Raw genomic sequence first — 57,671 nt, forward strand, 5'->3', positions numbered from 1 at the left:
TTTATGTCGTTGTTAGCGACAGGAATTATATCTTACCACGCTAGCAACTTTTGATCAACAACTAATTTTTGGTAAACCTTTTTACCTGTTCACTTCTTTTGAAGCGACAATCAACAATTTAACATGAACTCTAACTCTATGCAACATCTTTTTTGATGCTGCTGAAACTATTATTACATGTAAAAAAGAAAGCAGTCGTTCATAAGCGACAAGAAATAATATATCATAATTAAATTTAATGAACAATACTTTTTGGGAATTTTTTTTATACATTTTTAGATGTTTATTATTACTTCAATAATATATCTCAATATAGTTGCTGATCTTTGTTTAAAAATAATACATAATACTACCGCCTTTTCCTAAATACTTTTAACATGAATGCCACTATTTAAAACTCACTCTAATTACGTTATTATGTTTTCAGATTCAGGAGAAGTGAATATTATTTCATCTACTGGATGTACTATTTTAAGATTAGGTGTTTTTCTGTTCGTTAATATCTTCTACCTCTTCTTTTGGTTGGTTTGAGTTAAAATAAATTAAACATATTCAGTAAATTTTACATATATAAAGGAAAGAAGGATCAGTTGTATTCCCTGCATTAAGGAAATAAGTCTTTGATTTGAATGGTTAATTGTCTAGTTAAAGCATTGGTGCATACTTTTCTAAATAAAGTTCATTTTTCAGTCCTCATCTCATTTAGATATTCCCTACGTATTATAAACTTACAGTTTTCTTCACCTCTCGACAACTCTTGACAATTCCGACAGAAATCACTATTATTCCATATAGTATATAAATTCCTACTAGTGTCGAAATGTGTTATTATTTAGTTGAAATCTCTTTCATTCTCCATTCACATTTCGAATGCGATCGTATGAGATCATCTAGTAAAAGGGAAGAGGGAAATAATGCAAGGGGAACAAAACATAACCACTCCGAAACAGAGCCTGTCAAACAACCTAGCTCTAACGGTAAAAACTGGGATTATTAAATCAAACTTAGTTACGATGTTTGCTGGATTAACATTGGCTTTATACACCTATCAATATAGTCTTTTTGATAAAATACCTGAAATTATCTTTGCTTTAGTTGGCTCTATTCTTGTAATGGGTGCTGCTGGTGCATTCAACAATTTATATGATCGTGATATCGACTCCATTATGGAAAGAACTAAAAACAGGCCAACTGTAACCGGTGAAATTAAAGTTACTACAGTGCTATGGCTAGCTATTTCAATGTCTATCTCTGGAGTCATTATTCTTGCTCTAGCTACTCAATTAGCTGCACTCCTAGGGTTTCTAGGATTGTTTTTTTATGTCGTGCCATATACGATGTGGAGTAAGAGAAGGACAATCTATAATACTGAAATTGGAAGTATCTCTGGAGCAATGCCACCTCTAATTGGTTGGGCAGCTATACACCCAGACATTACACACCCAGCTATTTTAGGTCTATTTGTAATAGCAGTGATTTGGCAAATGCCCCATTTCTATGCCATCGCTATCCGTAAACACGAAGAGTATAAAGCTGCTAAAGTACCGATGCTACCAGTAGTAAAAGGGATTAGAAGAACGTATATACAGACGAATGTTTACTTGGTCATTTTAATTGCAACGAGCTTTCTTTTAGGATCACTTAGCCTCGGCCTTATGTTAGTCGCACTTCTTTTAGGTGTAATATGGCTCATCCTAAGTATCTACGGTTATAAAAAAATGGATCCAGGGAAATGGGCAAAATCTTTATTTATCTTCTCGCTCATTCATATGACAGTACTATTTTCTACTGTTATTATCTATTCAGTAATTGGTATTTTATTTAAGTTATAAAAACAACGTAATGAAGCCTCTCATATTTATTTAGAGAGGCTTCTTTTTTTATTAATTTCATCAAGTCCATTTATACTTTATTGAGTATCAATACATACTAGGTATAAAAAGTAAGGTGGACTATACAAAATGAACCATACAACACTTCAAGTCGAGAAAATGAGTTGTGGAAACTGCCTTGAAACGATTGAGGCAGCACTAAGATCTATCGATGGTGTCAGTCACGCCAGAGCAAAATTAAAAGATAAGACAGTAAATATTGAATTTGATGAAACGAAAACTGAAGTTTCAAAACTAGTCGCTGCCATTGAGGAAGCTGGTTATATCATTATCTAACTGCTACGAGTTGCCAAATGTTTCAAAAGAAGAGACAGGATCCAGATTAAACTGTACCCTGCCTCTTCTTTTATGTTTTATTATGATCAATCATGAAAATTTGTACCGTCAGTTGTTTCTTTAATAATACCAGCACGGATGACAAAGTCACCAAAGTGCTCTCCTTCTTGCCGCTCCTTTGCATAGCGTGGCAATAAGACACGAAGCTCATTTAAAATTTCTTCTTCACCGATGTTTTCACGGTACATTTTACTTAGGCGACTTCCATCAAATGCTGCACCGAGATACATATTATATTTACCTGGAGCTTTACCTATAAAGCCGATTTCTGCGAGCGCATGACGTGCACAACCGTTTGGACAGCCTGTCATACGGATTGTAATTTCTTTATCATGTAGCCCGCTTTCATCTACGATTTGATCGATTTTATCTATTAGTACTGGCAAATAACGCTCAGCTTCAGCCATCGCTAGACCACATGTTGGAAAAGCTACACAGGCTAATGAACTTCGGCGGATAGCTGAATACTGTTTTCCATCAGTTAAACCAAATTGTTCAATTAAGTCAGTTATTTTCTTCTTTTTCTGGCTCGTTACATTCGCAATTACTAAGTTTTGGTTAGCCGTTAAACGAAAATCTCCTGTGTGGATTTTCGCAATTTCGCGTAAACCTGTCATTAATTTATAATCTTCGAGATCTGTGATGCGCCCACCTTCAACGAATAACGTAAAATGCCATCTACCTTTTGCACCTTTAACCCAGCCGTAACGATCACCATTGTGGTCGAAGTGGTATGGCTTTGCTTCTTCGAGGCTCCAGCCTAGACGAGCTTCAAGTTCAGCTACGACCGTATCTAAACCCAGTCGGTCAACTGTATATTTGAAACGAGCATTCTTTCGTTCAGAACGGTTTCCATAGTCACGTTGGATCATGATGATTTTTTCAGCAACGTCATAAATTTGCTCTGGTTTACAGAAGCCAATGACCTTTGCAACTTGAGGATACGTTTCTTTATCTCCATGACTCATCCCCATACCGCCGCCAATTACAATGTTAAATCCAATTAGTTTATCGTCTTCTACAATGGCAATATAACCAAGGTCCTGCGAGAAAATATCAACATCATTTGACGGTGGAACTGCAATACCAATCTTGAACTTCCTCGGTAAGTAAAGTGGTCCGTACATCGGTTCAGCTTCTTCAACATCTGGAGTCCCTGCTACCATTTCTTCATCTAACCACAACTCATGGTATGCTCTCGTGCGTGGCAATAAGTCATCACTTAATAGTTTTGACCACTTAAATACTTCCTCATGTACTTCTGATTGATCAGGGTTAGGGTTACACATAACGTTACGGTTTACATCCCCACATGCCGCTATCGTATCTAGTAAAGAAGCATGGATTTCTTGGATTGTTTTTTTCATATTCCATTTTAATATACCGTGCATTTGAAACGCTTGACGCGTCGTCAATTTTAAAGTCCCATTCCCGTATCTTTGAGCTAGATCATCCATCACAAGCCATTGTTCAGGGGTAGCTACCCCACCAGGAGTACGCACTCGTAACATAAATTGATACGCAGGCTCTAATTTTTGTTTTTGACGCTCATTACGAAGATCACGGTCATCCTGTAAATAACTTCCATGGAATTTCATCAAACGGTTATCATCATCTGAAATACCTGCACTAATCCGATCAAGCATTGTTTCTTTCAAGGTACCGCGCAGATAATTACTTTCTTCTTTAATACGTTCAACATCACTTGGCGGGCCTTCGGGTGCTTTTAACAAAGTCTTATTCACCATGTTTATAAACTCCTTTCAATCAATAAATCAATATACATCTCGTTGATATCGTTTTTGTTGTTGCATATTTGCTAAGTAAGCTTCTGCTTCATTACGGTTCAAGTTACCTTCTTTTTCGATAATATCAAGAAGTGTGTTGTGAACGTCATGTGCCATATGCTTTTCATCCCCACAAATATAAACCACTGCCCCTTCTTGAAGCCATTGGAACAGTTCTTTACTATTTTCAAGCATACGGTGCTGCACATAAACCTTTTCTTCTGTATCACGAGAAAACGCAACATCCATATTCGTTAGGACACCGTCTTTTAGCCACTTTTGCCATTCTGTTTGATAGAGAAAATCTGTTACAAAATGCTGATCGCCAAAGAACATCCACGACTTACCTTCCGCTGCGATCTCTTCACGTTCTTGCATAAAGGCACGGAACGGAGCAACTCCTGTACCTGGACCAACCATAATAATCGGTGTATCTGGATTTTCAGGCAACTTAAAGTTTTGGTTATTTTGAATAAAGATCGGTAATGTATCTCCCGGTTGTAAACGTTCTGCACATAAAATAGAACATACGCCATTTCTTTCACGTCCATGAGCTTCATATCGTACAGCTCCAATTGTTAAATGAACTTCATCAGGGTTTGCCGATAAGCTACTTGCGATTGAATAAAGGCGCGGCGGCATTTTTCTAAGTACTGAAACAAACTCCTGTGCTGATGCTCCCCAAGGACCATAATCGCGAAATAAATCTAATAAGTCACGGCCTTTAATATATTCCTTTAACTTTGCTTCACTGCCTGGTAAAACTAGTTCATGAAGCTCGTTGTTTGTTGACAACTTCGCAATCTGCTCTAGGAGAGGCTTTGTTATAACAGTAATTTCAAAATGCGTACTTAACGCTTCCTTAAACGAGCTAATTGCCCCTTGTTTATTTACAGTCACACTCTCATTCGGGTCGAACTTAATTTCTTTTAATAGTAATTCAACTAATTCAGGATCATTTTCTGGATAAACACCTAGACTATCACCTGGCTCATATGTTAAGCCTGAACCTTCTAGTGAAATTTCCAGATGACGTGTTTCTTTATTAGACCCACGACCATTTAAATTTAAATTCTCTAGTACTTCCGCTTGAAACGGAGTTGTACGATTATAAATTGTTGTAGCCGCTTCTTGTGCAGAATTTCCAACAGGTTCTGCAGCTGTTCCTTCCTGCGCTTCACTTAGGCCACCAATTACTCCTTTAACCCACTCGGCTGCTGGCTCGTCGAAGTCTAGGTCACAGTCCACACGTGCATAAAGTCTTGTACCACCTAACTCCTCTAACCTTTGATCAAACTCTTTTCCTGTTTGACAGAAGAATTCATATGAGCTGTCTCCAAGCGACAATACAGAAAATCTTAAACCATCAAGCTTCGGGGCGCGTCTACCATGGAGAAACTCATGGAAAGAAATTGCGTTATCTGGTGGTTCACCTTCTCCGTGTGTACTTACAACAATTAGTAAATTTTCTACCTTTTTGAATTGATTAGGCTTAAAATCACTCATCGAAGAAACAGTTACCTTAAATCCTTGTTTTTCAAGAGTTTTACCCGTACTGTCAGCAAGTCTTTGAGCGTTTCCTGTTTGCGAACCATAAAGAACGGTTACATCTTTAGAAATTGCCTTAGCTGGAGTCGGGGCTGTTACTTCTGTTGGTTGTGTTGCTACTACTCCTGGAGCTGTAGTAACAGACTGAGTCGCTGCTAAATAACCACACAACCATACTTTTTGTGATTCTGTTAACGTTGGCAGAAGGCGATTAAGGAGTTCTGCCTGCTCCTCATTAAACGGACTGTTCATGACTTGTAATTGCAACAAAATCCACCTCACAAAATATAAAACTAATAAATGAATAATTTTATCGTACTACATTATTCCTATAAGTCAAATTGGTTTTAATTATTTTTATAATTTAAATTACTAATTATTGAAATAGGATTCGTTTATTTTTGATAGATTATGTTGCCATTTCAGGTCGAATCATCAGAGGATAATAAATATTATTTATACTAAATATTTGTTAGAGGAAATTGTTGATATTAGTTAATTTCACACGATGAGCCTTTCAGGAACTGAAAGGTTGAAAAGGTGGCCTGAAATAACCAAGAAAATGCTTTACGAGGATGGAATAAACGACCTGCAAACGTTTACGCAAGGCTACACAGCCAAACTAACACTGGCCCATCTCTCCCCTTGTACATTGAAATTATTGAATTAATAGACATCGAAAAAGCGGTTCTCGATGGTGTTGTAGATATTGGACTTTCATACTTAGAAAGCTTTCACCCTGATCTTAAAAGCACCTTACTATACAAAGTTAAGGTTATTAGTTACACAACACGATGGTAGATACGCAGAGTCTGCGTATACACTTGATGAAGAAGAAATATTATCAGCAAATTACTTATTAACTCATAATCATCCTGGCTATTGTACAACTTATGTAAGACGGTAAAATTATTTTACCCTGCAGTTCAGATGATGAAAGTTTCGCAAATCCATATCACAAAACGTTTTATCGTGAAGGACTTGGAGTTTCCTATCTCCCTTCGTCAACTGTCAGAAGAGAATTGCTTGAAGGTAGTCTCCTCAAGATTGATACAAAATCATTCCCGCTGCCAGAGGCAAATACATATGCGGTCCTAAAATACCATCACCAAGCCCAAGAAAAATTTTTAAGCTTTTTAATCCAAGGACAGATTATGATATTTATGCTTTTCGAATATTGGATCTTGTTTAATAACATCGCTTACTGCATAAACAGCAAATAGTATTTTTAATACTTTTCAATTGTCGTATCTAATATACAATGGTACAGTCAGATAAGAGAAAAAGATAAATAACGTAGATTGTGAAGGTGACTAACATGATTGAGGTAAAGAACTCTACAATAAGTGAAGGTGAATTCAACCGAGGTGTTTTCGCCACTCAAGACATAGCAAAAGGCCAGCTTTTCCATGAAGCGCCAGTTGTTCCTGTTCCTAATGAACAACATGAATTTTTGGATCAAACAATACTCGGAGATTATGTATATGAATATGGTATTAACCATACGGCAATAGTCTTAGGATATGGCATGCTTTTTAACCATTCGTATGAGCCAAATGCAACCTATGAAATTAATTTTGACAACCACACTTTTGATTACTATGCGTATAAGGATATAAAAAAAGGTGAAGAAATATTTATCAACTATAATGGTGAAGTTGATGATAATGAACCACTTTGGTTTAATAAAGATGATGGTAAAGAAAACGATTAAATGATATTAGGCGCTTTCCTTTATTGAAGGAAGCGCCCATTATTTTATTGTTGAAAATGAAAGGCGGATACATTCGCTTGTTTTGCAAAATCTTCCACTGAAATATCATCTAGTAAATGTTCTTCCATATAGTTAATTGCCTTCTGTAAAGCTTCAACCAACCCATACTTAGATCCTAGTCATAGCACTCTTGTATAGACATAAACCTGTCATTTTATGCTTTGTTCTGACCGTTTTAAGGTGCTTAAATTATCTATGTATGTCTGAATATCTTTTTTACTCTTTAGGATAATGATATTTTTTTGTATACCTGATTGATGAAATTGCTCGAGACGATCATTCATTTTTTTCTTTCGCGAATGATAAGTGGTACATATAAATTTTAAAAACTCGTAATCTATTTTTTCTTTACAACCTGGTGCCATGTCAGGTCTAGTCTTACCTATATTTAGTAGCAACCTTTTAAAGACACGGGATATGCATACAATTAACGGAAGTTCTAAATAAATGATCGTGTCTGCATACTTGGCACGAATGTCGTATGTATTACTATAGTTACCCTCAATGATCCATTTTTCTTTCTCTACTATCTTTTGTTGATGTGCTGCAAACTCTTCGACTGTTGACTCAACCCAATTTCGCTTCCAGTACAGTTTATCCAAATGAAATACTTCTATATTTAATATCCTACCTAACCTTTGAGCAAAAGTAGACTTTCCAACACCAGCAGAAACCCCTAAAATCATAATACGTCTCATTTTTAAAAATCCTCCTTACTTTAAAAAAACAATGATTAAACCTTCTAATTGTCTATGCACTAAAGGTCTTCAAGACTCAAGTAACATTTCATGTACGATCACATATCAAGTATAATTTAAGTAGTCTTATTAACGGAAAGGAGCTAATGATTATGCGAAGTAGCGGAAAGTCGAGACTGTTAGAACATTTTAAGAAAAACGTAGGAAAAGACTTATGTCGAAAAGAGCTAAGTAATGTAGCTGGTGTTCATGATTGGCAACGTACGATCCGCTCTCTTAGAAAAGACGACGGTTGGGATATTGAAACATTAAAAGATGGTTATCGATTAAATTCTTTAACACAAACAGCAACCGACACTAAAAGGGAACCTATTAATGATAAGCTACGATATGCCGTATTACAAAGGGACCTTTCAACCTGCCAACGCTGTGGCAGAGGAATAAAAGACGGTGTTAAGCTACATATAGACCATAAAACACCTGTTGATATGGGAGGAAAATCTACTCTCGACAACCTTTGGACGTTATGTGAGCAGTGTAACCTTGGGAAGAAAAATTTATTTTCCGATGAAGATAATGAAAAAATGAAAGTTGTCCTCTCACAACCTAGTGGTTATCAGAAATTAAAAGTATATATTGAACTGACCCCTAATAAAATACTCGAACCTGAAAAATTGCAAATTATAAGTAATATACGAGATTGGACACGGACATTACGGGATATTCGAAAGAAATATTCACTGAATATAAAATATATTAAGCCAAATGAGCAATATCCAAGTGGCGCTTATTATTACGATACAGAAAAGGAGTAGACAAGTCTACTTCTAACTATTTTTCCTGCACTCCCTATACTGTTTAAATATTAGATACATCAATTCTATAACTCATGTATATGATTTATTAGTGTAGATCTTATCTATAAGAGGGGGTTATAGGATGTTGGCTAATATTGCAAACAGGTTTTCACGGCTTGTAGAAAGGTATTTGCCAGATGCATTTGTAATCGCTGTATTAATGACTTTACTTGTTTTTTTCGTCGGATGGTTAATGAACTTTTCAACACCAATGGCGCTTGTTGAATCATGGGGACAAGGGTTTTGGACTTATTTAGCATTTACAATGCAAATGGTTTTATTGTTAATGACAGGAATGGTTCTTGCCTCAGTTCCCTTTATTAACAAAGGATTAGAAAAAATCGCTACCTTTTCTAACGGGGCGAAGAAACCGTATGTACTCGTCTTTTTAATTGCCTCGTTTGCATATTATATTAACTGGGGTTTAGCAGTTGTTGTTGGTGCTATCTTAGCAAGAGAAATCGGTAGACGCAATCAAGAAGCTCACTTCCCGCTACTCGTTGCATCTGCATATGCACCAACAGTCCTTTACACAGCTGGTCTCTCTAGCTCAATCGGACTCACCGTTGCTACAGAAGGTCATTTTTTAGCTGATGTAATGGGCGTCATACCAACATCAGAAACCATTTTTCACACATCCACTATTACAATCTTCCTTGCATTGCTTATAACAATGCCTATCTTCATTGTGCTAATGGCTCCAAAAAACAAGTCAGAGATCATTCCATTCAACCCAAAAACTTCTAAACAAGTCGATGTTTCTCCCGACCCTATAACTACTAACACTAACCTATCTCCAGCAAAAAAGTTAGAATCTACACCTTTCTTCGGGATTATAACTGGTGCGATTGGTCTCCTATATGTCACTTCTTACTTTGTAAAGGGAGGCGACCTTGATTTAAATGTAATTAATCTTTTGTTTTTCGCCGCTGGTCTCTTGTTCCATCGTTCTTTAGGAAATTTCGCAAGTGCGTTTAAAAAAGCTGCCTCGTCGATTTCTCCTATTATCCTGCAATTTCCTTTTTATGCGGGGATCATCGCCCTCCTTGGAAGCTCGGGATTAGGGGAATGGATCATCGGCGGTATGTCTTCGATTGCATCAAGTGAAACATTTAACGTATTTTCCTTCTGGGTAGCGGGGTTTGTAAATATATTAGCACCATCTGGCGGCGGTCAATGGGCGTTACAAGGCCCTCTCCAAATCCCAGCAGCCCTTGAACTTGGAGTAGATCCAGCAAAAACTGCAATGGCTGTCGGGTGGGGAGACGCATGGACTAATTTAATACAACCATTCTGGGCCCTCCCAATCTTAAGTGTTGTAGGACTCCACATTCGTAACATCATGGGCTATTGTATCCTCTTATCGATCTGGGTGGGATTATTAGTAACTGTGTTAATTTTCGTTTTATATTAGGTCAGGAGAAGTTCTCCACGCTACAAAGCGGTTGTTGTTAACAACGTTCGGAGTCAAATTTTTACACTTACTCGTGTCATTCATAGAGCGGCAATTGCAACGAGTAGATGATATTATAAAAGTAATTCATTTACGCGGAGGCTACTCTAGCTGGAAAAAAGTAAAAACACCAGCTAAATCCTGTTAATAAAATAATATGTCCATGTTAAAAAAGGTGGCTGCAAAAAAATGCTGCCACCTTAACTATAATTTTTAATCATATTCTCAATTTCCATCTCTATCTCTTCCACTAAAACAGCTGGTGATAGAACTTTAACTTTACTTCCCCACGTCAAAATCCACCCTTTTAATCCGTCACTTATTTTCGCTTTTGCTTTAAGTATAAAAGTCTCCCTATCTGTAAGTCTTATATTTGCTTGAATGCCAAACTTATCGATCACACCATTTAGTACGCTTTGGTCTAATTTGAATTCAAGCATTACCCATTCATCTTGACCGCCAAACATATGAAACGAGTTTTGTACGTACATACTAAGATCCCGCGTTTTTTTCACAAAGCGTTCATCGGTAATAGTTACATTCCTCATTCGATCAAGGCGATAGTTTCTCGGGTTTCCCTTCTCATCATATTTAATATCTTCACCAATAAGATAATAAAAATTAGACTCCCAAATCAATGCATGAGGTTCAATTTGATAAATAGCACCCCCATGCCTTAATTGAAATTTCTTATTGAAATCAAAGTCACCGTATTGAAAGTTAATCATTTTCTGTTCATAAATAGCAGTATGAATAATATCAATATGTAACTTTATTAACTGGTAATTACTGTTGATTGATTGATGATATACGATTGGATCAGGTAGTGATTTTGCCTTATATTTACTTGTCAATTTTTTTAAGTTATTAACGAGGTGCTTCTTTTCGTCTTCGGTTATAAACCTTGCCGAAAGTATCGGATCAATTAAGAGTCTTAGCTGGTAGTTTTCGAATAGTCTGTCCTGATGACTGTAATAAATCTCACCGTACTTCTCAACATTTTCAATAATTTCAAAACCTGTTGCTTGTAAGGTTTTAATATATCTTTTCACCGCTTTTTGTTCAACATTTTCGTTAGGACCAAGCTGCATTTTTAACTTTCCTACTAAATCCTTTATGGATAATTGATGGTGGTCATCTGTATGTTCAAGAAAAATTTGTTTTAATAAAAGTAATCGTAGTCCCGTTTTCACTTCACCCACTATCTCACCTCATTTTCCCTTTAACTCCTTTAATTGTATTTCATCATTGAACACTAACTTAACTAAATTCATCTATTAACTTTTGAAGTGGAACAACTTCCTTGATTGTCGTGAAGCTGTTTGCGAAAATAAAGCTTGAAGGATGAAAGGGTGGTAGGACATGCTTGGGCAAAAAAGAATAAGAGATTATGGAGTGAAAATTGGACAATTAGAAACAGGGAAATATAACGCGATTACCGATGTAGACGGTGTTACTGTTGGTCATCATACATTGAGTGATGGAGAAATGCAAACTGGTGTGACTGCTTTACTCCCCCATCAAGGAAATCTTTTTAAAGAAAAATTAATTGCCTCGACCCATGTGATCAATGGCTTCGGTAAAACGATGGGTTCGATCCAAATGAATGAATTAGGCACATTAGAAACACCTCTTATTTTAACAAATACTTTAAGTGTAGGAACAGCTGCAGATGCACTAATTGAATACATGCTTAACCAAAATCCCGAAGTCGGACGAACAACTGGAACAGTTAATCCTTTAGTCGGTGAATGTAATGATATGATCTTAAATGACATTCGAGCGAGGGCCATTACAAAAGACCACGTTCTTCAAGCTTTAGAAAATACAGCTACAGAATTCAAAGAGGGAACTGTCGGCGCAGGAACTGGAATGGTTTGTTATTCATTGAAGGGTGGAATCGGTAGTGCTTCAAGGGTAATACATCTAAATCATGGAACTTATACAATAGGTGTTTTAGTTTTATCTAACTTTGGAAAACTAAATGATTTAACTATAGCTGGAATGCCGATTGGAAAAAACATAGACGAGGCGATGACGCGTAACTACGAAGATCGGGACAAAGGTTCAATCATATTTATTGTTGCAACAGATTTGCCTGTATCTGAAAGACAGTTAAACCGTATAATTAAACGAACTGTAACAGGTCTAGCTAGAACAGGATCTATTATTACAAATGGAAGTGGGGATATTGCGATTGGATTTTCTACCGCAGCTAAAATCCCTCACGAAAAACCAGCTCAATGTCTTTCAATTTCTATAATACATGAAGAAGAGATTGACTTAGCTTTCCGAGCGGTTGGCGAAGCGACTGAAGAAGCAATCCTGAATTCGTTAATTACTGCCACTCATGTTGTAGGTCATGATGGCAATGAGAGACCCATATTAAGTTCTGTTTTAGAGGAATATGGAATTCAACTCACATAACCTCACTAATACCAATTTCATTGGCACCTAAGACCTAAACTGCGGTGCCTTTTTTCCTTGAATTACCATTCACACTTATTTTTTTATTCCAAAACTCTCCTCATATAGTTTTTCAAAAATCATGATCCCCTGATAAAAAGATCGACTGTAATTATCTCCATCTACTGTCCAAGAAGTGGCCAAAACAGCATGACAATACCCCCAAAGTAAAAGTCTTTTTTTATCTAATTGTAGTTCATGAGTAAAAATATCAACTCTTTTTCTCATGACGTCGTAAGCTCCTTCTTCAGGCAGCTTATTTAACAGATATTGAATGAGATCATATTCTGCTTCACCAATTAGACCCTTTGGATCAATAGCCTTCCAGGAGCCGTCCTTACATAAGAGGATATTGTATGGATGAAAGTCACCATGAAGAAGCCAACTCTCTTTCGTTGTTTTATTTAAGTAATGAAACAATTTCAGTGCCTTTTCCAGTGTATCTTTTGTAATTGGGCCGATACCATTACGATGTTCACTGAAGATTTCTCTTAACTTTTTTTCCCTATCTTTAGTCGTAGAAATTTTTGTGATTGTTGGCACTCGCGTAATTAGTGTACGGAACACACGAGCAGCTATTAAACAGGCGTCTTCATCCTCATTCATATCTGCCAATGCATGACCTGGAGTAATTTTCTCCAATACCATAACTCCACGCTCTGTGTCCGCATCAATTAACCTTACTATACCTCGCTTTTGAAGTAATTGTAGTGCCTCAAGCTCACCTAAAAATTCGTCCCCTGGTAAACAGAGCTTTACGACAACCTCTTTCCCATTCAGTAACTTAGCAGGTGCAGCATAATTGATTGAAAGAGTATACGGTTTCTGTATTTGTAATGACCACTTTTCTTCACAGTATTTGATGATATTAGGCAATTCGTCTAACCATTTCTTCCCCAACTCATTAAAACAATGTTTTACATTTTGAACAAATTGTAATTGTAACTCCATCACCATCAGCTCTTTTCTATACCATTTTGTGATGTTCGTCCGCCTAATTTGTAAAAGGATAAGCTCTTTTTTGTTAAACATAAATAAAATAGCTATATCTTGAAGGAGGTGAATTGGATTGAATACAGCTTCATTTCAAGGTATGTACGGATTTATACCAAATGATGTGAGATCTGGGTTTTCTAATAGACAAAGTCATATTTGGGCACACCCTAATATGTATCAAGGTCATTTTGGATATCACCCTTATTTTTACCCTAATTACGGGAACGTTGGATCCATTTATCCAAACGTAAACCATGGCCACATCGAACATTATCAACCAGAAGGAAATCATAGCTACGTAGACGGTCAGTATGGCAATCAATTAAAGGTCAAGCAATTAGTAAAAAAACAAAACAAAAGTCAATCGCCAATAAAACACCATGAATATCACTGGCACCATGGGTACCCTTTCGGACAAGGTTCTGGCTCATTTCCTGACTATTACAACTCAAATTACTGAGTATACTTCTATACGCGGATTTAGGACTCATCGTGTAAAATTACCTTTAAGGTAAATACTATATTTTAACAGACCCTATAAAAAGAGAATAAATCAGTGGTTGGTTTATTCTCTTAATGTACTTTATGCTCTTTTAATAGTTTTTTATTAAAATATGCTCAACCTTTCGCTCATTACGATCCATAAAACTAACACTGTATTCTTTATTAAAGCCGATAATTTGTACACCAGGTTGATTATAAAGGTCGAAAATAAAATCTGTATTTTTAACAACTAGCATAAAGCGAGACTTACAATGATTTAATAAGAAGTTTGCTAGACGCACCTGGTCATTACTTACAAATGAGTGGTTTGCATACGTTGAAAAGTCACTATCATAGGGAGGATCTAAAAAGATAAAATCATTCTCTCCTACCGGAACCTCTTGTAGGAATGTTTCGAAGTCTAAATTATAAATCTCTGTATTTTTTAAAATATCGTGGAGTTCTGTATTCCATAAATACTCTATTTTATGATGCAAAGCTTTTCTATTGTATGTGACCCCACCATATGGCACATTAAAATGACCGTTTTTATTGTATCGAAACATGGAGGAATAACAAAACTCACGTAAATAGAAAAATAACGCAATGTGCATTTCCTTTTTGAGTTTATATTTAACTCTCTCATTATACAAATACCGAAAATACGTATATAAACTAGCTCGAATACTAGCTTCAAAGTTTTTTCGGTAGTCTTCTTCGGGCATATTGCCTTTTTTCAACTCATTATTTTTAATGTTTGTAAACTTAGAATAAATTGAACGGTTTAATTCCTCTAATAACCTTTCGAAGTTGAGATCTAGATTTTTATGTACACCAGTCCTTATATCTTCTCGTCTATCCTCAATAAATGTATAAATTATTAGTTTTACTTCTTCTATACTTATTTTCTCATTTTTGAATTGCTGATAAAAGTGACGAAGTGTTTCATAGTATTCATCAGTCAATTCACCAAAGAAGCTCCATATTTTCCACATCTCATGCAAATATTGATAGAACAATTCATTCTTATCTTTAATAAATGCATATAGAGAAATAAGTTCGGTCGAAAAATCATTTACAAAAGCGCGAGCATAACGTTCCTTTTTAATAGATAGAAAACATGCACCGCCACCTAAAAAGGGTTCAATATAATGATTAATCGTTTGTGGCATATATTGATGTATTATTTTTAATTCTGTAGTTTTGCCTCCTGGCCACTTTACAAACGGCTTTACCAATTTCAACATCTCCTGCTCTATTTATCGGAAAAACAAGTAGCACCTGCTTCAGATGCTACTTGTCAAACGAAGGCAGTTGCCTTTGCACTTCAAACATTAAAATTATTTTTATGTACAATCAATCTATGCGCCTAGAATGTTTTGTATAAACATTCGGATAACGTCGGCTCCTCCGATAAACGTCCCTAGAGCACTTCCTAAGTTTGTCAAGACAACAACTAGCAATATTCGGGTTACCATATTACTCCAGAAACCTTTGACAGTAAAAACATCTTCAGACAAGTTTTCAAAATCTCCAACTTTTGGTTTTCGTAAATAGGCTTCCACAAAACCAGCAAACCAACCTGCAGCAAGTAAAGGATTTAAGGAGCTTAACGGTGCTACAATAAAAGCAGTCAAGATACTTACAGGGTGACCAAAAGCGATTGCAGCTCCGAGTGCCGCAAACGATCCATTCCATAATATCCAACTTAGCGTAAGATCAACCCCAACTGATGGGTTCATTAAGAAAGTGTATCCGATAATACTAAGGATGATTATCGGAACTATCCAAGCAATAATCATCGGTACTTTTGATTTTGGAGGTCGTTTTGATATCAACGCGAGATCATTATCTTTATGTATTTCTTTTTTTATTCCTGGAACATGTGCTGCACCTAAAACCGCAACTACCTTATTCCCAGGAGCTTCTTTAATTTTTTGCGCTAAGTACTGATCACGCTCATCAATTAATGGTTCCTTAAGCTTCGGAAAGGCAACCGTAAATTCATGAAGCATAGAGTCAAGCATATCCTGTTCCTTCATTTTTTCTAAGTCTGCTTCAGAGATTTCTTCTTTGTTAAAGATACTTCCGAATATCTCCATAAGAAGCTTTGCTTTTCCCCAGAAACCAATATTATGCCAAATTCGAGCAAAAGTGATTTGAATATTACGGTCAGCTAAGACGAGATCAGCATCTACTTCTTTGGCAGACTCAATGCCTTGGATCATTTCTTGTCCTGGCTTAATCCCGAATTGCTTCGCCATCCGTTTCTGGAAGGATGAAATAACAAGATTCATTAGAAGAAGTGTTGCTTTCTTTTCCTTTATGACTTTAAAGATGTTCATATCTTTCCATTTATCACTATCCATAATCGATTGATAACGTTGTTCATCCAATTCAACACATACCGAGTCAGGTCGCTCCGCTTCAATCACTTCTTTAACTTGTTCCGCACTTTTTTTTGATACATGCGCTGTTCCTATCAGTATTAATTCCTTACCATCAAGGTTAATTCTTGTGATATTTTGCTCCGACATATACTACCTACCTTCTAGTGTTCTTTTTACACAGTAACATCAGCTAAATAGAGCTACTAGTTTATACAATATCCATTATGGCAAATAAATAAATTAACTACAATAATTACTTGTTAAATATAGGATAAAATCGTTTACTTTGATATATATCGATTATTAGTTATGTTTCATTGGCAAGGTTGATTGAAACCGTTTGACACATATTATTCGTGCTTGTTTACTAGGGATTTGAAGGGTAGCTCCCTAGTTTCTTTCTAATAGGAATGCATCTCTCATTACTCGCCAGCATGTAAAATCAAAAAATCGCATGCGTCCCAAAAGACTCATGCGATTTTACCTCTGCAAATGAAATTAAATCCATTGTTTACAACTAACTGATTTTATACTAACCCAGCCTTTTGTAAAATGCTTTTAAGTTCTTGCTTTTTCTGCTCACTTAACGACCTAGCAGGTGGTAATACATACGTTGAGATTGTTTGCCCTCGCATTTGTATTGCCTCTTTTATAACATTTACAAATGGCGAATCTAACTTGTACATTAACGGTATATGCGCTAAGCGTTGATGTAGTTCAATTGCTGTTCTCAAATCATTGTTCTGAAATGCTTGATAAATCCCAACTGTCAATTCAGGCGCAAAATTGCCGCTTGCAGAAATTACTCCATCTCCACCTAATGCTAAGGTGTTAAACAGATGGTCATCAAATCCACATAAAACACTAAATTGTGGGTGGTTACTTTTTACTTTTAATATCATTTCTCGGATATGACCTGCGGTATCAACTGTTTCCTTAATTCCGACGATATGTGAATAATGGTCCACTAATTTACGTACAAAATCAGGGGAAAGATCTTGTCCAGTCAAGCCAGGGAAGTTATATAAAAGAATTGGGATATCTACATTTTCAGCAATTTCGGCATAGTGCGCGAAAAGATGTTCGTCTGAAAGTGGCCAATAATACGGATTAATGATTACTACACCATCTGCACCGATTTCTTTACTATGAAGACTTAACTCGATTACTTCACGTGTACTAGCACTCCCAGTGCCAATTAATACGGGAACGCGCTTTCCAACGTAATTTATTGAAAATTCGGCAACCTCTTTGCGCTCTATTACCGACATTTGACTAAATTCTCCGCCTGTTCCTAGAAAGAATAGTCCATCAACTCCTGACTCGATTAGAAAATCTATTAGCTTTCCCATTCCATCTTTATCAAGCTTACCTTCACTTGTGAAAATGCTCGATACTGGCGGGATCACACCTTTAAAAAGAAGCTCGCTACTCATATTTCTCTCCTTCACTTTTCCTGTAGATTAACTTTATTCTTAACATCTCGATTAACTAAGTATGTAGGATAATAGCCCGCTAATACATCAGCAACATTTTGAGCTGTTTTCCTCTTTAATTCTAATTGTGCTTCTTCTGAATACCAGGCAACGTGAGGATTTAAAATGACATTTTCCATCTGTAACAATGGATTATCACTTTCTATAGGTTCTTCCTCAAGAACATCTAGACCTGCACCTGCAATTTCTTCATCCTGTAGAGCTTTAATTAATGCCGTTTCGTCGATTACAGGTCCACGTGCCGTATTAATAATAAATGCTTCTTTTTTCATCAAATTAAATTGTTCTGTACTAACCATACCACGGGTACTATCAATTAATGGGGCATGTACTGAAATGAAATCAGAAACTTTACACAAATCGTTAAGTTCAAGTAGTTCTACATTTAACGATGCTGCTATATCCTTCGGTACAAACGGATCATACGCAACAACCTTAATACCAAACGCTTGAGCTTTCAAGGCTAATGTTTGTGGGATCTTCCCTAAACCAACAAGACCAAGTACTCGACCACGCAAGCGAAAAATCGGTACACCTACCTTGAAGTCCCAGTTGCCACTTTTCACTGCAGAATTTAATGTAACTACTTTTCTTACACATGCCATTAATAGAGCAAATGCATGATCAGATACTTCATCCATACAATAGTCAGTTACATTACCGACGATAATTCCTTTTTCTGTAGCTGCCTCTAAGTCAATTGTATTGACTCCAACTCCGTATCGAGAAATAACTTTACATTTTTCTAGAGCTTCAATGACTTTACGTGATATCGGTGCATACTGATTGATTAATCCATCTGCATCATGCGCTGCACGTATAACCTCTTCTTCAGTTCGACATTGAACAGGAACGAATTCTACTCCAGCAACCGTATTCAGCACTTCCATTTCTGGAGCTAATGTTTCAAATTCATAATCAGTAACAACTACCTTAAATTTACTCACTATTTTGCTCTCCTTTTCCAGACAAATAAACGCACCTAACTAGTAGTGTGCGTTTATATTAGAGGATTATGAACAAGTTTTTAAGTTTCAATCCCTACTTTTTATTCCTATATAAATAAATCGTAAGTGGTGCAAAAATGGCAACGATAACAACCGATGCGATGAATACAGCAGAAATCTGTTCTAACGTTGCGGTACCTTGCATTAACCCACGAACAGCCGTGACAAGTAATGTAATCGGATTTGCTTCAACAAATGCCTGAAGCCATGACGGCATTGTTTGAGGGTCTACAAATACGTTACTTGCAAATGTGAGCGGAAATAATACGACCATACTAACTCCCATCACAGCATTAGGCGTTCTCATTACTAATCCTAGTGTCGTAAAAATCCACGATAAACTAAAAGCAAAAACAAGTAAAAGGAGTACACCTAGTAAAACACCAAGCACCCCGCCCTCTGGACGGAAACCTAATATTAATCCGAGCACAATAACGATTGATGAAGCAATCGAATAACGAATGGTATCGGCTAATAACGCCCCAACTAGTGGAGACGGTCCCCAAATTGGTAAGGAACGAAAACGATCAAAAATACCTTTTGAAATATCTGTATTTAATGCTGTCCCTGTATAAATGGACGTAAAGACAACCGTCTGAACTAAAATCCCTGGTAATAAGTACTGTAAATACTCGCTAGTCGATCCGGCAATTGCACCTCCAAACAAATAAGTAAACATGAGAGTAAACATTATTGGGAACATCGTTACATCTAATAACTGCTCTGGTACATACTTGATTTTTAAAATGGCTCGCCAGCCAAAAACGAGTGAAGAATTTAAACCACTTGCTTTTTCAGGACGCTTTTTATTCGAAAGTGCTGTTCGTAACGCATCATCTACTTCGGATTTCGAAGGGTTACTTGCTGTTGTATTCATGAAGAACTAACCTCCTCTGTTTTAGAGTCTTCTTCTGCTGGTCTGCCTGTCAAAGTCAGAAATACTTCATCGAGACTTGGCTGTCCGAGAGAAAAATCAGCAATAGCAATATTTGCTCGGGAAAGTTCTCCAAGTGCATACGCAACACGCTCTGTATCTGAAACACGAGCTGAAAGAGCAGCTGGGTCTGAAGCAAGTTGTATGGAAGTTTCAAGTATGTCAGTGAGTAATTGCTCAGCTTTTCGTCGATCTTCTGGATTAAGTAGTCTAACGTGTAGTGTCCCTGAACCTACTGATGCTTTCAGTTCCCCACTCGTCCCCTCTGCGATAACCTTTCCACGATCGATAACGGCAATTCGATCAGCTAATTGATCTGCTTCATCTAAGTACTGTGTCGTTAGGAGAATGGTAGTACCCATACCAACAAGAACACGTACGATGTCCCATACTTGATTACGGCTCCGCGGGTCGAGCCCTGTAGTTGGTTCATCTAAAAATAACAGGTCTGGTGTTACGACAATGCTTGCTGCAATGTCAATACGGCGACGCATTCCACCAGAATACTTTTTCACTTGACGTTTTGCTGCTTCTTCGAGACCAAATGCTCGAAGCAACTCCATTGCTCTTTCTTTTGCCTCTTTTCTTGAATACCCCATAAGTCGAGCAATCATAATCAAGTTTTCCATTCCCGATAAGTCTTCATCGATGGAAGCAAATTGACCAGTTAAACTAACTCTTTGACGGACTTGGTTTGCTTCACTTGCAAGGTCATGTCCTAAAATGCTTGCAGTTCCGCCATCGGGTTTTAATAATGTTGCAAGCACGCGAATCGTTGTTGTCTTTCCAGCACCATTTGGACCTAAAATGCCATACACTGTCCCAGCAGGTACTTTTAAATCGACCCCATCTACGGCACGATTTTTTCCAAATGTTTTGACCAAACCTAGTGCTTCGATCGCATATTCAGTATAATTCGATGTACTCAATGCACCTCACCCTTTCTCATCCTTATTCTATTTAGGTCCTATAAGTAATAAAACAAATTTTACCAGATAAAAATTTAATATCATCATGCGTGAGACTGAAATTCAGTTCATTTTTAAAGAGGAGACAAACAGAAAAACCTCCTTGAATTCTGCCAAGGAGGATCATACTTTAGTTAATATCTTTGATTTAATAGACTTTGGAACTAGCCTAACCGATAATGCCAAGCCCCAGCTCTCATCGTTTTTTCAATTTGTCCATCTGATTCTAAAGCATCCAAGTGTCCAATGACTTCTGACATAACTAATGCAAATTGAGTACTATAATGCCTTTGGTAAAGATGCTTAGCCAGTTCGCTCCCTGTAGTTATCCCGCTATCAATTAAACCCTTGACCTTCTCGGATTTTTTCTTAATTTTAGACAGTCTCATTTCAATGAGTTTTTTTGGATCTTGTATCAACTCCCCATGACCAGAGAATACAAAATCGACATTAACATCTATAAATGCTTTTAAGGAGTTTTTATAATCAACAAGTGAGTGTATACGTTTTCCTAATAGATCGGGTTCAACTAATGCATTACTAGAGATATGCTGAATTAAATGATCACCAGCAAAACACCACTTGCTAGTTTCGTCGATAAAAGCAATTTGATCAGGAGCATGACCTGGTACTTCTTTAATTTTAAAATTAAAGAGACTCATACCTTCTTGAAGTGTAGTAATTTCCTGTTCAACTTTTAAATGATCATTTTTATTTATAGATTTTTTTAGATATTGTATTTGTTTTTTTCCTTCCTCACCACAGTTCATCTCGTGGTAAAGTTGTTCAAAAAATTCCACTCTCATCTTTAAGAACTCTTTATCTCTTTTTAATCTTGGAACCGAAAGAGAATGAGCATAAACTGGGATAGAATGAGTTTTCGTAATTCGATTTACTAATCCAACATGATCAATATGATGATGAGTGAACAGAATTTCTGTCAAGTCTTCTAGGCGAAAACTATTGTTTTCTAAAGCTTTTATTAGCCCTTCCCAACTGCTATCATCAGGCATTCCTGCATCAATTAACGTCAACCCACTATCATGTTTAACAAGATAAAAATTACAAGTTTCTAAACCATAACCTGCTGGAACAACAATAGGGTAAACCGTATATCCATTCCTTTCATAAGTACGAATAACCAACACTTCCTTCCGGTGCCAGGCACCTTTAATCAATTACAGCATTAAAGGTGCCTGGCACTCTTCTTCACTATATAAATTCCATACTTCCCCATTGGTCTTGATTTTTGATTAATTCCTTTAGTAGTAGAAAGCCTTGTTCAAAATCATTTAAGTCTGCTACTTCTACAGGAGAGTGTGAATATCGACGCGCGAACGTTATGGCTCCGCCTAATATACCTTCTCGCTCTAAATGAACTGCAGCAAGGTCTGTCGTTGCTCCTGACATCACCGCTAACTGGTAGGGAATGTTTAACTTCTCTGCAAAATTGATGATACACTGCTTCATTTGTCTAGACATAATATTGCCTCTTACTCCACCGCCTGCTAACGCTGGAATAACAGGACCTTTTCCAATGCCAATTGGGTAGCCACTGCCGATACTATCTGGAGTGTCTGCACAAGGAATTGTATCAAGAACAATCGCATAATCTGGATTTACTTTATACGTCGCTATTTTAGCACCTCTTAAACCAACTTCCTCTTGAACAGCAATTACACCAACAAGCGTTCCATTGAATTCATCTTGACGTAATGATTTAAATAACTCAAGCAACAAAACACAGCAACTTCTATTATCAATAGCTTTTCCACAAATCAAGTCTTGGTTTGAAAAACGATCTAAATCACTAATGTATGTGATCGGATCACCAATTTGAATGCCCATCTCTTTCACTTCTTGTTTCGATGTTGCACCGATATCTACATATAATTCATAGATTGAAGGGACTTTCTTTCTCTCTTCAGGCGTTTGTAAATGTCCAGCCTTTACTCCGATCACACCAAAATGATCATTGACTTGAACTTTACGGCCAACCATTAAAGCTTCAAGCATCCCACCTGTTCGTTCCACCCTTAGAAATCCACGATTATCAATATCACGAACAACACAACCAATCTCATCGGAGTGAGCAGATACCATGATCGTTGGACCCGGGTTGGTTCCATACTTATATGCGAAAATATTGCCCATATGATCAACTTCAAGTTTATCACTATATGGTTCCAACCGTTCGACTAACTGCTTCACTACATTATGTTCATTTCCTGGGCCACCTTGAATAGTTGCTAACTCTTTTAGTTCTGTAAAAAATATTTCTTTAAACATATGTATTCTCCTCCTATTAACTTTTCTTTATTTTCTCACAAATATTTTTACTTCGCAAAACGAAATATATATATTAAACTAGTAGAATAATAAACATGATACAATAACGGTATATTTGCGAATTTTGGAGGTACCAATGAAAAATAACATTAACCAAACAATTGAACAATTAAGAGACTCTTTTTATAAGATTAGTCAATATATTGGAGAAAATCCTGAATTAGGTCATGAAGAATATAAAGCATCCAAAATATTAACAGAGGAACTCCGAAAACACGGTTTCAGAGTAGAATTAGGAACAGCTGGACTTCCAACTGCTTTTGAAGCTATTTATGATAGCGGAATTCCTGGTCCAAATATTGCTTTTATGGCAGAGTACGATGCTCTTCCTGAACTAGGCCATGCATGCGGACACAACCTTATTGGAACAATGGCAGTAGCTGCTGGTATTGGCTTAAGTAAAGTTGTGAATAGCTGTGGTGGAAAAATTTATGTGTATGGTACACCTGCTGAAGAAACACGTGGCGGTAAAGTAACGATGGCTGAACAAGGTGTTTTCGATCACTTAGATGTTGCAATGATGGTCCACCCGTTCCACAGAAATGAAAAAAGTGGCTCATCATTAGCAATGGATGCTATTCAATTTGAGTTTTTCGGAAAATCCGCTCATGCTGCAGGTTCTCCTCATGAAGGCATCAATGCGTTAGATGCTGTTATTCAAACATTTAATTCCATAAATGCATTAAGACAACACGTGACTCCTGATGTACGGATTCACGGCATAATTCCAGAAGGTGGAAAAGCAGCAAATGTCGTACCTGATCACGCGATCGCTCAATTTTATGTCCGTGCCGAAAATCGCAGTTACTTAGATGAATTAGTTAAAAAAGTGAAAGGTTGTGCCGAAGGGGCTGCTCAAGCAACTGGAGCGACACTTGAAATATCTGATTATGAATTTTCATATGATGATATGAGAACAAATTTAGCGTTATCTGATGTGTTTACAGAAAACCTTGTTCAGTTAGGGATAGAAGGATCTACCATTCATGAAAAAGGGTCTGGTGGTTCACTAGATATGGGGAATGTCAGTCATGTAGTACCTTCCATTCACCCATATATTCAAATATGCAATGAACCCCATGCTTGTCATACACACGAATTCCGTGAAGCAGCTTTGAGTGATCAAGGTTTTGAAGGATTAATTTTAGGAGCCAAATGTATGGCAAACTCTGCTTATGATATTATGACTTCTCCAGAGTTATTGAGTAAGATTAAAAAGGAATTTTCCATACTAAAATAGTTGGGAAAAATGATGGCCTTAATAATAGAAGAGTCCCTGTTTTTAAACTAACAGGGACTCTTCTTCATCTATTTTTTGATAAAATATAGAAATGGTTAAGCTCTGTCGTCGAAGCTATAAAGTCTGTAATTTTATAACCACTAGCAAATAAGGTGCGCATAACTTCCCTGAATTGATATCGCCATTTTCGGGCTAAATCTGTGTTATTTTGTTTTATCTTCTGTATATTTACAGGTACTGGGAGTTTTAAAATCATGTTACATGGAATTTCCTTAAGATTACCTAATTCCCATTCTATTTTATCTACTGTCCCATTAACTTTCCCGACTTCAAAATACTCCCTTGCATCTACTTTACTTGAAATTAATGATCTTTTTTGAACAAGAGAATGTTTAAGCTCCCAGTCAACTACTAAACGATCAGTTGGAATTCCTTTATTTAAATGATCATTGATAAATCCATAACAATTTTCTATATATTCATTACTTATTGCTCCTAGTTTATGAAAATTTAATTTAGCATTTATTGCTTCTAATGGATCAAATGTCCAAAGAATTTTTGTATAGCCCATTTTATAAGCATAATCATATTGTGCCCACTTTAATTCTTCGCCAATACCTAGATTTCGGTACTCTTTTATTACTCCTAAAATATGCGAGCAAAGGTAAATTTTAGGAATATTCGAATTTAAATCATTAACGCCTGGAAAGCCATATGAAAAGCCAATCATTTTTTCTTGCTTATTAAAAGCTCCTAGTATAACTCCTCCATGACGGGCTACAGTAATAAGGTTATGGAGTGGGACCTTATTTGACACTCCCCATATGTCACCATATATGTCTTCTATGTCGGAAAAATGTTTGATGCTTTTAATAATTTTAATTTTGACAGACATTTCATCCCCCTCAAATTATAATTTTGAAAGAGTACCCTATAATAGGAAACGATTAACTAAATACTAAACTTAGATCTTAATAATCTACCTAAAGGATACTTGAATTTATACACATGTTACTGTCTATTTAAATCATTAACTACTTCATCAGCACTATCTGGTCTCTTCGTAAATTTACTTACAATTACAATTACAAGAGTAGCTATTATGAAACCAGGTACTGCTTCATACGTAATTCCAAAAAGCAATTTAGAAACCAGTGCCTTTATATCAGGTAGAAACACAAATGTCCATTGCGGTTGTTGTTTTACAAGAATGACCGTAATTAACCCAGCAATCATCCCCCAGAAAACCCCTTGTTTCGTTGTACCTTTCCAATAAAAGCTCAATAGTAGCGCTGGACCAAAACACGCTCCTAAACCACCAAAAGCAAATAATACCATCCAGAAAACAAATTCAGTCATCGTAAATGCTAAAAAGAGGGATAGTCCCATCACAATTAAAATTGATAGACGGCTATATAACATTAACTTTGCTTGAGAGATTTCTTTACCCTTACCAATTAACTTGTCATATATATCTCGAACAATAGCACTTGATGCTACTAATAACTGACTATCTGCACTAGACATGATAGCCGCTAAAATAGCAACAACTAGTACGCCAAAAAAGAAAGGGTTAAATAATTCATTTCCTAAAGACGTAAAAATGGCTTCGTGATTTTCATTTGGTAATAGTGAGATGTCTGGAAAATATGCGCGTCCTGTTAACCCAATCATAATTGCTCCATATGCCATTAATAAGTTCCATATTGATCCAATGAGAGCAGCTTTTCGCATTTCCCTTGGGTCCTTTAGTGCCATATATCTAACAAGAATATGTGGGTTACCTGGACTACCTAAAGCAATACCTACAAGGCCCATAATAGCTCCAAATGAGAATGAGAACGGATCAATAAAATTTGCGCCTTGAACATGCATCGCGTCAATAACTGGTCCAAATCCTCCTAGTCCAATAATAGCAACTATCGGGAGAATGGTAAGCGAAACAAACATAAACATCGTTTGAAGTAAATCCGTTTTTGCTACAGCGTGAAATCCACCTAATATTGTATATAATAGAATAATACCTGCGGTCATCCACATTCCATTTGTTGATGAAAGACCTAAGCTGTTAGAAAATGCTGTACCCCCAGCAACAATCTGACTCCCTACATAAGCAATCATAAAGAATATAATAATCAAAGCACTTGTAATTCTTAATAGATTTGTTTTATCTTCGTATCTAGATTCGAGAATATCTGGTATCGTAATGCTTCCTGTTTTTTCACTGAACCTACGGAAGCGTTTTGCAACATAGAAAAACATAAAGATTTCAACGAAGATATAACCAAAAGCTGCCCATACAGCTTGTAATCCACCTACATAGGCCATACCAGTAACACCTAGTACTAGCCATGCACTCCGACCAGAACTAACTGCACTAAATGCTACAGTCCATTTCCCTAAGTTACGACCAGCTAAGAAAAAATCCGTTAATCCACCTGAAGACTTCCTTGAATTTACGTAACCGATAACAACTAATAAAATTAAATAGAGAATAAAAACTGAAATAGTAAGCGGATGTGCGTTCATATTATAACTCTCCCTTCACATCATCAGAGTTTGACGATTTTTGTATTTGCATATCCCGAGCTCGGTCTTTCTTTGTTTCACTTAAATAGACTAATATAGTTACTAGCACTACAGAAATCGGAAACAATACTAGACTAAGAAAAATCCCAAATGTCATAACAACCACCCCTTTTTGAGTATTTGAAATCTTCAGAAAATTGAACTTAGAAGAACTCCCTTCTTCAAAGAAGGGAATTCTTCCTTTTACTTAAGATTAAGACTTTTTACTCCAATTCGCAGGATATAAAGAAAAGAAGAAAGAACCATTTGAGTTTGTTTCATAAACTATTGGCGTATCCTTTTCAATAAAGAAAACATCTCCATTTTTCCCTATCTTTCTTTCCCTTTTCATTTCATCATAAATGATAATTTCTCCTTCAAGAACATAGATGATTTCGTCGTATCTAACTGTCCAAGGAAACTTACACCCTTTCATTTTAACAATTCCGCCTCCAAGAGATTCGGAGATTTCATCATTAACCACTCTCGTAATATAAGCTTCGCCAGAACCAATAGTTCCTTCTAAGACTTCAAAATTTACTTTTGATTGATCTATAAAGACTACAGACATCAGTTACCTCCTTTACCAACCGCCATAAGCTAACCAACCGCCGTCTACAGTATAAGTTGTACCTGTAACATAACTGGCTTCATCAGATGCTAGAAATAAAATGACATCTGCGACTTCTTTTGTAGTTCCGAAGCGCTTTAAAGGTGTCCTTCTCATAATATCTTCATCACCATATCCACCAGAGTCTTGATCTTGTTCATCCAAAGGTGTTTTAATAAAAGCTGGTGCTACGCCATTAACCCTTATTCCTTTTTCTGCCCACTCAACAGCTAATACTTTTGTAAGACCATTCATACCGTGTTTCGTTGAGCTATATGCTGCACGCATTGGTACAACTACAGATCCCCAAATGGAAGTAATATTAATAATTGATCCACCTCCATTTTTCTCCATAAACTTAGCCGCTTCTTGCGCCCCGAAGAAAACCCCTGTTAAATTCGTATCTATAACCGCCCTCCAATCTTCCTCCGAAAGTTCAATAGACGGTGCGATACGGTTCACCCCAGCATTATTTACCAAGATATCTAACTTTCCGAACTTTTCTACTGTCTTTTTCATCATACTTTCTACTTCTTTTTTATTTGACATATCGCAAGCTATTGCAATGACATCATAGCCCTTCTCTTTAAGTTTTGCTGCTGCAATATCTGCTCGGTCTTGACTTCTTGAATTAATTACTATTTTAGCTCCTTCTTCTGCAAACCTTTCTGCGACAGTTTCACCAATTCCCATACTAGAACCAGTTACGATACATACCTTATCTTTTAACCTCACTTTTTTCCCATCTCCTTTTTATTTTTTTATTTTAAGCTTTTTACATACTCCACTGATATGTGATATATCAGTTTAATAAAAAATTACTTCATATTGTTAACAATATCTTTTTGAAGGTATTTAGCCCTACCTACTGATTCAATTCTTCTTTCAGCAAATACATCAGCAGCCTTGTAAGTTGGAATATGCTCTTCCTTTGATATTGCTATTATGTCCGTCATCGTTTCATAGATTCTCTCTACATGATTAATAGCTCTTGCTTCATTAAAACCTCCTGGCTTTAAACGGTCAGTATCGTAAATTGTACCTCCAGCATTTGCTATATAATCTGGGGCATATAAAATCCCTAGTTCGTTTAAGTAATCTCCATGCTTCTCATCAGCCAATTGATTGTTTGCACTACCTGCAACTACTTTACATTTAAATTCTGGAATAGTCTGATCGTTGATAACTTTTCCTAGGGCACAGGGTGAGAATACTTCAACATCAAGTGAATGAATTGTCTCTGTGCTCTCAACACGCACACCAAATTTTTCCACTAACTCTTTAGTACGTTTCGTATCAATGTCAGCAATCGTTACATTTGCACCTGCTTCTGTTAGATATTTAACAAGATGGTACCCTACACTACCTACACCTTGAACAGCCACTCGAATGTCTTTTAATTGATCAGTATTATATTGTTCTTTTACACATGCCTTAATGGATTGGAAAACACCTAATGCAGTTGAAGGTGAAATTGGTCCTGCACCACCTAATTCTCTTGGTAGAGTTACTACATATGGGGTTTCAGAACGAATTGTCTCCATATCTCTTAAAGTTGTTCCTACATCTTGACCTGTAATATATAATCCATTTAAGCGATTAAGAAATCGACCAAATGATCGGAATAACGCTTCACTTTTATCTTTTTTAGGATCAGCAATAATAACCGCTTTCCCACCTCCAAGATCTACTCCTGCAGCCGCATACTTATATGTCATACCTCTCCCGAGTCGAAGTGCATCTTCAATAGCATCCCATTCAGTTGCATACGTCCACATTCTACATCCACCAGTAGCAGGACCCAACGTCGTATCGTGTACACAAATAACACCTTTAATACCTGTTTGATTGTCGTTAAAGAAATAAAGATTTTCATAATTATATTTCTTCATGTAATCAAATATCTTGCTTTCCAATTCAGACACCTCGATTTCACTATTATTTTAATCACAGTAAAATATTCTTAGATAACCTTCGAAAAAAGATATTTTGCTAGATTATTATCTTCCTCATTTTTCACCAAATCTTCTGTGATAGTTGAATTAGGAGGCTTTTGCCATAGTATACCTGCTGGCATTTTAGATTGACTAAGCATTCCTACAAACTCTTCTGGTGAAGAACTGGGCTGATCGAAATATTTTATATTTTCTTTGTAGAAATCGTAACCTTGAGCCTTATTAAATACAACACAAGGACTAAATACGTTTATTAAAGAAAATCCTTTGTGTTGTATCCCTTTTACGATTAGGTTTTCTAAGTGTTTAAAATTACCTGAAAACCCTTGAGCAATAAAGGACGCACCTGATGACCAGGTTAGAAGTAATGGATTTATTGGAGTATCCATGTTTCCAATTGGAGTAGTTGATGATTGATAGCCAATAGGGCTTGTCGGGGAGGTCTGGCCTTTTGTATTCCCATAGACTCCATTGTCCATAACGATATAGGTTATATTTAAATTTCTTCTAGCTGCATGTACTAGATGACCTACACCTATTCCATAGCCATCACCATCTCCACCAGCAGCAATAACTGTTAATTCTGGTCGCGCTGCCTTTATTCCTTGAGCTATAGTTAATGCTCGACCATGAGTAGAATGAATAGAGTATCCACCAAAATAGTGAGCTATTTTCCCACTACAACCAATTCCAGATACTAAAGTAGTATTTTCTGGTTCAATTTGTAATTGGTGCAATGAACGTTGGATGCCTCTAAGGACTGCGTAATCTCCACATCCAGGACACCATGTAGGTGAATTTTCATTTGCGTAATCTTTTACAGCCAAGTTTTTCGTCATGTACTCACCCCCAACCTTTGTATTAACTCTTTTTCAAATTCTTCTTCTGTATAATGTTCACCATCAAATCGTAAGATTGAGTCAACCTCTTTATCTTGAATTGCACTTTCTATAAATGAGCGTATCTGACCAGTAGCATTATATTCAGCTACTATTACCTTTTTTGTTTCCTTAAGTGCCTCCATAATCTCATTCTTTGGTATTGGTGATATTTGTCTAATTAATAGACCTCGGTAAGCATCTGGATCTTTTTTTACTAAATGTTCTATTAACTCTCCCATCGCTCCTGTTCCAATGATTGTTATTGGCGATTTATCATTACCAACTTTCGTAAGGGCTCGACCATAGTGTATGTGATCTGCTTTTTGCAACCTACGTAGATGTAATGAATGTCTAACCTTTTTAAAATCAGGCTCCATATAACCTCTTTCATCATGTTCATCACCACTAGCAACATACGCTCCACCTTTTACACCTGGAATCGTTCTTTTGGGTGGTTCTCCGTCTAATGACTTATATCGAATATATTTACCGTCTTTAATGTCTTCAGTAATTAACCGACCACGATCTATTTCGGTTCCATTGATAGCTGCTTCTACTGTTTTCCAAGGAAGAGATACACGCCTTAAAGCTAAGTCGAGATCCAAGGCAATAATAACTGGGCATTGATAATAGTCTGCTAGATTTAATGCTTCCTGAATTACTGTAATACAATCTGTAACACTTGTTGGAGTTAGTAATATTCTAGAAAACTCTCCATGCCCACCATATTTTAAATGATATAAATCACTTTGTTCCGTCTTAGTAGGCATTCCTGTTGATGGTCCTCCTCGTTGATTATCAATAATTACTAAGGGTATTTCTGTTGCTGAACAATAGCCAATTCCTTCTGTCATCAATGATATACCTGGCCCACTAGTGGCAACTATTGTTCTTTTCCCTGAAAAACTGCAACCTATAGCTGCATGTATAGCAGCTATTTCATCTTCTACTTGATATGTTGCACCGCCAAGCGGAGGTAACCATTCTGAAAGATTCTCTAAAATTTCCGATGCAGGAGTAATTGGATATCCAAAATAATGTCGAACACCGCCAGCTATTGCACCTAAAGATAAAGCGTCATTCCCAGATATAGTTACATTCTCTACATCTCTTTTTATTAGTGGACGACCGATACACCTTGTCTTGGTTAGTTCGAACCCTTTATAAAATAAGTCTTGGTTCTTTTGATCTTTAAAACGTCGTTGTATTTCTTGTTCAACTTCCTCGAAAGATATACCAAGTGCTCCAGTTATTAAACCAACCGCCCATACATTAAACCCTATTTTGGGAATATCCAATTTATTTTTTGCTTCTAAGGTACTTGTCACTTGACTAGATGCAAAGAGAAACGTTTCGTCCTTTACCCTATCTTTATAGCGTTTTAACCCTTCATTATCCCAGACAATTGCCAAATCAATCTTCTCTAACCGTGGAGGAGGTTCATTTGTGTCATCTTCAGAAATGTATATTTCATAAGCTGTATGTCCTCCTCGAATGATAGTGGAGAAATCTCTCCACACTCGGTGTTTATATCCTAATACTTTCAAAACATTTGATAAAATCTCTCCACCTGTTTCAATTCCTTGACCAGTTAAGCCAAGTATCGCAAAACTTTTCATCCTTTACTTCACCCCTTACCAAATGTATAATCTGATGTATCAGATATTATGCAATTTTCAAAAAAATAGTTCAAAAAAAAAAATGTAAGATATTCTCTCAAAGAATAGTTATGGAAATTAATAACATCTTTCTCCTTTATATTCATATCAATATATTAAAATTAGTGAATGGAAATACAAGCGTAATAATAATAACAATTTATTTTAATAGTGACGATGATAAAACAGGACGGTGGTTTAGACGTGATTGAAAAAAGGAATTTAAGTGAACAGGTTTATTTTTACTTACGAAAAAAAATCATAAAAAATGAACTGAAACCTGGCTCCAGAGTGAGTTATGATAACATAATCGCAGAGTTAGGCATTAGTAAGACACCAGTTCGTGATGCACTATATCTTTTACAACAGGACGGACTTATTGAAATTAAAGAGCGGTCGGGTACTTTTGTAAATACTCCTAAAGCGCAAGATGTAGAGGAAGTTTATGATATTAGAAAGGCATTAGAACGTCAGGCCGTAAACCTAGCTATGAATAACATGAAAAAAGCGGATATTGAAGAAATGCTTAAAAAAGCGATAAAAGTAGAGGAAACATTGAATGAAAGCAATGTCGAGACATTCGTGGAATCCGATCGAGAATTTCATAGAAAAATAGTAACATGGTCAAAAAACGGACGATTAATTAAATTAATGGAGTCATTAGAAGCACAACTACAATGGATAAGTGTAATCACTGCAACTAGCTCTGAAAGACCTAAGCAAACGAATGCTATGCATAAGCGTATTATAGCTGCAATGTTACACTCAAATAAAAACCTTGCTCAAGATTTGATGGAAGAGCATATTGAGGAGGCCAAACAGATAACATTAAAAGAGTTTCTTTAAAAGATAAGGTTGACTCATTAAAATACCTAGCAGACTAATTAGAATTTAAAGTACACTAACCCTTGTCAATTTTTATTGAGTCAGCCCTCTTTAGAACCAATAAAATCCATTACCAAATTGAATTTCTCGTTCATATTCAGTACTTTCATGACACGAAAATAAAAAAAGGCGTTCACCGTATTCATATAAAATTTCTGAAACATTCCCCTTACCTATCGGCTCACAAAACAATAAGTCTCCACCTTTTAGAGATAACTTTTTACATTTCGCATTCAATGTCTTTGAAAAAATAAGATCACTAGATTCAAGATTAAATATACTCTTCCACCGTTCAATTGTTGTTTCTAAGTTATTAACAGCAAATCCAATAAATGAACACTTTAATTCGCTCCCCAGTTTATGTTGTGCCATTAAGTTTCTATTTATTAAATCGTTCCTTCTTCGATCATCACTTTGTTCCCATTCAATAAAAAAAGGAAGTGATAAATTCTCCGAATCATCTTCAATAAATAACATTTTCCAACTTATTTTATTCCCATCATTAAGGACCCTTTCACCTCTATATGGACCACGAACTAGTAACCCCTTATTAGTTAATTCTGAAGATAATTTCTTAATATCTGATGTTCTCATTGCAAAGGATAATAGATGATCTCCTTTATTGCGCTCTCTGAAAGCTTGATTAATAATGCCGATCTCTTTAACTTTTTCTGCTTTCCTTATATCTTTAATACCTATCCATTCAATATAAGTCAAATCAAAGTAACATAATGAATTACACGTACCCCAATTTTCATGATCCCCACCCCGAACAGCATACAACCCCAACTCTCTCATAAATTTCATTGCTTTTTCAGGGTCAGAAAGATGAACTATATGATCAAGAGCCAACTCCACAACATCAACCTCCTAATTTTAATTATATTTAAATCTATCAAATTCTTTTTATTTTTATTCTTACTTTATTGTAAATCTGATAATGAATTACCTGACTTAACTATAGGCACAAAGACCAACTCTAAGTTTAAACTAACAACATTTGGAAATAATATACAAAAACAACTTTATCGCATACGTTAGTAATATTTCAGTTTTTAAAATGTTCAGTTTACATTAGCGCAAGGGGGGCATCTATGTATTCACCGAAAGAACAACTCATAAAAAGTTATGAAATATATGCCTATACAAGGGGACTGAATTCAACTATTGAAAACGATCTAATCCGCAGTATAAAAAAGCAAGAAGTTACCTTTCCAGCCTTCCGTACTTTATGGATCCTATACTTTGAGAAAAACATGACGATGACCAATCTAAACTTTATAGCACAAACCAATATTTCTAATGCATTTCGTCAGGTGGTAAAACTGAAAGAACAAGGTTTAATACAAATTGAAAATGGAAAGGATACTCGAACGAAGATCTTAACATTAACGCAATCGGGGAAAAAAATAATAGATGAGTTCATTGACCAACACGTTGCGAACTCTGATTTAAAAATTGTAAAGGTACTGGAAAAAATCTCTCCTCAAGATCTCCAGAAATTCATGAAAGTTGCCTCCATATTAAGCACTGAACTAATTGGACAGGACTATACGAAATGGGTGACAAAATCAACAAAGTTTATACTTGAAGAAAAGTAAAACGTCGACAACATTATCCTTTTGTTGTCCGACGTTTTTTATTTGCATTCGCAAATAATTAGAAATCAATTGTGCCATAATAAGACCAACTTTATTTTTAACTTTAAGTTCAAAGATATAGTTTGATCACACCCAAAAGCAAAAAAAGGGAAGATAGGAGGCTTAATATGGTTAAACATACTCTAGAAAGAAGCATTTCTGTTTCTTCTACATTGATAAGCATTATATTATTATTTGTTTTTGTACCTAAGTCAAAAATTCGTCAAGCACTCGTATCATTTCTCTTTCATCAAGTCATCACTTGGTTTTTCGGTTTACTCGTAGTAGAAAAAGGACTTGTAACCTATCCATACCGCCTTTATTTTCAAAAGTCGAATAAGAGCAGTTTTATTTTTGAATATTTAATTTTTCCTACATTGGCTGTATTCTTTAATCTTTATTTTCCTAAAAAAAGAAACCTCTGGCTTAAAATTGCCCATTATTTGTTTTTTACTTCTATTATTACTTTTTTTGAGACGGTAGCCGTTAAGTACACTCACTTGATTAAATATAGAAAATGGACATGGTATTGGAGCTTTATTACTATATGGTTATCTTATTATATTTCTCATGTATTTTATAGCTGGTACTTTCAAAATAGAAAAGTCTTAACTACAAATAAGCAAAACTTTACTGATATACCTAACGCATATAACCAGTAAGACTACTACATTTTCAAAAAAATTTATTCAACAAAATTATATTGTAAATTTAACGTTTAATTATTTTCGCTTTAAGATAACAACTTCTTCCTTATCAATATTAGGTAAGTGGATAACACATGTAACTTCGCTTTCTTGATCTAAATAATGACAGCCACCACAACTTATGTTTTTGCTTTGAAATAGTTTCTCATTATTCAGGTTAAAACAACTACCGTGTGTTCCACCTTTTTTATCAACAATTTGATAATACAAAGGTGAGGTATTCAAAATTTTCGTATCATTGCCTTTGTAATTTAATTTTGTATTGTAATTCAGATCGGTCCCGATTAGCTTCATTTGATGTTCAATATACCAATCTTGTGTCTCTCCAATAAATGTTACAGCCTTAGGACGGGATAACAAATGAGGTTCTTCAGCACTTACAGATAGAGAACAAAGTGACAGAGAAATTATTAAAACTATTGGAATTGTAAAGGTTGATTTATGTATAAATTCCATTTAGACACTCCGCTTTTCTTTTTAATATCCAACATAGTCTGTTCATTTATTCTAACTGACCTTAGTTTTGTCAGTGAATAATACTACGAATGAAAAAAGCTCCACCTAAAATAGGAGGAGCCGTCCTTTATTTCGTTTCTTCCCACCAAGGATAAAATGATGGCATATCCTTACTAACCTTCATTGTAAACTCTGCTGGTCTTTTCTCAAAGAAGGAAGCCACACCTTCTTTTGCGTCTGCTTGTGCACTCGACCAATTGATCATTTTGGATTCAATTTCATGTGATCTTGCTGGATGATCAGCTCCGAGCATACGCCATAGTAATTGTCTCGATAAAGCGACAGATGTCGCTGACGTATTTTCCGCAATGTCTTTAGCAATCGCCTTTGCTGTTGGTAATAATTGGTCAGGCGATACAACTTGACTTACTAAGCGCCGATCTAATGCCTCTTGTGCTGGAAAAACACGTCCTGTTAACACCCATTCACTCGCCTGACTGATGCCAACAATTCTTGGTAAGAACCAACCACTACATGCTTCTGGAGCAATCCCTCGACGGCAAAAAACAAAGCCCATCTTAGCATCAGTCGAAGCGATTCTTATATCCATTGGTAGTGTCATCGTAATCCCGATGCCCACTGCTGGCCCGTTAATAGCGGCAATGATCGGCTTCTTTAAATCATATATACGTAATGCAAGAATTCCTCCAGAGTCTCTGAATTCTACATTTTCATCTATTTCGCCAGTAAAAGATATATCCCCATTATCTAAATCCGCACCTGCACAAAATGCTCTTCCTTCTCCTGTTACAATAATGGCTCGTACGTTATCATCCTCGTCTGCACGATCAAATGCTGCAAGAAGTTCATCTAGCATTTCCATATTAAATGCATTCATACGTTCCGGACGATGTAACGTTATCGTCATGATGTGATCTGTAATGTCATATTTTATCGTTTGCAATGTAGTTATCCTCCTTGTTTTTCCTTAGGGTAGGTTAATAATGAGTTTTGTACTGAAAGGCGTGTGAAATATACATTTCACACGCTGCTACAAAATCAAGGATTATCATCAATGTACTTTAAATAGGCTTTTTCTTTAGCAATGTTTGGATTTGCTTTATACTTAAGTGTTCTAAAGTGTCTTCCTTAGAATATCATTACTTCAAAAACTCTCTCCTTTGAGCAAGCGAAGCATTTTCAAGTAAATTTTCAACACCAATAATTAACGATTCAAACCTTGGATCATTCGCTTTCCCAATCTTCCAACGGTAGTATATTTGTTGCAAAATAACTGCAATTTTGTAAAAAGCAAAAGTTAGATAATAATCAAAATTAGAAAGGTCTCTACCACTTTTTTGTGCGTATTTCTCTAATAGATCTTTACGGGAGTAAAAACCTGGTTCACCTGTAACTGAAGGTAAGCCTGTAAAAGATTCTCCTGGTTCTGACCAATAGGCCACTGCGGAACCTAGATCTGTTAACGGATCTCCAATCGTACACATTTCCCAATCGAAAACACCGACTACCTTCCCAGGATCAGAACCGCAGTACATCATATTATTTAATTTAAAATCGTTATGAACGATCGTAGGTGATGGTGAGGAAGGAATGTTTTGAATTAACCATCGCTCAATGAGTTCTACATTAGGAAAGTCATCAGTTTTGGAATTTTGATATCGTTTGATCCAACCATGAACTTGGCGCTCAAGATACCCTTCAGGTCGGCCAATCACATCCAATCCAGTTGCTTCTATATCAATATCGTGCATTTTAACTAACGTATCTACAAAAGCTTCCGAAACTAATTGTCCTGTTCTCTCCGTTCTCTCAAAGACCTCTGGAAGATCATGGTCAAGTACTACGCCATTTTTCTTCTCCATAATATAAAAGTGTCTTTCCATAATTTCAGGATCCTCACAAAACAGTAAAGGTTGCGGTGCTAAAGGAAATACGGGGTAAATCTTTTCAAGAATTCTATATTCTCTCTCCATATCATGGGCTCTTGGAGGAATAGGACCAAAAGGAGGTCGTCTTAATACAGCTTGCCAATCGCCTATCTCAATAAAGTAAGTTAAATTTGAATATCCATTTGAAAATGCTTTTGACTTCATCTTTTCTTCACTTAACTTTGGTACATTTCTTCGAATATAGCTTTCTACCTTTTCCCAATGAATTTCGTTAACTGCAGTATCAATTGAAGATTTCTTTTCCGTCATACCATCACCCACTTATTTAAATTTTTTCATCACATCTCCTATTAGCCTAAGAAGTTAAAAAGAATAATTGATATATGGATGTTATCTAGTGTCTATTATTGTGCTAACCATCCACCGTCAACATAAATGGTTTGCCCTGTCATATAGCTACTTGCATCTGAAGCTAGCAAGATAATTGCTCCTGATAATTCTTGTGGCTGCCCTAATCGTTTTAAAGCTGTTTTGCCAGTAATTTTTTTAAATGTATTTTCATTTTCAAGTGCGTCTCTATTCATATCCGTTTTAATATAAGCAGGTCCAATCGCATTAACGTTAATACCAAACTTCGCCCATTCTAGAGCTAAAGATCTTGTTAGGTTAATAACCGCTGCTTTACTTGCAGTATATGGACTGATGCCAACGTCACCAACAGCCCCCGCTACAGATGCAATATTAATGATATTGCCAGAACCTTGCTCTTTCATAACCTTCGCCGCTGCTTGACAACAGAAAAACAATGACTTTACGTTTAGGTCCATTATTTGTTCCCACTCTTGCTCTGTTACTTCAAGAGCAAATTTTGTAGTTGAAACCCCAGCGTTATTTACTAGAATATCAACTTTGCCAAATTGATCTTTTACCATTAAAATCATATTATTAATTGCTTCTACATCTCGTAAATTTACAGATAAACCTAGTGCCTTCTTGCCAAGTCTCTCAATTTCTTCAACAACTTGCTGATTTAGTTGTTCGTCTCTACCAACAATGACAACGTCTGCTCCAGCCTCTGCTAGTGCCAATGCCATCGAACGACCTAGTCCGCGATTTCCACCTGTTACAATTGCTACTTTATTCGTTAAATCAAAGAGCTTCATTGAATTCTTCCTTTCTATATAAGTTGGATTTAGTGATGAACAATATGATGTTGAGCATTATTAGTACCAGTCCTAAGGTCATGTACTGCTCTAGACCAAAAATAAATTTACCTGTAACTTTATTATATAATTATGATTTTTCTGAATATAATAATCATACTTTCACTATTAAAATTCAAAAATGGTTGTTTTTTTATGTGTCTCTCTAATGTATAAAATTACACCGTTAAGGAATAACCGCCATCCATCCTTAACACTTGACCCGTTACCATTCCCATATTAGGCTGACAATAATTCAAAATCATATCAGCAACTTCTTCGAGCAACACTGTTTTTTTTGCAGGTGTCTTTTTAGCAATCGCATTAAGTCTTGCTGATGGGTCTGGGAAAACCGAACGGAAAGCCTCTGTATCCATTGCACCAGGTGAGATCACGTTGGCAGTTATCCCATCACTTGCCCACTCTGCTGCAAAGTATCGAATAAGGGCTTCCATTGTAGCTTTTGAGACACCAATACTCGTATAGTTAGGAACTGCTCGGCTAGCGCCGATACTAGAAATGGTAAATATCCTCCCAAATTGTTGCTCACGCATATGTGGATACACTTTTTGGGCTAAATAAAGTAGGGCTGAAGCATTGACGGCGAGCGCTCTCTCCCAATGCTCGCATGAAATAGACTCAATTGAGCTCGTTTCGGCGTAAACCGCATTGTGAACTAAAATATCAATGTTTGGAAGCTGATCCATCATCTGCTCAATTTCTTCAAAACGTCCGACATCACCTTGAATTATTTTTGCTTGCCCACCTAACGCTTTTATATTACTTTCTGTTTCCTTAGCCGATTTTTCATCCTGAAAGTAGTTAATAAAAACGTTATAGTTCTCCTTTGCAAACTTATAAGCAATTTCACGACCTAACCCTTTTCCGCCACCAGTGATTAATACACTTTTCCTAGCCATCTAATCCCCCCTAATCGTTTCTTAATGCTGTTTTTAAAACCTTTCCAGCTGCATTTCTCGGTAGCTCTAGCATAAACTCCACACTTTTTGGCTTCTTATAAGATGCTAAGTATTTAGAACAGAAATCAATGACTTCTTGTTCTGTCATCGTTTCATTTCTTTTCGTCACAATAACTGCTTTGACATTTTCTCCCCAGTCCTTGTCTGGCACTCCTATTACGGCGACTTCTAGGATCTTAGGATGGGTATATAAAACTTCCTCAATTTCAGCAGGGTAAATATTCTCACCACCACTTATGATCATATCTTTCTTTCGGTCAACTACATAAATAAATCCTTCATCGTCCATTCGAACTAAGTCACCACTATGAAACCACCCACCTGCGAAAGCTTCTTCGGTTGCTTCTCGGTTTTTATAGTACTCTTTCATCAAGGTTGGACCTCGGTAAACGATTTCACCAATTTCACCAATAGGTACATCATTCATTTGATCATCTACTACTCTTACCTCAACATTTATCACTGGTTTACCTACAGATGTAGTTTTCCTAAGAGAATCCTCAGGGTGCAAACAAGTCGTACAAGGACTCATCTCGGTTTGCCCAAAAACATCATAAATACTCGCATGAGGGAAATGGTGCATCATTGATTTCTTTAACTCCAATGGACAAATAGCTGCTGCTGTCATACATTTACGTAGTGAGGACAGCTGATAATCATTTATATTTGGTACCTGTAAAAGAAAGTTCCACATGGCTGGGACGAGAAATAAACTATTAATCTGTTCTTTTTCTATAGCTTCTAACACTGCTTCTGGGTGGAAGTCTCGATGAATGACCGAAGTCCCTTTTACTAAACAAGTGTGAATTAAAAACGACATTGAACCAACATGAAATAAAGGCGGAACGAGTAAAAATTTAAACGATGTGTCTAACTTGAATTCCCAAATCATATTCATGCCATTCTGATAGAGGTTTTTGTGTGTAAGAACTGCTCCTTTAGGTCTACCAGTCGTGCCTGATGTGTAAACGATCATACACCCATCATTTTCGTTTATATCTACTGGAGGAAACTCTTCTTCGCAAGTGAAAATCTCGTCGTATGAAATCATTCCTAGAGGTAGCTCTGTTTCATCTATTACAATTACCGCTTGCAAATCTACTAACTTTTCCTGGATGTCTTCGATAACTTCAACATACTCTTTATCAATAAATAAAAACTTACATTCAGAATTTTGTAATATATATTCGATTTCATTTTGTTTTAATCTGAAGTTAATAGGAACACCAACTGCCCCACTTAAAGTTGTAGCAAAGAAGATTTCTACAAATGGTAGTCCATTTTTTAGAATAAAACCGACTTTGTCATCCTGCTCGAGCCCTTTACTTCTTAACCAGTGACCAGCTTTTGTCGCCCGGTCATATAAAACTTGGTAAGTTATCCTCGTATCTTCATAGATAAATGCCTCTTTGCTTGGAGTTTGATGGGCTGCCTTCTTTAGTAAACCACCGACTAATTGTTGACGAGAAGATAGTAACTCAATCGTACTCATCTATACCTACTCCTCCCTTGTTAATATAACTATTAATTTCGTTTATGTATTACAAAAGGATATAAACTTCTTAATTAACTTAAGAAACATTTACATCTATTAATGACTAGACTATAGAGATCCAAAAAGTGGACCTCTATAATTACTAGCCATGTATTCTGCCTTTCCTTTATAAAAATGGTTATACTTTAACTACCAATTTACCCCATGTTTTTCGATCAGCTAGTAAATTCAAAGCATTGGTCACTTCTTCAAACCCAAACTCACGGTATATTAATGGATTAATTTTACCTTCTTCATACAGTTTCATTAATTCTTTATGTTCTTGTCTCACTTCTTGCGGCTTTAATTTTGAGAAAAGCCCCCAGTGAACACCTACAACAGAGTAATTTTTTACAAGTATGTGATTAATTGGTGCACTCGGTATATTTCCTCCAGCAAAGCCAATCACTAAAATTCTTCCGTCAAAGGCAATGCACTTTCTTGATCGCTCAAAAATCTCCCCACCTACAGGGTCATAGATGACGTCAGCCCCTTTTCCATCTGTCTTTTCTTTAACGACTTGAACAAAATCTTCCGTTAGGTAATCAATAACAACATCGGCTCCTAAACTCCTACAAACCTTTGTCTTTTCCGTTCCACCTGCAGTTGCAATTACATATGCACCTGCAGCTTTCCCTAATTGAATAGCTGCTGAACCAACTCCACCTGCCCCTGCATGAACTAGTAACACTTCTCCTGGTTGGATATTCGCACGTTGATGAAGAGCGTAATAAGAAGTATGATAAGTAACGAACATCGCCGCTGCCTCATCCGAGGACATTGACTTCGGAATGGGATAGATCGATCTCTCATCGACAGCCACATACTCGGCTAGACCACCTGATGGTAGCTTCGGCAAAGCAATCACACGTTGACCTACTTTATATTTACTTCCCTCATTAACTGCTACTATTTTTCCAGATAGTTCAGCACCGATTGTAAAAGGAAACGGTGGCTTTTCTTGATACTTTCCTTGGCATAATAAAATATCAAAAAAGTTTAATGCCACAGCCTCTACCTCTATTAAGGCTTGATTTCGTTCTATAGTCGGCTTCGGTACTTCTTCTAAGCGTAAAACATCACTAGGCTCCCCGTGCTCTTTGATTAACCAGCTTCTCAATATACTCACATCCTTCTTAATATTCTGAATTTAACATCTGCAAATGGATGTTTTACTCTTCTTTTTAGCTAATTGAGGTAAGTAACTCACTTTCAACTATTCCGTGCTCCTTGATAATTGTTTAATTACCAGCAAAGCTTGGTTTTCTTTTTTCAAAAAAAGATTTAACGCCTTCTTTATGGTCATTAGTCGAAAACGCAATCGCCTGTGCCATCGCTTCTTCTCTTAGAACTTGCTCTAACGACAATTCATAACTTCTATTTAAAATGTGCTTAGTCAAACCAAGCGCTTGAGTTGCACCCTCTGCTAACTTTGTGGCTAACTCCTTAGCCTTATCTAAAAGCTCTTCATGTGGAACAACGTCAAGAACAAGGCCATACTCCTTTGCTTCATAAGGTGTAATCGATCTACCTGTTAGTGCTAGCTCTTTTGCCCTAGCCATGCCAACAATTCTTGGTAAGTGGTATAAGCCTCCAAGGTCAGGCACTAACCCAACTTTATTAAACGACATCGCAAACGTTGAATTCTCTGAAGCTATAATAATGTCACTAGCAATCGCAATACTAAAGCCCGCCCCAACAGCATATCCATGAACTGCTGCTATCACTGGTTTTTCTAGCTGTGCTAAATCAACCATAAAGGGAAGTCCAAATTTCATATACTCTCTTGAAATTGCTGCATTGCTACCGTTCCCAGGAAACCCTTTGATATCACCGCCTGCACAAAACGCTCTGCCACTACCCGTTAGTATAACCGCTCTGATGTCAGGGTCTTCTTTTATTCTAGCTAAAGAAGTTTTTAAGCCTTCAATGATACCTTCTGAAAGAGCGTTCATTTGCTTTGGTTCGTTTAATGTGATCGTTGCTACCCCGTTTTCAACTTCAAAAATTACTGCTGGTTCACTCATCATTCATACCTCCTAATTATGTCATAGCTATTCTATTAAAAGTTTGCTGGATCCCAGCTTTCACCTTGTTTATATTGCTTCAAGATTCGTCTAGCAATCGACGCTGTATGAACCTCATCTGGACCATCATAAATACGGGCATACCTTGCGTCCCGGTACATCTTTTCCAGTGGTGTATCTGCTGTTACACCCAGCGCTCCGTGTACTTGTATGGCTCTATCAATGACATCATGAAGAACTTTTGCACCGTACACTTTAATCATCGCAATATCCACACGTGCATCTTCACCGCGGTCAATTTTTTTAGCTGCTTCAAAAGTAAGTAAACGTGCAGATTGGATTTCAGTTGCAGAGTCAGCGATGAATTTCTGAATCATTTGTTTATCTGACAGTAATGAACCGTGAGCAAATCGATTTAAGGAACGCTCACACATAAGGTCAAATGCTCGTTGGGCTTGACCAAGCCATCGCATGCTATGATAGATTCTTCCTGGTCCTAATCGTTTTTGCGCAATAACAAAACCATGACCACGCTCACCAAGTAAATTTTCCTTTGGTACTCGGACATTTGTTAACCTTATCTCACAATGGTTTCCAGAGCGATGCCCCATTGTTGGAACAACTCTTACGACTTCATAACCTGGGGAATCTGTTGGGACAATAATCATTGAAGCTCTCTTGTGACGATCTCCCTCTGGTTCAGTTACACAAAACATCGTTGTAAACGCAGCTTTATTCGCACCTGTGGTAAACCATTTATGAGCATTTATCACCCATTCATCACCATCTAAATGTGCTGTTGATTGGATAAGTGTTGGATCTGACCCTGCCACCTCTGGTTCAGTTAATCCAACTGAAGGGTAAATCTCACCTCTAACCATTGGATACAACCATTTATCCTTCTGTTCTTGCGTACCAAACATGTTAAGCATTGTAGAATCTTGAGCGGTATGAGTACCAAGGGCAAACATGGCAGCTTCTGAACGGCCTACAATTTCATTTATGTAGACATAATCCATAAATTTTAATCCGCCACCACCAATATCTTTTGGTAATCCTAACGCCCAGATTCCCTCTCGTTTTGCTTGATCTTGTAGTTCTTTTAAAGCTCGTTCTCCTTCTGGTCCACCTTCCTCAACAATCATTTCCACTGGAATAACCTTTTCATCAATAAAAGTTCTCACTTTTTGACGTAGTTCAAGGACCATGTCACTCATTTCAAAGCTTTCAAACTGACTCATATACCTCTCCCCCTCACTGAAAATTCTTTTTCTTGAAGCTTTCTCCAAAGTACCTTACCTGATGCGGAAATAGGTAGTTCACTAACAAATTCTATTTTTCTAGGATATTTATAGTTCGACATTCGATCCTTACACCACTCAATGATCTCATCTTCCGTAACATTTGAATAACCATCATTTAATACGATAAGTGCCTTAACTGTTTCTCCTCTTCTTAGGTCTGGTGCTGCAATCACGCATACGGAGTGAATAGCTGGATGCTTATACATCATCGTCTCTACTTCTACAGGCCACACTTTAAAGCCCGAAGCATTAATCATTCTTTTTTTGCGATCAACGAGGAAAAAGTATCCTTCTTCATCAAAATAACCAATATCACCTGTAAGAAAAAAAGTTTTACCGTCCATTTCAATAAAAGAACTCTTTGTAGCTTCATCCTTCCTCCAGTAGCCATTAAATAATTGAGGACTGTTGACAATAATCTCACCTTTTTCACCAGCACCTAATGGTTTACGAGTATCGCTATCTATTACTCTTGCATCAACATCAAAGAAGGGGATTCCTAGACATTGTAATTTCGGACGATCAAGTGGATTAAAATGAGTTTGTGACATCGTCTCTGTCGAACCATATCCTTCGGCATAAAGAATACCGGTAAGTTCATATAGTTTTTCTCCAATCGCCTTTGGTAAAGGTGCACCTCCACCACCAACAACTTGCAGAGAGGAAATATCATATTGTGGTAAATTAGGATTCGAGAGAAAATCAATCATCATCGTGCTAATATTAACCCAATGAGTACAACCCAATTCGTGAATAAGGCTCCCAGCCATATCACGGTCCCACCTCATCATGAGTACGATGGTTCCACCTGCTTGTATCGTCGAATTCATCGAATGTTGCATCCCTGTCACATGAAATAGAGGCAATGTCGTTAAGGCAACTGTTTGCGGGCTATAACTTCCCCATATCGTTGTTCCCGAAATATTGGCTTGAACATTTTTATGAGAATGAATACAGCCTTTAGGGTCTCCTGTCGTTCCAGAAGTATATATAATTAATGCTTCCGTCCCTCCACCACTGTAAGCACCTACATTATTCGAAACAGTATTTGCATTTTTCCAGTAATGAACATTCAGATAATCTATCTTAGATGAAACTTTACTGTTTTTAATCTCTGGAAAATCTTCACCTGCATATGAAGAATAATTAGATAGAATGACTTGTGTTAAAGAGGTTGTATTTATTAAAGGCTGTATTTGATCGAATAATGACTCATCTAGAAAAGCAACGCTTGCTTGGCTGTCTGTGATAAAATAAGCAAGTTCTTCCGTTTTATTCATTGGGTTAATAGGAACAACTATTGCATTAATACTTAAGATGGCATAATAAGAAATGATGAATTGAGGACAATTTTGCATATAAAGTAGTACACGATCACCACGACTAACATTAAATTCCTTCTCTAAGAAACTAGCTTTTTTCTTCACTTCTTCGAGCAAATCTTTATACGTTAATACGTTACCGTAGAAATATACCGCTGCCTTATTTGGATACCTTTTTGCTGAAACTTCTAAATTATCGACTATACTAGTTTCTGGAATTGTTAATGATTTAGATATTCTTTTCGGCCAAAATTCATAATGATTTTTAACCATTCCCATAGACGTCACCCCGATAAATAAAATTGATATAGTTGGTCACGGATAAAGTCAGGTATCGTCTCACTTTCTTGTTTGTCAAAATTAAAGTACACAAGCACAGATTGACTATCGGCAATTAGTTGGTTCGTTTTCGTTTCATAAAGTTTTTGCTCCATCTGAATACTTTTGTTACCGATTTTTGTAAAATAGGTTTCAATATATAACTCTTTTCCGAAATAAGCTTGATTAACGAAATTACATCCAGTAGAAGCTAAAATAAAAGACCATTGGCTAATATCGACTTCATGTACTTTTTGTATGAGTTCAATTCGTGCCTGTTCAAAATAGATAAAATAACTAATATTACTCACATGACCTAAAGCATCTGTTTCACTAAAACGGACATGTATATCGGTAAGATGTTTCATCCATAATCTCCTTCTTCATGCATTTTCATTATAAGGAACATTTATTTTAATCTAACATAGAAGGATGTCAGGGGGGACAATCCACCCTGACAATTGAGGTTGCTTTACTTACAGTAATTACTGATCGTACCCTTTTAATTCTAGACGGCCAATATCTCGGCGGTGAACTTCATCTGGACCATCAACAAGACGAAGAGTACGTGCGTTAGCCCAATGAGCAGCAAGAGGGAAATCATCCGAAACTCCACCGCCGCCGTGTGCTTGTATCGCACGGTCAATTACGTTTAAGCAAGCTTTAGGAGCTGCTACTTTAATCATTGCAATTTCCTTTCTCGCTTCTTTGTTTCCGTACTTATCCATTTTATAAGCAGCATTTAGTGTTAATAAACGAGCTTGATCAATTTCTAAACGAGATTCGGCAATCCACTCTCTGATTACACCTTGTTCAGCTAGCGCTTTTCCAAACGTTACTCTTTCACGAGTTCTACGGCATAGTAGCTCTAAAGCACGCTCTGCAGCACCAATCGCTCTCATACAATGATGGATACGACCTGGTCCAAGACGACCTTGAGCAATTGCGAATCCTTTTCCTTCCCCTAATAGAATATTCTCTACAGGTACTCTGACATCTTTAAACTCTACCTCACAGTGACCATGAGGAGCGTGATCATAACCAAACACATTTAACGGACGAACGACTGTAACACCTGGTGTATCCATTGGTACTAGAACCATAGACTGTTGTTCATGCCTCGGTCCATTTGGGTCGGTTTTTCCCATAAAAATTGCAATTTTACACCTTGGATCTCCAGCGCCCGATGTCCACCATTTTCTAGCGTTAATAACATAATGATCGCCATCTCTTACAATACTACCTTGAATGTTCGTTGCGTCTGATGATGCGACAGCAGGCTCTGTCATCGCAAAGCATGATCTAATTTCACCTGCTAAAAGCGGTTCAAGCCACTGTTTCTTTTGTTCTTCCGTACCGTAACGAATTAATACTTCCATATTTCCTGTATCAGGAGCATTACAGTTAAAAATTTCTGGGCCAATTAATGAACGTCCCATAATTTCTGCAAGCGGAGCATATTCTACATTTGTTAAACCATTTTCCACCTCATGAGCTGGTAGGAATAAATTCCATAGCCCCGCATTTTTTGCCTTTTGTTTTAACTCTTCTACGATCGGTGGAATCTCCCATCTTGATGCCGCTTGGTTTAATTGTTCTTCATACAATGCTTCATTTGGATACACGTACTCTTCCATAAAGTTTGTTAATCTTTCTTGTAACTCTAGACTCTCTTTTGAATATTCAAATTGCATGATACCCCTCCTAAAATTTGTATAAAAATATAAATCGAAATATTGCCATTACTATATCTATTAAACTTTTAAATATTTAATTCTTTGATTTCATCACTAGAGTAACCTAGCTCAGCCAAAATCTCATTGTTATGTTCACCTAGTTTAGGGGCTTGGAAACGGATTTCACCAGGAGTTTCTGAAAGTTTAATAGGCACTCCAATTTGTTGTATTTTCCCTAAATTCGGATCGTAGATTTCCTTAATGAGTTGACGATGGACCACTTGTGGATTTTCAATAACTTCATCAAAATTTAACAAAGGTGCAACACAAGCATCTACTCCATCAAACAAATCTGTCCACTCTGCCAACGTTTTTTGCTGTATGACAGCTTGAATTTCTGCCTTCATTTTAGTCTGTTGTTCCATTGGAGCCTCAAGTTGCGGTATTAAATCATCTCTGCCAATCGTCTTACAAAATTCAACCCAAAACTTTGGCTCTAATGCACCCACAGATATAAAACGCTGGTCTTTCGTCTCATATACTTCATAACATGCAAGCCCGCCATTTAAAACCGATTGCCCTCTTCCAGGAAGACTCTTTGTTGCTATATAGTCTGGTAACAGTGTTTGCAGCCAAGAAATCGATCCATCTAACATCGAAATGTCTACAAATTGCCCTTTACCCGATTTATTTCTTTCAAGGAGCGCCAACAAAATACCGTTGATAGCCATTTGTGCACCACCACCAATGTCAGCAATCTGGACAGATGATGAAACTGGCTTTCCTTTTTGCTCACCTTGTTGGCCTAACAAACCAGCAAAGCTTAAATAATTTATATCATGACCTGGATATTGTGAATAAGGACCATCTTGACCATAGCCTGTAATCGCACAGTAAATTAATTTAGGGTTAATCTCTCTTAACGTTTCGTAGTCTAAGCCTAATCTCTCCATAACACCTGGACGAAACGATTCTACTAATATATCCGCTGTTTCTACCATTCGTTTAAATAGTTTTGCCCCTGTTTCTGTTTTGAGGTCTAAGGCTACACTTCTTTTATTACGGTTTAGTGAAAGAAACATATGACTATGACCATCAACCTGCGGCTGATTCCAGCGTGCATAGTCGCCAACTTTAGGATCTTCAATTTTAATTACATCTGCTCCAAAGTCTGCAAGAGTTAATGTACAAAATGGCCCTGGCAGTAACCGACTTAAATCTAGTACACGAATATTTTCTAATGGTAGTGGCAAATGAACACCTCTTTTCTAGTATTTTTAACAAACGTGTAATCTTTTAATCTCTTACATAATCCTCCGTTTATGTAAGTGCTTTCAAGTAACTTTTTCTTAATAATAACAATAGTCTGTATTTTTTACAAGTGTTTACTTTTTGAATTTATATTTAAATTTTGATCATTACTAATCTTGTATAAATTTTAGTCATTGTTTAACGCTTAAAAGCTGCAGCTCCATCATCTACAAATGTAACATGAGCATTCACGAAAGACGCATCATCACTTGCTAGAAAAGCAACAACCTTTGCTACTTCTTCTGCTTTCCCTGCCCTTCTTCTCATTTGTCCTTTTTCAATTTGCCCCCAAACTTCAGTGTTTTCCTTCCACTCTGAAACGATATTCGTATCAATTAAACCTGGAGCAATTGCGGTAACTCGTATATTGTATTTTGCTAAGTCAAGCGCTGCTGCCTTTGTCATCATTACAACTGCACCTTTACTTGCATGGTATGGGAATTGTTTACGATCGGCAATGAAACCATAAACAGACGCCGTATTTATAATCACGCCCCCTGTATCTTTCATCGCATTTCCTGCAGCCTTAATACCGTAAAATACACCGTGTTGATTAATAGCCACTGTTCGTTCATACTCTTCTATAGACATCTCTAATACATTACTTGGTTGATTTTCCACCCCAGCGTTATTAAACATAACATCAATTTTTCCAAACTGATCGATCGTTTGGTGCACAAGAGCTTCAACACTGTCATAGGATGCGCAATCTACTCGAACGGCTATAGAAGTGCCGCCAAGTTCAGCTAGTTCAGAAACCGTTTGTTGGGCTCCTTCTATATTAATGTCTGCTACTACAACTTTTGCTCCCTCACGGATAAATTCTTTTGCTGTTGCCCGGCCGATTCCTGATGCACCACCAGTAATAACTGCTACTTTATCTTGTAATCTCAACATAGCTCACTCCCATTTCTAATTTTATATTTCAAAGCTACTGTTATTTAACCACTGAGCACCGTCGATTGTAATACATTCTCCATTAATGTACTGTGCTGCTGGTGATAGTAAAAAGTGTGCTAAATTTGCAACTTCCTCCGTTGTTCCTAGACGTTTTGATGGAATGCTATTTAATACTTTTTCAGCCTGCTTTTCAGTAGGCCATAATTTTTCAACTGCACCCGTTTCTGCAATTGGTCCAGGTGCAATGGCATTTAAGCGTATTCCGTATTTCTTGCCCCATTCAACCGCTAAAGTTCGAGTCATCGCTAAAACTCCAGCTTTAGCCGCAGCTGAATGAACAGTACCTGGACTCGCCATCCATGCATATGTCGTTGATATATTTAAAACTGAACCTTTGTGACCGTTCTCAATCCACTCTTTACCTACTGTTTGAGTACAATACCACGTTCCATTTAATACGATATCAACGACTGCATGCCATCCGTTTAAAGATAAATCCTCTGAATCACAAATGAAGTTTCCTGCAGCATTATTTACAAGGTGATCAATTTTACCAAATGCCTGCTTCGTATCCTCAACCATTTTCTTAACTGCTTCTGGATCTCTTACGTCCATTTGCAAGCACAGTACTTGGTTATCAAATGTTTCAATTTCTCTTTTCGCTTCCTCCAATTTTTCTAATGTTCTTCCAGTAATAACGACATTCGCACCTTCTTCGGCAAATTTTTTAGCCATACCTTTACCAATCCCACTTCCTCCACCAGTGACAATGACTACATTTCCTTTCATGATAACCACATTCCCCTCGTTAAGTTAATTGTTGTTTTAAATCTCGTTTTATATCATTTTGATGTACGATACTTTTGTAAACGCTATCATTTATTTATGCTAGTTATTGCTTCGGAATGACTTCTTCTTCTACTTCCCCAGTAACTGTTAATGAAGGTTCTGGACTCGTTAAGTTTCTAATAATAAGGAAGATAATCTCTATGATTAACATCCCAAATCCTATCGGGACTAAAAATATGAAAGGATATAGAGGATACATCTTTCCACCAGCAGGAAAGGCTAACCCTTCCTCTACCCCGCTAAGTCCGTACTGCAGCCCGAAGTAGAATACTAAAGAGAACAAGACTAATTCAACAAACAATAGCAGGATTACAATCAGTTTTTGAATTTTTTTACTTAACTTTGAGACGATCATTGTAATTCGTGGAAATATCCCTGTTCCATATGCGTAAGCAACTCCAGGAAATAGTGCAAGCGGCATAAAATAGTACCTAACAATTTCATAGTTTCCTGGAATCGACTTTGAAAGTATATTCCTACTAAGCACATCTGCAACAATAAAAACCATCATTAAAAACAAGCAAATACCACTTATGATCAATCCGATAAATTTAATTCGACTATAGATCACATAACTCTTTTTCAATATTGCTGGCATACATAACACCTCCTAAGTTTTCTAGTCATCTTACATCGTACTTGGTAGCCATGTAGCAAGGGCTGGGAAAATAATTAATAATCCACAGACAACAACAGCTACAACGACTGCAAATACTGTAGTGTAGCGGAACACACTCTCTACAGATATTTTACTTACACTAGAAACCGCATAGACACTTAGGCCAACTGGAGGAGTTATAAGTCCTAAAGTACAAATGACCGAAACAAAAATCCCGAACCACAACACATCTACATTCATCATTTGAATAATTGGTAATAACACAGGTAAGGTCATTAAGATTACCGCAGCACCTTCGATAAACATGAAAAGGACAAAAAATACAACCGTTAGTATCATTAACACTAATGCTGGGTATTCAATTAATGGACCCATCATTTCCACAAGTTTTCTCGGTAATAACGAAAGAGATACAAATCGACTAAATATCTTTGCACCGATTAAAATGAGAATAACCATTCCAGTTACTTTAATCGTTTCATTAAAAGAGTTAATTAGGAATGTTTTATTAACTTTACCTAAAATTAAAGCTGCGATAAAAGCTGCAAATGCACCGACTGCACCTGCCTCCGTTGGAGTAACAAAACCAGCGTATATGCCTCCAAATATAATCGTTGCAATAAATAAACCTACAAATGTAACGATAAATATTCGCGAAGTATCAATATGCTTATACTTAATAACTTCTCCAGTTACATCTTCGCTTTTTGTTTTATTGAGCCAATAGAACATACAGCCTATAAAAACAAACATGATCATTACACCAGGAATTATGGCTCCGATAAATAGGTCTCCGATCGGTGTTTCTGTTATGACCCCGTATAAAATCAAGATAATACTTGGGGGGATAATCCCAGATAAAGATCCACCAGCTGCTGCAACTGCACCTGCTAAACTATCCTTAAACCCATGCTTCTTTAATTCTGGTACGGCAACTTGACCGAGTGAGGCAGAAGTTGCTGTACCCGATCCAGAAACAGCTCCCAATAATCCGCCAACAATAATTGTTAAGGCACCTAGCATACCTGTTTTTCCTCTAGATATGTTATATACGATCGTAAACATATCTCTAACGATGCCAGCCTGCAAAATAAACTGTGCCATCAGTACAAACAAAGGAATTGTTGTTAATGTATAACTAGCCGCCTGAATAAATGGATCATTACGCAGGAAACCTGGCAATATTGCAGTTCCTTCAACTAAAATGAGTCCGATAATACCAACTGCTAGAAGGACAGAATGGATATATAAACCTGACAATAATAATAAGAAAAATACTGTTCCAACAATTATTATAAGTAAAAAATCTGGCACAATCTCACCCCTTACTATACTAGTGGAAGCATTCTATCTATCTAATTTATTTCCATGTAGATATTGATAAAATGCCTACCGCTTCTATGAAGCGGTAGACCTATGACTTACTTTGTTAGAGCTATTCGATATCCATAACTCCTTCAGGAACTGAACCACCTTCTTCAATGAGTAAGTCTCTCCAAAGCTTCACTAGCTCTGTTCCGTTTGCACCTCTCTCATTGACAAGATCGATATATTGGAACCAAGTATCCTCAATCCCTGTAACAAAATGTTCTTGTACCTCTTGGTCTAAGGTTTCAAAATCTACAAACTTACCACCATTCTCCAGTGAATAAGCTCTGATTTCATCCGAACGATTGATCCACTCTTGGGCAGCTGGTTCAAACTGATCTTCAGCCACCTGCAACATTACCGCTTGAATATCTTCTGGGATGCTATTCCACTTATCCTCTGTCATTGCGAAAAATGAATTAAAGTGACCAAAATTAACTCCTTGCAAAGTGTAAGTAAATAAATCTTGGAAGCCATAACCCGTCCAGTCAGCTATACTATAAAAACTACCTTCAAAAGCACCTCTACTCATGGCATCAAACATTTCAATTGCAGCCATCGTTACTGTACCTACTCCGATGCTTTCTGCATACATTTCGTGAATACGTGAAGGTGTTCTTAATGTTGTCCCAACAACATCATTAACTGCATTAAACTCATGACCTGTTGTCGAAATTGAATATTCTTGAGTTGTAGGTAAGGCTAAAGCAAACAATCCTTTATCAGTAAATTCGATCTCATAAAATGTTTTACCATCTTGAATAGGAACATCACTTTCTACTAATCTTTTAAATGCCCTCGAAGCAATTAAAGTGTCAGAGTGAGTCAACGGCAACATCGTTATTTCAGCCATTGGAAATCTTTGCGGATCATAAATTGGCAATAATGGGGCAGCAATATCTGCGATACCTTGACGGATACCATCTAATTCATGTGTAGCCTCGACTAGTTCACCAGAAGTAAACGTTTCGAACTGAACTCTTCCATTTGTCTCTGCCTCCACTTGTTCCATCCAAGGTACGAAGAACCCTTGCCACCAACCATGCTGTGCACTTAAACCAGAAGTCACTCGCAATGTAATCGTTTCTTCACTTTCTGTAGAATTATCGTTAGAACTACTATCATTGCTTTGTGTTTCAGAAGAGCTAGAACAAGCAGCAGTAAACATAACAGCAATTGTTACTAAACTTGCAAAAATCGATAATTTAAACTTCTTCATTCATATACCTCCTAAAATAACTTTTTTGTAAGCCCTTACATTTATTTATGTAAATGCTTAGGTAACTATAATAAAGACTGAACGATTGTTATACCTCTTAAACTTACGGTATTGAGAGAATGCTAATTACTAATATGGCTTCACCTCCAATAATTGATCTCGTTTAAAAATTAAACGTTATTACTACTCATAAACGACCCACTTTTGACTTTTTGTTTAATTTTATTCAATAATATCAATTTTCAGTCTATTTTACAACTATTTATTTTTTGAATTTATTTTCAATAAAAGGTGTGATAATTCTAAAAATTTTTGTATAATGGTAATTACTAGATATGATAGAATATTATAGGTCTACCTTATATAGTGTAAATACAAGGATTAAAGTGTTTATTTTCTATCAACTTGTATACAATTATTACCAAGTAGTCGAGCGAAAAGGAGGTTCATCTATGTCTTTAAGAAAGAAAAAAATCGAGAAAAAGAAAGAGGAAATATTAAGGTCAGCAGCTGAAGTTTTAAGCGAAAAAGGCTATCACGGTGCTACCATGGAAGATATTGCGACAAAGCTATTAATGACTAAAGGTTCTATGTACTATTATTTTAAAAATAAAGAGGATCTTTACTATCAATGTCATAAAATGATGATCGATAAGAGCAATGAAAAAATCGAAGAAATTATTAATAGTAATAAAAGTGCCATTGAAAAATTAAGTTCTGCAATTGTTTCCCACATACAATTAGCAACAACTGAAAAAACAATGTTTAGTTTAATGGACAAGCCAGAACAAAAATTTTCAGGTGAATATTTAGCTGATATTTTACAACAACGATCTGATTATGAAAAATACTTCGACAAAATTATTAATGAAGGAATTGAAACTGGCGAATTTGACAATGTTGACGTAAAACTATTACGTTTACTGATCTTAGGCTCATTAAACTGGATATTGGAATGGTATTCTCCTGAAGGTGGCAAAACACAAGATGAAATTTCCGAAGCATTTTCAGACTACCTATTACGCATTGTAAAAAAATAGTATAAACGAATGAGGCTGACGGCTATAAGTATGAAGTCAGCCTCGTTTTTATAGTGTAAACCTAACTTTGGACAAGGTAACCCCTTCTTTTTGGAAACCGCCTGGTCCTTTTTCTACTTTAGAACAGGTAACTTCCTCCTGGTGGAAATCACCTGTTCCAAATCGTGCCTTTAATTATTCTTCTGATAAATATTGAACCCATCATCAAACCTCATAAAAATTTGAGCCCAGACAAGATATTAAGGTTGATCGCTCGAAAGCATCTCTAATGTATTTTTAAGGGTATTTGTAAACTGAGCGGCTGTTACACCATCAATAAAGCGGTGGTCATAAGTAATAGATAGCTTCATTACTGGTACAATGACTATTTCATCCTGATCATTTACTATAGGAGTCTTTATAATAGCGCCAGCAAAAATAAGCGTAGATTGAGGCTTATTTATAATTGGTGTCCCTGTTTCAATCCCTAAGCTACCTAGATTCGAAATCGTTATTGTGCCTCCAGAAATATCATTTAGAGATAATTGATTGGATTGAGCTTTTTTACTTAAGCCTTTGACTTCATGAGAGATATCATTTATTGATTTACTTTCTACGTTTTTAATAACAGGTACAACTAACCCTTGTTCACTATTAATTGCAACCGAAATATTAACATCCTTATAAATGGTAATTTCATTTTCATTCAATATACTGTTAACAATCGGATATTCACTTACAGCACTGCCCACAGCTTTAATAAGTAAATCATTAATTGTAACACCATCTAGCTCTTTTTTTAGCTTTAAGACGTTTTCCATATTAACAGTTACCACTTGAGTAAATTGTGGTATGCTTTTCCAACTATCAAGCATATTTTCTGCCATTTTCTTTTTTACGGAATTGAGAGAAATAGTTTCTTTAACTTTTGGACCTTCTCCTTCTTCACCTTTTGCAGGAAATGCTGCTGCATTTTGAACATCTTTTTCAGTAATTAAGCCATTCTTACCCGTTCCTGTAACTGTTTCAATATCAATACCTAGTTCTTTCGCAAGCTTTCTTGCTTTCGGTACAGCTCGTTTTTGACCTTCCGTAGAGATTTGTGGTTGTGTTCTTGAAGGTGGTGAGGCTGTTTGTTTATTAAGGTCTTCTCCGCTATTCGATGGATCATCATTATTATACTTTGATATATCAATATCTTCGTTTTCATCACCAATTACAGCGATAACTGTATTAATGGAGACTTCTTGATCTTCAGGAACTAATATTTTCTTTAATACTCCACTTTCCTGCGCTTCAATTTCAACAGAAGATTTTTCCGTTTGTAATTCAAATAAAATTTCACCTTTTTCAACCGTTTCTCCTTCATCAATTAACCAAGCAGCAATTGTACCAGATTGCATCGTAACTCCTAGTCGCGGCATAATTACTTCCTTCATACACTCACTCCTTAAAATTAAGGGCAATGTTAAAGACTTTTTTTCACAACAGCCACTTTTAACAGTGCCCAATAAGTAAATTTTCTTAAACTACTAGTTTAATTATTTTTATTTTCGGAAAATTAAATGTGCTGTTTGTCTATTTTAGTAGTCCATTAATTCGTGAACACTTTCGATGATTTGCTGTTCGCTTGGGCGGTAAAATTGCTCCAAATAAATACTTTGAGCTATGGGCACATCAGGACTACCGATTCTTTTTATAGGAGCTTGCAAATCAAACATTGCTTCTTCAGAAATTTGAGCTGCAATTTCTGCTCCAGAACCGCCTGTTTTTGCTTCTTCATGAACTATTACTACTCTTCCTGTCTTTCTAACAGAGTTTAATATCGTTTCTTTATCAAGCGGCGCTAATGTTCTCAGATCAATAACTTCTGCTTCGACTCCGTTATTAGCTAACTCATTTGCTGCATTTAAAGCAGTATGAACCTGTAAAGCTGTTGCTAAGATCGTTACATCAGTACCCTCTCGCTTGACATCCGCTTTCCCTAACGGAATTAAATACTCTTCTTCTGGAACTTCACCTTTCATGTCATAAAGCACTTTATGTTCGAAAAACAACACCGCATCATTATTACGAATA

At 36.5% G+C, this 57,671-nt stretch carries 54 protein-coding genes (1 of these 54 running past the window's edge); 12 read left to right on the forward strand and 42 right to left on the reverse strand.

Annotated elements, in window-relative coordinates; translation table 11 throughout:
• Nucleotides 1-914: 914 nt before the first annotated feature.
• Complete coding sequence (gene cyoE, locus GKP30_RS19360; protein WP_216831115.1) at nucleotides 915-1,832, forward strand: heme o synthase; 918 nt, start codon at nucleotides 915-917, stop codon at nucleotides 1,830-1,832.
• A gap of 129 nt (nucleotides 1,833-1,961) precedes the next feature.
• On the forward strand, nucleotides 1,962-2,168 hold the full coding sequence (locus tag GKP30_RS19365) for a heavy-metal-associated domain-containing protein (RefSeq protein ID WP_216831116.1): 207 nt from the start codon (nucleotides 1,962-1,964) through the stop codon (nucleotides 2,166-2,168).
• 86 nt (nucleotides 2,169-2,254) lie between these two features.
• Here GKP30_RS19365 and cysI read toward each other — a convergent pair whose 3' ends face one another.
• Both cysI and GKP30_RS19375 read right to left on the reverse strand, forming a co-directional pair.
• Nucleotides 2,255-3,976, reverse strand: a complete 1,722-nt coding sequence (cysI, locus tag GKP30_RS19370; protein WP_216831117.1) for an assimilatory sulfite reductase (NADPH) hemoprotein subunit — start codon at nucleotides 3,974-3,976, stop codon at nucleotides 2,255-2,257.
• A 27-nt stretch (nucleotides 3,977-4,003) separates the two neighbouring features.
• Nucleotides 4,004-5,830: an assimilatory sulfite reductase (NADPH) flavoprotein subunit gene (locus GKP30_RS19375; protein WP_216831118.1), complete on the reverse strand. Its 1,827-nt coding sequence runs from the start codon at nucleotides 5,828-5,830 to the stop codon at nucleotides 4,004-4,006.
• A 1,051-nt stretch (nucleotides 5,831-6,881) separates the two neighbouring features.
• Between GKP30_RS19375 and GKP30_RS19380 the strand changes: the two genes are divergently transcribed.
• Nucleotides 6,882-7,277, forward strand: coding sequence for an SET domain-containing protein (locus GKP30_RS19380; protein WP_216831119.1), 396 nt, complete (start codon nucleotides 6,882-6,884; stop codon nucleotides 7,275-7,277).
• A gap of 209 nt (nucleotides 7,278-7,486) precedes the next feature.
• On the opposite strand, the gene GKP30_RS19390 is transcribed toward GKP30_RS19380, so the two are convergent.
• On the reverse strand, nucleotides 7,487-8,035 hold the full coding sequence (locus GKP30_RS19390) for a P-loop NTPase family protein (RefSeq protein ID WP_216831120.1): 549 nt from the start codon (nucleotides 8,033-8,035) through the stop codon (nucleotides 7,487-7,489).
• Between the two features lie 152 nt (nucleotides 8,036-8,187).
• On the opposite strand from GKP30_RS19390, the gene GKP30_RS19395 reads away from it, so the two are divergent.
• Both GKP30_RS19395 and GKP30_RS19400 read left to right on the forward strand, forming a co-directional pair.
• On the forward strand, nucleotides 8,188-8,850 hold the full coding sequence (locus GKP30_RS19395) for an HNH endonuclease (RefSeq protein WP_216831121.1): 663 nt from the start codon (nucleotides 8,188-8,190) through the stop codon (nucleotides 8,848-8,850).
• Nucleotides 8,851-8,974: 124 nt separating this feature from the next.
• Nucleotides 8,975-10,306 (forward strand): short-chain fatty acid transporter, encoded by a 1,332-nt coding sequence (locus GKP30_RS19400; RefSeq protein ID WP_216831122.1) that lies wholly within the window; start codon nucleotides 8,975-8,977, stop codon nucleotides 10,304-10,306.
• Nucleotides 10,307-10,545: 239 nt separating this feature from the next.
• Here GKP30_RS19400 and GKP30_RS23815 read toward each other — a convergent pair whose 3' ends face one another.
• On the reverse strand, nucleotides 10,546-11,547 hold the full coding sequence (locus GKP30_RS23815) for a helix-turn-helix transcriptional regulator (protein WP_328703186.1): 1,002 nt from the start codon (nucleotides 11,545-11,547) through the stop codon (nucleotides 10,546-10,548).
• 160 nt (nucleotides 11,548-11,707) lie between these two features.
• Here GKP30_RS23815 and GKP30_RS19410 point away from each other — a divergent pair, with 160 nt between their 5' ends.
• A complete protein-coding gene (locus GKP30_RS19410) occupies nucleotides 11,708-12,772 on the forward strand; it encodes a DmpA family aminopeptidase (protein ID WP_216831123.1) in 1,065 nt (354 codons plus the stop codon).
• Between the two features lie 75 nt (nucleotides 12,773-12,847).
• Here the strand turns inward: GKP30_RS19410 and GKP30_RS19415 are convergent, their stop codons facing one another.
• Entirely contained in the window at nucleotides 12,848-13,762 is a 915-nt protein-coding gene (locus GKP30_RS19415; RefSeq protein ID WP_216831124.1) for an aminoglycoside phosphotransferase family protein, read from the reverse strand.
• 118 nt (nucleotides 13,763-13,880) lie between these two features.
• On the opposite strand from GKP30_RS19415, the gene GKP30_RS19420 reads away from it, so the two are divergent.
• Complete coding sequence (locus GKP30_RS19420) at nucleotides 13,881-14,267, forward strand: hypothetical protein (RefSeq protein ID WP_216831125.1); 387 nt, start codon at nucleotides 13,881-13,883, stop codon at nucleotides 14,265-14,267.
• A 133-nt stretch (nucleotides 14,268-14,400) separates the two neighbouring features.
• Here the strand turns inward: GKP30_RS19420 and GKP30_RS19425 are convergent, their stop codons facing one another.
• From GKP30_RS19425 to GKP30_RS19460, 8 genes are all read right to left on the reverse strand, one after another.
• Complete coding sequence (locus tag GKP30_RS19425; protein WP_216831126.1) at nucleotides 14,401-15,528, reverse strand: DNA adenine methylase; 1,128 nt, start codon at nucleotides 15,526-15,528, stop codon at nucleotides 14,401-14,403.
• A gap of 123 nt (nucleotides 15,529-15,651) precedes the next feature.
• Nucleotides 15,652-16,827 carry a TraB/GumN family protein gene (locus tag GKP30_RS19430; protein ID WP_216831127.1) on the reverse strand — a complete coding sequence of 392 codons (1,176 nt, stop codon included), beginning with the start codon at nucleotides 16,825-16,827 and terminating at the stop codon, nucleotides 15,652-15,654.
• A 380-nt stretch (nucleotides 16,828-17,207) separates the two neighbouring features.
• A complete protein-coding gene (locus GKP30_RS19435; protein WP_216831128.1) occupies nucleotides 17,208-18,116 on the reverse strand; it encodes a dihydrodipicolinate synthase family protein in 909 nt (302 codons plus the stop codon).
• 11 nt (nucleotides 18,117-18,127) lie between these two features.
• Nucleotides 18,128-19,123 carry a C-terminal binding protein gene (locus tag GKP30_RS19440; RefSeq protein WP_216831129.1) on the reverse strand — a complete coding sequence of 332 codons (996 nt, stop codon included), beginning with the start codon at nucleotides 19,121-19,123 and terminating at the stop codon, nucleotides 18,128-18,130.
• Nucleotides 19,124-19,217: 94 nt separating this feature from the next.
• Nucleotides 19,218-20,060, reverse strand: coding sequence for an ABC transporter permease (locus GKP30_RS19445; RefSeq protein WP_216831130.1), 843 nt, complete (start codon nucleotides 20,058-20,060; stop codon nucleotides 19,218-19,220).
• Complete coding sequence (locus tag GKP30_RS19450) at nucleotides 20,057-21,046, reverse strand: ATP-binding cassette domain-containing protein (protein WP_216831131.1); 990 nt, start codon at nucleotides 21,044-21,046, stop codon at nucleotides 20,057-20,059. The genes GKP30_RS19445 and GKP30_RS19450 overlap by 4 nt, the downstream gene beginning before the upstream one ends.
• A 203-nt stretch (nucleotides 21,047-21,249) precedes the next feature.
• The gene (locus tag GKP30_RS19455; RefSeq protein WP_216831132.1) at nucleotides 21,250-22,233 is read right to left on the reverse strand and encodes an MBL fold metallo-hydrolase; all 984 of its coding nucleotides are present in this window, start codon (nucleotides 22,231-22,233) and stop codon (nucleotides 21,250-21,252) included.
• A 64-nt stretch (nucleotides 22,234-22,297) separates the two neighbouring features.
• On the reverse strand, nucleotides 22,298-23,374 hold the full coding sequence (locus GKP30_RS19460; RefSeq protein ID WP_216831133.1) for a M42 family metallopeptidase: 1,077 nt from the start codon (nucleotides 23,372-23,374) through the stop codon (nucleotides 22,298-22,300).
• A gap of 136 nt (nucleotides 23,375-23,510) precedes the next feature.
• Here GKP30_RS19460 and GKP30_RS19465 point away from each other — a divergent pair, with 136 nt between their 5' ends.
• Nucleotides 23,511-24,674: a M20 family metallopeptidase gene (locus GKP30_RS19465; protein ID WP_216831134.1), complete on the forward strand. Its 1,164-nt coding sequence runs from the start codon at nucleotides 23,511-23,513 to the stop codon at nucleotides 24,672-24,674.
• 64 nt (nucleotides 24,675-24,738) lie between these two features.
• Here GKP30_RS19465 and GKP30_RS19470 read toward each other — a convergent pair whose 3' ends face one another.
• The 8 genes from GKP30_RS19470 to GKP30_RS19505 all read right to left on the reverse strand — a co-directional run bounded on the left by GKP30_RS19470 (nucleotide 24,739) and on the right by GKP30_RS19505 (nucleotide 32,307).
• Complete coding sequence (locus GKP30_RS19470; RefSeq protein WP_216831135.1) at nucleotides 24,739-25,569, reverse strand: hypothetical protein; 831 nt, start codon at nucleotides 25,567-25,569, stop codon at nucleotides 24,739-24,741.
• A 116-nt stretch (nucleotides 25,570-25,685) separates the two neighbouring features.
• Complete coding sequence (locus GKP30_RS19475; RefSeq protein ID WP_216831136.1) at nucleotides 25,686-27,203, reverse strand: sodium/proline symporter; 1,518 nt, start codon at nucleotides 27,201-27,203, stop codon at nucleotides 25,686-25,688.
• A 1-nt stretch (nucleotide 27,204) separates the two neighbouring features.
• A complete protein-coding gene (locus GKP30_RS19480; protein ID WP_216831137.1) occupies nucleotides 27,205-27,360 on the reverse strand; it encodes a hypothetical protein in 156 nt (51 codons plus the stop codon).
• Between the two features lie 96 nt (nucleotides 27,361-27,456).
• A complete protein-coding gene (locus GKP30_RS19485; RefSeq protein WP_216831138.1) occupies nucleotides 27,457-27,813 on the reverse strand; it encodes a cupin domain-containing protein in 357 nt (118 codons plus the stop codon).
• 12 nt (nucleotides 27,814-27,825) lie between these two features.
• Nucleotides 27,826-28,587: an SDR family NAD(P)-dependent oxidoreductase gene (locus tag GKP30_RS19490; protein WP_216831139.1), complete on the reverse strand. Its 762-nt coding sequence runs from the start codon at nucleotides 28,585-28,587 to the stop codon at nucleotides 27,826-27,828.
• Between the two features lie 83 nt (nucleotides 28,588-28,670).
• The gene (locus GKP30_RS19495; protein ID WP_216831166.1) at nucleotides 28,671-29,744 is read right to left on the reverse strand and encodes a Leu/Phe/Val dehydrogenase; all 1,074 of its coding nucleotides are present in this window, start codon (nucleotides 29,742-29,744) and stop codon (nucleotides 28,671-28,673) included.
• A 71-nt stretch (nucleotides 29,745-29,815) separates the two neighbouring features.
• Nucleotides 29,816-30,646 carry a thiamine pyrophosphate-dependent enzyme gene (locus GKP30_RS19500; RefSeq protein WP_216831140.1) on the reverse strand — a complete coding sequence of 277 codons (831 nt, stop codon included), beginning with the start codon at nucleotides 30,644-30,646 and terminating at the stop codon, nucleotides 29,816-29,818.
• Nucleotides 30,643-32,307, reverse strand: coding sequence for a 2-oxoacid:acceptor oxidoreductase family protein (locus GKP30_RS19505; protein WP_216831141.1), 1,665 nt, complete (start codon nucleotides 32,305-32,307; stop codon nucleotides 30,643-30,645). Before GKP30_RS19505 ends, GKP30_RS19500 begins: the two co-directional genes overlap by 4 nt.
• Before the next feature lie 243 nt (nucleotides 32,308-32,550).
• Between GKP30_RS19505 and GKP30_RS19510 the strand changes: the two genes are divergently transcribed.
• The gene (locus GKP30_RS19510) at nucleotides 32,551-33,192 is read left to right on the forward strand and encodes a GntR family transcriptional regulator (RefSeq protein ID WP_216831142.1); all 642 of its coding nucleotides are present in this window, start codon (nucleotides 32,551-32,553) and stop codon (nucleotides 33,190-33,192) included.
• Between the two features lie 90 nt (nucleotides 33,193-33,282).
• On the opposite strand, the gene GKP30_RS19515 is transcribed toward GKP30_RS19510, so the two are convergent.
• On the reverse strand, nucleotides 33,283-34,089 hold the full coding sequence (locus tag GKP30_RS19515) for a VOC family protein (protein ID WP_216831143.1): 807 nt from the start codon (nucleotides 34,087-34,089) through the stop codon (nucleotides 33,283-33,285).
• Nucleotides 34,090-34,325: 236 nt separating this feature from the next.
• On the opposite strand from GKP30_RS19515, the gene GKP30_RS19520 reads away from it, so the two are divergent.
• Together GKP30_RS19520 and GKP30_RS19525 are read left to right on the forward strand one after the other, a co-directional pair.
• Complete coding sequence (locus GKP30_RS19520) at nucleotides 34,326-34,832, forward strand: MarR family winged helix-turn-helix transcriptional regulator (protein WP_216831144.1); 507 nt, start codon at nucleotides 34,326-34,328, stop codon at nucleotides 34,830-34,832.
• A gap of 167 nt (nucleotides 34,833-34,999) precedes the next feature.
• Nucleotides 35,000-35,533: a CBO0543 family protein gene (locus tag GKP30_RS19525; protein WP_216831145.1), complete on the forward strand. Its 534-nt coding sequence runs from the start codon at nucleotides 35,000-35,002 to the stop codon at nucleotides 35,531-35,533.
• A gap of 60 nt (nucleotides 35,534-35,593) precedes the next feature.
• Here GKP30_RS19525 and GKP30_RS19530 read toward each other — a convergent pair whose 3' ends face one another.
• From GKP30_RS19530 to GKP30_RS19615, 18 genes are all read right to left on the reverse strand, one after another.
• Nucleotides 35,594-36,034, reverse strand: a complete 441-nt coding sequence (locus GKP30_RS19530; RefSeq protein WP_216831146.1) for a hypothetical protein — start codon at nucleotides 36,032-36,034, stop codon at nucleotides 35,594-35,596.
• Nucleotides 36,035-36,161: 127 nt separating this feature from the next.
• Nucleotides 36,162-36,998, reverse strand: coding sequence for a crotonase/enoyl-CoA hydratase family protein (locus tag GKP30_RS19535; protein WP_236035227.1), 837 nt, complete (start codon nucleotides 36,996-36,998; stop codon nucleotides 36,162-36,164).
• Between the two features lie 196 nt (nucleotides 36,999-37,194).
• Complete coding sequence (locus GKP30_RS19540) at nucleotides 37,195-38,253, reverse strand: phosphotransferase family protein (protein WP_216831147.1); 1,059 nt, start codon at nucleotides 38,251-38,253, stop codon at nucleotides 37,195-37,197.
• A 95-nt stretch (nucleotides 38,254-38,348) separates the two neighbouring features.
• The gene (locus GKP30_RS19545; RefSeq protein WP_216831148.1) at nucleotides 38,349-39,107 is read right to left on the reverse strand and encodes an SDR family NAD(P)-dependent oxidoreductase; all 759 of its coding nucleotides are present in this window, start codon (nucleotides 39,105-39,107) and stop codon (nucleotides 38,349-38,351) included.
• 218 nt (nucleotides 39,108-39,325) lie between these two features.
• A complete protein-coding gene (locus GKP30_RS19550) occupies nucleotides 39,326-40,066 on the reverse strand; it encodes an SDR family oxidoreductase (protein ID WP_216831149.1) in 741 nt (246 codons plus the stop codon).
• Between the two features lie 10 nt (nucleotides 40,067-40,076).
• Nucleotides 40,077-41,618, reverse strand: a complete 1,542-nt coding sequence (locus tag GKP30_RS19555) for a class I adenylate-forming enzyme family protein (protein ID WP_216831150.1) — start codon at nucleotides 41,616-41,618, stop codon at nucleotides 40,077-40,079.
• 181 nt (nucleotides 41,619-41,799) lie between these two features.
• On the reverse strand, nucleotides 41,800-42,789 hold the full coding sequence (locus GKP30_RS19560; RefSeq protein ID WP_328703187.1) for an NADPH:quinone oxidoreductase family protein: 990 nt from the start codon (nucleotides 42,787-42,789) through the stop codon (nucleotides 41,800-41,802).
• Nucleotides 42,790-42,901: 112 nt separating this feature from the next.
• Nucleotides 42,902-43,687: an enoyl-CoA hydratase/isomerase family protein gene (locus GKP30_RS19565; RefSeq protein WP_216831152.1), complete on the reverse strand. Its 786-nt coding sequence runs from the start codon at nucleotides 43,685-43,687 to the stop codon at nucleotides 42,902-42,904.
• A gap of 35 nt (nucleotides 43,688-43,722) precedes the next feature.
• Nucleotides 43,723-44,928 carry an acyl-CoA dehydrogenase family protein gene (locus tag GKP30_RS19570; RefSeq protein ID WP_236035228.1) on the reverse strand — a complete coding sequence of 402 codons (1,206 nt, stop codon included), beginning with the start codon at nucleotides 44,926-44,928 and terminating at the stop codon, nucleotides 43,723-43,725.
• The gene (locus GKP30_RS19575; RefSeq protein ID WP_216831169.1) at nucleotides 44,925-46,586 is read right to left on the reverse strand and encodes a long-chain-fatty-acid--CoA ligase; all 1,662 of its coding nucleotides are present in this window, start codon (nucleotides 46,584-46,586) and stop codon (nucleotides 44,925-44,927) included. The genes GKP30_RS19570 and GKP30_RS19575 overlap by 4 nt, the downstream gene beginning before the upstream one ends.
• 11 nt (nucleotides 46,587-46,597) lie before the next feature.
• Nucleotides 46,598-46,999, reverse strand: coding sequence for an acyl-CoA thioesterase (locus tag GKP30_RS19580; RefSeq protein WP_216831153.1), 402 nt, complete (start codon nucleotides 46,997-46,999; stop codon nucleotides 46,598-46,600).
• A gap of 117 nt (nucleotides 47,000-47,116) precedes the next feature.
• A complete protein-coding gene (locus GKP30_RS19585; protein WP_216831154.1) occupies nucleotides 47,117-48,325 on the reverse strand; it encodes an acyl-CoA dehydrogenase in 1,209 nt (402 codons plus the stop codon).
• A 68-nt stretch (nucleotides 48,326-48,393) separates the two neighbouring features.
• Nucleotides 48,394-49,560, reverse strand: coding sequence for a CaiB/BaiF CoA transferase family protein (locus GKP30_RS19590; protein ID WP_216831155.1), 1,167 nt, complete (start codon nucleotides 49,558-49,560; stop codon nucleotides 48,394-48,396).
• Nucleotides 49,561-49,756: 196 nt separating this feature from the next.
• A complete protein-coding gene (locus GKP30_RS19595) occupies nucleotides 49,757-50,515 on the reverse strand; it encodes an SDR family NAD(P)-dependent oxidoreductase (protein ID WP_216831156.1) in 759 nt (252 codons plus the stop codon).
• Between the two features lie 21 nt (nucleotides 50,516-50,536).
• On the reverse strand, nucleotides 50,537-51,307 hold the full coding sequence (gene fadH / locus GKP30_RS19600) for a 2,4-dienoyl-CoA reductase (RefSeq protein WP_216831157.1): 771 nt from the start codon (nucleotides 51,305-51,307) through the stop codon (nucleotides 50,537-50,539).
• 103 nt (nucleotides 51,308-51,410) lie between these two features.
• On the reverse strand, nucleotides 51,411-51,965 hold the full coding sequence (locus tag GKP30_RS19605) for a TRAP transporter small permease (protein ID WP_216831158.1): 555 nt from the start codon (nucleotides 51,963-51,965) through the stop codon (nucleotides 51,411-51,413).
• 30 nt (nucleotides 51,966-51,995) lie between these two features.
• Complete coding sequence (locus GKP30_RS19610) at nucleotides 51,996-53,300, reverse strand: TRAP transporter large permease (RefSeq protein ID WP_216831159.1); 1,305 nt, start codon at nucleotides 53,298-53,300, stop codon at nucleotides 51,996-51,998.
• 121 nt (nucleotides 53,301-53,421) lie between these two features.
• Nucleotides 53,422-54,573: a type 2 periplasmic-binding domain-containing protein gene (locus GKP30_RS19615; RefSeq protein WP_216831160.1), complete on the reverse strand. Its 1,152-nt coding sequence runs from the start codon at nucleotides 54,571-54,573 to the stop codon at nucleotides 53,422-53,424.
• Nucleotides 54,574-55,025: 452 nt separating this feature from the next.
• Here GKP30_RS19615 and GKP30_RS19620 point away from each other — a divergent pair, with 452 nt between their 5' ends.
• Nucleotides 55,026-55,613: a TetR/AcrR family transcriptional regulator gene (locus GKP30_RS19620; protein WP_216831161.1), complete on the forward strand. Its 588-nt coding sequence runs from the start codon at nucleotides 55,026-55,028 to the stop codon at nucleotides 55,611-55,613.
• A 239-nt stretch (nucleotides 55,614-55,852) separates the two neighbouring features.
• Here GKP30_RS19620 and GKP30_RS19625 read toward each other — a convergent pair whose 3' ends face one another.
• Both GKP30_RS19625 and GKP30_RS19630 read right to left on the reverse strand, forming a co-directional pair.
• Nucleotides 55,853-57,031, reverse strand: coding sequence for a dihydrolipoamide acetyltransferase family protein (locus tag GKP30_RS19625; RefSeq protein ID WP_216831162.1), 1,179 nt, complete (start codon nucleotides 57,029-57,031; stop codon nucleotides 55,853-55,855).
• Between the two features lie 144 nt (nucleotides 57,032-57,175).
• Nucleotides 57,176-57,671, reverse strand: partial view of an alpha-ketoacid dehydrogenase subunit beta gene (locus GKP30_RS19630; RefSeq protein ID WP_216831163.1) — the 3' portion only. It continues 479 nt past the right edge of the window; only the last 496 of its 975 coding nucleotides appear in the window; the start codon falls outside the window, past its right edge; it ends in the stop codon at nucleotides 57,176-57,178.

It is taken from the genome of Alkalihalobacterium elongatum (assembly GCF_019024285.1).
Taxonomy (GTDB): Bacteria; Bacillota; Bacilli; order Bacillales; family Bacillaceae_F; genus Alkalihalobacterium; species Alkalihalobacterium elongatum.

Excerpts from the sequence above, each read along its gene's own strand:
- cyoE (WP_216831115.1), top strand. The coding sequence starts at position 915 with ATGCAAGGGGAACAAAACATAACCACTCCGAAACAGAGCCTGTCAAAC.
- GKP30_RS19365 (WP_216831116.1), top strand. The coding sequence starts at position 1,962 with ATGAACCATACAACACTTCAAGTCGAGAAAATGAGTTGTGGAAACTGC.
- cysI (WP_216831117.1), bottom strand. The coding sequence starts at position 3,976 with ATGGTGAATAAGACTTTGTTAAAAGCACCCGAAGGCCCGCCAAGTGAT.
- GKP30_RS19380 (WP_216831119.1), top strand. The coding sequence starts at position 6,882 with ATGATTGAGGTAAAGAACTCTACAATAAGTGAAGGTGAATTCAACCGA.
- GKP30_RS19390 (WP_216831120.1), bottom strand. The coding sequence starts at position 8,035 with ATGAGACGTATTATGATTTTAGGGGTTTCTGCTGGTGTTGGAAAGTCT.
- GKP30_RS19395 (WP_216831121.1), top strand. The coding sequence starts at position 8,188 with ATGCGAAGTAGCGGAAAGTCGAGACTGTTAGAACATTTTAAGAAAAAC.
- GKP30_RS19400 (WP_216831122.1), top strand. The coding sequence starts at position 8,975 with ATGTTGGCTAATATTGCAAACAGGTTTTCACGGCTTGTAGAAAGGTAT.
- GKP30_RS19410 (WP_216831123.1), top strand. The coding sequence starts at position 11,708 with ATGCTTGGGCAAAAAAGAATAAGAGATTATGGAGTGAAAATTGGACAA.
- GKP30_RS19415 (WP_216831124.1), bottom strand. The coding sequence starts at position 13,762 with ATGGAGTTACAATTACAATTTGTTCAAAATGTAAAACATTGTTTTAAT.
- GKP30_RS19430 (WP_216831127.1), bottom strand. The coding sequence starts at position 16,827 with ATGTCGGAGCAAAATATCACAAGAATTAACCTTGATGGTAAGGAATTA.
- GKP30_RS19435 (WP_216831128.1), bottom strand. The coding sequence starts at position 18,116 with ATGAGTAGCGAGCTTCTTTTTAAAGGTGTGATCCCGCCAGTATCGAGC.
- GKP30_RS19445 (WP_216831130.1), bottom strand. The coding sequence starts at position 20,060 with ATGAATACAACAGCAAGTAACCCTTCGAAATCCGAAGTAGATGATGCG.
- GKP30_RS19460 (WP_216831133.1), bottom strand. The coding sequence starts at position 23,374 with ATGTTTAAAGAAATATTTTTTACAGAACTAAAAGAGTTAGCAACTATT.
- GKP30_RS19465 (WP_216831134.1), top strand. The coding sequence starts at position 23,511 with ATGAAAAATAACATTAACCAAACAATTGAACAATTAAGAGACTCTTTT.
- GKP30_RS19470 (WP_216831135.1), bottom strand. The coding sequence starts at position 25,569 with ATGTCTGTCAAAATTAAAATTATTAAAAGCATCAAACATTTTTCCGAC.
- GKP30_RS19475 (WP_216831136.1), bottom strand. The coding sequence starts at position 27,203 with ATGAACGCACATCCGCTTACTATTTCAGTTTTTATTCTCTATTTAATT.
- GKP30_RS19480 (WP_216831137.1), bottom strand. The coding sequence starts at position 27,360 with ATGACATTTGGGATTTTTCTTAGTCTAGTATTGTTTCCGATTTCTGTA.
- GKP30_RS19485 (WP_216831138.1), bottom strand. The coding sequence starts at position 27,813 with ATGTCTGTAGTCTTTATAGATCAATCAAAAGTAAATTTTGAAGTCTTA.
- GKP30_RS19495 (WP_216831166.1), bottom strand. The coding sequence starts at position 29,744 with ATGAAGAAATATAATTATGAAAATCTTTATTTCTTTAACGACAATCAA.
- GKP30_RS19500 (WP_216831140.1), bottom strand. The coding sequence starts at position 30,646 with ATGACGAAAAACTTGGCTGTAAAAGATTACGCAAATGAAAATTCACCT.
- GKP30_RS19505 (WP_216831141.1), bottom strand. The coding sequence starts at position 32,307 with ATGAAAAGTTTTGCGATACTTGGCTTAACTGGTCAAGGAATTGAAACA.
- GKP30_RS19520 (WP_216831144.1), top strand. The coding sequence starts at position 34,326 with ATGTATTCACCGAAAGAACAACTCATAAAAAGTTATGAAATATATGCC.
- GKP30_RS19525 (WP_216831145.1), top strand. The coding sequence starts at position 35,000 with ATGGTTAAACATACTCTAGAAAGAAGCATTTCTGTTTCTTCTACATTG.
- GKP30_RS19530 (WP_216831146.1), bottom strand. The coding sequence starts at position 36,034 with ATGGAATTTATACATAAATCAACCTTTACAATTCCAATAGTTTTAATA.
- GKP30_RS19540 (WP_216831147.1), bottom strand. The coding sequence starts at position 38,253 with ATGACGGAAAAGAAATCTTCAATTGATACTGCAGTTAACGAAATTCAT.
- GKP30_RS19545 (WP_216831148.1), bottom strand. The coding sequence starts at position 39,107 with ATGAAGCTCTTTGATTTAACGAATAAAGTAGCAATTGTAACAGGTGGA.
- GKP30_RS19550 (WP_216831149.1), bottom strand. The coding sequence starts at position 40,066 with ATGGCTAGGAAAAGTGTATTAATCACTGGTGGCGGAAAAGGGTTAGGT.
- GKP30_RS19555 (WP_216831150.1), bottom strand. The coding sequence starts at position 41,618 with ATGAGTACGATTGAGTTACTATCTTCTCGTCAACAATTAGTCGGTGGT.
- GKP30_RS19565 (WP_216831152.1), bottom strand. The coding sequence starts at position 43,687 with ATGAGTGAACCAGCAGTAATTTTTGAAGTTGAAAACGGGGTAGCAACG.
- GKP30_RS19570 (WP_236035228.1), bottom strand. The coding sequence starts at position 44,928 with ATGAGTCAGTTTGAAAGCTTTGAAATGAGTGACATGGTCCTTGAACTA.
- GKP30_RS19575 (WP_216831169.1), bottom strand. The coding sequence starts at position 46,586 with ATGGTTAAAAATCATTATGAATTTTGGCCGAAAAGAATATCTAAATCA.
- GKP30_RS19580 (WP_216831153.1), bottom strand. The coding sequence starts at position 46,999 with ATGAAACATCTTACCGATATACATGTCCGTTTTAGTGAAACAGATGCT.
- GKP30_RS19585 (WP_216831154.1), bottom strand. The coding sequence starts at position 48,325 with ATGCAATTTGAATATTCAAAAGAGAGTCTAGAGTTACAAGAAAGATTA.
- GKP30_RS19595 (WP_216831156.1), bottom strand. The coding sequence starts at position 50,515 with ATGTTGAGATTACAAGATAAAGTAGCAGTTATTACTGGTGGTGCATCA.
- fadH (WP_216831157.1), bottom strand. The coding sequence starts at position 51,307 with ATGAAAGGAAATGTAGTCATTGTCACTGGTGGAGGAAGTGGGATTGGT.
- GKP30_RS19605 (WP_216831158.1), bottom strand. The coding sequence starts at position 51,965 with ATGCCAGCAATATTGAAAAAGAGTTATGTGATCTATAGTCGAATTAAA.
- GKP30_RS19615 (WP_216831160.1), bottom strand. The coding sequence starts at position 54,573 with ATGAAGAAGTTTAAATTATCGATTTTTGCAAGTTTAGTAACAATTGCT.
- GKP30_RS19620 (WP_216831161.1), top strand. The coding sequence starts at position 55,026 with ATGTCTTTAAGAAAGAAAAAAATCGAGAAAAAGAAAGAGGAAATATTA.
- GKP30_RS19625 (WP_216831162.1), bottom strand. The coding sequence starts at position 57,031 with ATGAAGGAAGTAATTATGCCGCGACTAGGAGTTACGATGCAATCTGGT.